The organism is Collinsella sp. TF08-11AT (genome assembly GCF_003437035.1).
Classification (GTDB): Bacteria; Actinomycetota; Coriobacteriia; order Coriobacteriales; family Coriobacteriaceae; genus Collinsella.
Genome location: NZ_QSRL01000002.1, coordinates 115344 through 173014, shown reverse-complemented (window position 1 = coordinate 173014; position 57671 = coordinate 115344). Strand labels below are relative to the sequence as shown.

Genomic DNA, 57671 nt, shown 5'->3' with positions numbered 1-57671 from the left:
CCTACATGGCCGACGTCAACGCACGCATTGCCGCCGAGGCCGCGGGCGAAGGCCTCGACTACGTCTACATCTGCCAGAACAACACCATCTTTGGCACCATGTACCACGAGCTGCCCGCTTGCGGCGATGTGCCGCTGGTCGCCGATGTCTCGAGCTGTTTTCTGTCGCAGCCGCTCGACGTTGAGCGCTACGGGCTCATCTACTCCGGCGCGCAGAAAAACGCCGGTGCCGCGGGCGTGACCGTGGTCATCGTTCGCGACGACCTCATCGCCGAAGGCCCCGCCTTTGCGCAGACGCCGCAGTACCTGGACCTCAAGACCCAGGCCGCCAAGGGCTCCATGCTCAACACGCCTAACACCTTTGGCATCTACGTATGCGGCAAGGTATTCCGCTGGGTCGAGGAGACCGGCGGACTTACCGCCATGGCCGAGCGCAACTGGGCCAAGGCCAACCTGCTCTACGACCTGCTCGAGCACAGCGAGCTGTTCCATGGCACCACGCAGGCCGGCAGCCGCTCCATCGCCAACGTCACCTTCCGCACCGGCGACGCCGAACTCGACACGGCCTTTGTCACAGGCGCGGCCGAGCACCAGATTCAAAACGTCAAGGGCCATCGTCTGGTGGGCGGCATGCGCGCCAGCGTCTACAACGCCGTAACCATGGAAGACGTGCAGGCACTTGCCTCGTACATGAAGGACTTCGAAGCGCAGCATAGTTTGAGTCCGCGATCTAACTAGCCCGCAACGCGCGGGCCGACCAGCCATCTCAAACCACCCTGTTTAGATCAAAACCTGCTAAGGAGTTTTTCCATGCGTAAGATTAAGACCATCGACGACATCACCAAAGACGGCAAAGTCGAGTTTGGCGAGGGCTACGAGTTTGTGGGCACCGCCGAGGAGGCCGACGCTATCCTGATGCGCTCCACCGACCTGCACGGCTACGAGCTGCCCGAGGGCATCCGCGCCATCGCCCGCTGCGGCGCCGGCGTCAACAACATCCCCGTCGAGGAGTACGCCAGAAAGGGCGTCGTCGTCTTTAACTCCCCCGGTGCCAACAGCAACGCCGTCAAGGAGCTCGTCCTGGGCATGCTGGTGCTTTCGAGCCGCGGCGTCGTGCAGTCGATGAACTGGGTGCGCAACAACGCCGACGACCCCGAGATCCAGGTCGATGCCGAGAAGGCCAAGAAGGCCTTTGTGGGCCGCGAGCTCAAGGGCAAGCGCATCGGCGTCATCGGCCTGGGCAACGTAGGCTCCAAGGTCGCCAACGCCTGTGTCGACCTGGGCATGGACGTTTACGGCTACGATCCGTTCATTTCCGTCGAGCACGCGTGGGTGCTGAGCCGCGAGGTGCAGCGCGTGGGCACGCTCGAGGATCTGTGCCGCGGCTGCGACTACCTCACCGTGCACGTGCCCAGCAAGGCCGATACCATCGGCATGATCAGCACCGAGCAGATCGACCTGCTGGCCCCGGACGCCGTGCTCATCAACTACGCGCGCGAGACCATCATTGACGAGGACGCCGTCGACGCCGCCCTGCGCGCGGGCAAGCTCAGCTGGTTTAGCTGCGACTTTGCCACGCCCAAGACCGTCAAGATGCCCAACACGTTTATCACCACGCATTCGGGCGCCGGCACCGGCGAGGCCGAGGCCAACTGCGCCGACATGGCCATCAGCGAGCTCAAGGATTACCTGGAAAACGGCAACATCGCGCACAGCGTCAACTACCCCGCCTGCAGCATGGGCAAGGCGCGCGCCGCAAGCCGCATTGCCTGCCTGCATGCCAACGTGCCCAACATGATCGGCCAGATCACGGCCATTCTCGCCAAGGACAACGCCAACGTGCAGCGCATGACCAACGAGTCCGCTGGCGAGAACGCCTACACCATGTTCGACACCGATGAGCACCTGGACGGCAGCACGATCGAGGCACTTAAGCAAATTCCGTCGATGTATCGTGTGCGCGTGATTAAATAGCGCCGGCGCCAATCCTGCCAGACAGACCACGAAGCCCATTCGGCCCCCGTTTTCACGAAACGGGGGGCGATTTTGTTGCTCCGGACGTCTTTAAAATGATACCCAGAACAAGTTTTTTCAGATAATCGATAGTGAGGCTCCAGTCGCTAAGCACGCCCGCTTTGATAAACAGCTTTATCAGGGACTTTAGTAGGTAAAAATCGGTCTCTATGTGCCGAATGTAAGTTGACTGTCTATTTTCCGAAACAACTTATTCTAGATAGCATTTTTAGGGTCCCTCCAAGGCAAAATTGAAGCCTTTTTGCGACCAGAACTCTAGCTCGCGCTACCGTTTACCCACCGCGCGACTACATTCCCGCCCAATCGATAAAAATCTCCTCACGAAGCCGCCGTTCGAGCTCCTGCTGTCGCGGCGTCTTGTCTTTCAGCGGCACATCGAGATAGGACATGATGAGCTCCATCACCACGCGGAAGGCATCGAAGTCGGCCAGCTGACCATAGGTCATCAGAACGACGGGATATCCCATCGCTTGCAAGGCCGTCGTTCGATCGGAGTCCGAGATCTTGGATTCAATGGATCCGTGAATGGCTTTACCTTGGCATTCAACCAGACACTCTCGACTGCCGTCCTTATTTGCCAGCAGGATATCGGCATAGCGCCTATCAAGCCCCGAAATCAGGCGGGCGCTGCGCGTCATACGAATCTCAACGTTATTGGTAAGGCTCAGCCCTTCGCCGCCGCGCAACCTCGTAAGGCCAAACAGCATCGAAGCCTGGACCTCGAGCGGCGATGCCGCCACCCCCGTAATGCATTTCGCGGCACGCGTGAACGATTTAGCGCCGCGGAGCCCCGGGATCTTATCGACGTACTCGGTAAGCTCAGAGAGCTCGATCAAGGGAGGTCGTTTCCACAAGTCCGTTGGATTCCCCGAGACATCCTTTACGTTTTCCCAGCCCGACCGTGCGTCACTCCATCGGCTCCCATATGCCTGCTCAAGTGCCGACTTTACCTGAGGCGCAATCTTGCACACGGCAAAGGTGCCGCACATCTCATACATGCACATGATTAGACGCTCGTTTGAGACCGAGGAAGCCAGAGTCAGCAGGGTAAAGAGTGGGGACGCAACATCGAGGCCAAACTCCGTCTGCCGCACGGAATCAAACGGCCTCTCCCCGTTCCAAACATGCCTGACAATGCGATCGCCCTTACGTCCGCAGCTGCCCTGCGCCAACACGTGTAACGGGGTGCCCAGGAAATGCGTGACGAGCGGATGCTCACATAGGTGCTCCCTGCGCGGATCGTCCGCAGAATCGGGCAGGTCCGGCATTATTGCCAAGACCTGTGGAGGTATCCGGTGATACCGAAAGGCAGATATGTCGCACAGCATGTCGTCCATGAAGGGTACGTACCCGCTGCGTCGCTTGTGAACCCGCTCGGACGGCAAACGCGCTGGCTCGGCCTGCGAACGGTAAATACTGCCACGCCCACGTCGCGGATCTCTCAGGAGGCTTACAATCGGTTTGGAAAGCAAACTGATTGTGAGGTTGCATATGGTTGATGAGGACTTTGCCTGGCGGCTTGCGCAGGAGCTTGTGCGGATCGAAAGCTCAGACCCGGGCGCGTATGAGGACGAGATCGAGCGCTTCATTAAGAGGCTCATTGAGCAGCAGCTGGCACAACTTGATAGTTCTGCGCTCGATGCCGTGCAGATTGAGGAGCTCGAAGTGCTGCCCGGGCGCCGCAACCTTAAAGTCACCGTGCCGGGCCAAAGCGACGAGCCGCGGCTGATCTATATCTGCCACATGGATACCGTCACCTTGGGCGATGGCTGGGACGCAGACATCGCACCGCTTGGGGCGGTTGTGCGCGACGATAAACTCTATGGCCGCGGTGCCTGCGATATGAAGGGTGGCCTGGCCTGCGCTATTGCCGCACTGATCCATACGCTCGAGCGCGTGGCGGCGGATGGCGCGTTGCCCCGCCGCGGCTTTTCGCTCATCTGCTCGGTCGACGAGGAAGACTTTATGCGCGGCTCAGAGGCCGCGATCGATGCTGGTTGGGTCGGCTCGCGCGAATGGGTGCTGGACACCGAGCCCACCGACGGGCAGATCCAGGTGGCGCACAAGGGTCGCACGTGGTTCGAGATTGAAATGGCTGGCGTGACGGCGCATGCGAGCCAGCCTTGGAAGGGCGCGGATGCCGTCGCCGCCATGGCCGAGGTCGTGTGTTCGCTTCGTCGCGCGTTTGCGGCGCTACCTTTACATGAGGAGCTGGGGCCATCGACCATCACGTTTGGACAGATCGAGGGTGGCTACCGTCCCTATGTCGTGCCCGACCACGCTAAGGTCTGGGTCGATATGCGCCTGACCCCGCCGACTGATACGGCCGCCGCGACGCGCATGGTACAGCAGGCCATTGTCGCTGCCGAAGCCGCGGTCCCCGGCTGCCATGGAAGCTATACCGTGACAGGCGACCGCCCCGCCATCGAGCGCGATCCAGCCTCTCCCCTTCTAGCTGCACTCAAGCGCGCAGCAGACGATGTGACAAGCGCGGACACGACCGTCGGCTTCTTTACCGGCTACACCGATACCGCCGTCATTGCCGGCAAGACGGGCAACCGCAACTGTATGAGCTACGGCCCCGGATCGCTCGCGCTCGCGCACAAGCCCAACGAGTATGTGCCCCACGCCGATATCAATCGTTGTCAGCAGGTGCTAATCGCGCTCGCCGATAACGTGCTCTGGGACGCGAACGGCCAAGTTGGGGCATAATAAGCCGCGAACAAACCGACTCGCGCGTTAGGACCGCCCATGAAAGCACTTCCGTTTCCCTGCATCCGCCCGGCTCAGGACCGTGTGCTCGAGGCGCTGCCTGCGATGGGCGGTATCCTGAGCGGCAACGACGCCCTGCGCGGCGCCATTGCTGACGGCCTAATGCTCAAGGATCCAGGCGCGGCGTATTACGTGTACGAATGCTCGGGCGAGCCGGGACGCGTGACGGGTGTCGTGGCGATCTGCCCGACGAGTGTACTTGCGGACGGCAAGGGCGATGCCAGCGCCGACGTGGCCGCCGCCGCGCGCGCGATCGCCGAGCTCAAGGTGCAGCCGCGCCCCGTGTCGCTCGCCTACGAGGCCTCGCCCGTCATGGATATCATCCTGGGCGCCGCCAAAGAGGGCGCGTCGCTCTACGCCGTCACCGACCCCGCGGGCATTACGCACCGCGCGTGGGAGGTCAAGCGCGAGGACGCCGTCGGGGCCATCCGCGCTATGCTCGACCAAGCACCGGAGCCGGCACTGGCCGACGACCCCGCCTACGCCGCCGCTCTGACCGGGGCGTCGCAGCTGCTGGCCGATGAGGCCCATGCCGCCGGAACGTACACCGGCAAGGAGCCGTTCAACTTTACCGTTGCCGTGCTCTTCCCCGCCGCGCAGGTCAGCGGCGCCGCGCCGCAGGTTCCGACGGGCCTGCTCACGCACCAGGTCGCGCGGTTCTAGCAAGACCAGACCGCCCAGCACAAAAATCGGCAGCTCAACAAACAGGGGCGGAGATGCAGCAGGTACATGCATCTCCGCCCCTTTTGCGTCGAGAAGTTAGCCGACGACCCGTGCCGCCGCGCTCGCGTTATCCGCGCTGCGGACCCGCTACCGCCACCAGCGGCTCAAGACCCAACTCGCGCGCATAATCTTCCTGCGTAAAGACTTCGACCAGTTCAAACGTGTCAGTCGCATCGCCAAACGCAAAATGCAGCACCGAGCAATTGCCCGGCACGCGCTCGCGCTCGTCGGCCTCCGTGCCCTTCACGTGATCCAAAAACTCCTTGATGGCCGACCCGTGGCTCACCGCGAGCACGCACGAATGGTCCGGGCGTCGCATAAGATCGGTCAGCGTCGTCACCATGCGCTCGCGCACCTGCATCTGGCCCTCACCGCCAAACTGGCGATAGAAATCGCGCCACGGGCGCTCGGGCATAAGCATCACGCGCTCGGCCTCAAAGTCGCCAAAGAACCACTCGCGCAGACCGTCCAGGCGCTCGTACGTCATGCCCGACCACAGGTTGGCGATGGTCTGTTCGGTGCGGTGCAGCGTAGAGGTGTAGGCGTGGTCGGGCTCAATGCCGCGCGCACGCAAGAACATGCCGGCACGCGCCGCCTGATCGCAGCCCAGCTGTGTGAGCGGCGAGTCACTCCACCCCTGAATGATACGCTTAAGGTTGAATATCGTCTGTCCATGACGGACCAGATACAGATCTTTATTCATAGGGGTCCTTTCGTTCGTTACCAACCCAAGAGCGAAAACGCCCCATCGCAATAGCCAAAATGAAGCACGGCACCGTTGTCGGGCAGCTCTCCCCCGCCAGTCACATACTCAAGAAACTCCTGGCAGGCTGAGCCGTGGGAAACCGCCAGCACGCAGTCGTGCTGCGGCCTGGCCATGATGCGGGACAGCGCCGCGACCATACGTGCGCGAAGCTCACTTTCCGACTCGCCACCAAAGGCAACCGGATAATCGCCCCAGGGTTGCGCCGGCATCTCGCGGTTTAATGTGCCCTCCAACGAACCCAAATGCCACTCGCGCAGTTCATCGACCAGCTCTATGGAACGACCCTCGCCAACGATAATCTTTGCCGTGTGGAGCGCCCGCCCCAGCGGCGACGAATACACATGGTCAAAGGTCATGCCGCGGTCCTCGAACGCCGCGCGCGTCGCCAGCGCCTGCTCGCGCCCGCGCGCCGTGAGCGGCGAATCGTGCCAACCCTGCAAAATGTTCTTCACATTGAGCTCGGTCTGCCCATGCCGCACCAAATACAGATCGGCCACACGTCCTCCCCTCGCACCACCACAAAGGGGACAGGCACCTTTGTGGTGGTTTTGCCGCCGGATCGCACCGCAACGACGCGCAACTACAGCAGCACGTCGGCAAGCGAACGCTTGGGCACGTGATGCACCTGAGCCTCATCGCGCCAGTAATTGATAGAGCCATCCGGGTTGGAGTCGATCGCGTCGATCACCTGCGTCTCGACTGGCACGCCAAAAGCCATGATCAGCTTGAGCTCATACTTGTCGCCATCGAGCCCCATCGTATCGATCGCGCGGGGCGTAAAGGCCTTGAACATGCAGGCCGCCACCTCGGGCGTGGCGCTGCGCGCGGCGAGCATCATCGTCTGGGCGGCAATGCCGGTGTCGACCTCGGTGATGGGAGCGGCGGGCTTACCCGGAACAGTGCGCTCGGCAAGAATCGCGATGTAGCCGGTCGGGCGCTCGCCCTCATCGGGACCCGGCCAGTCCTTGAGCGCACCGGCCCACGCGAGCTCATCAAATACACGCGCGCAGTCCTCGGCACCGCTCACCACATGAAAACGCAGACGCTGAGCATTGGCGCCACAGGGAGCCAGGTGCGCCAGCTCCGCCAGCTCGAGCAAAAACTCGCGCGGCACGCGCATGGACTCGTCAAATCGGCGGCACGTGCGGGCGCGGCGGACCAGCGCGTCAAACGTGTCCAGGCCAAGCTTTTCGCAACCCTGCTTTGCCATCGATTCGACACTCGACGGTGCCTCGGGAACTGCTTCGTTCATAGGGACCCCCAATACAAGCCAATTGTCCTTAGGAAAATCTAACCTAAAACGTAGGCAATAACGAACAGGGCTGCAATGTTCTACACCTGTTGAATAGAAAATCGCGACGTGGGGAACAACGGAAACAATTCGGGGCCTTTGGGTTACGTTTCGCCCTCCCCGACCCATACGTCAGCGCCCTTAGGGGATACTGGTTGTAACGATCAAGGCTTATGCCGCACGGAAAGGAGACATTATGGGCATCTTTAAGAACGATGACCAAAAATCGAGCCAGTTTGGATTTGACGAGAAAAGCATGGCAGGCAAAGCCGTCAAGGCCGTGCGCTGGATCTACGCCATCACGGGCGTCGTGGCGCTCATTGCTGGTATCGCGCTGCTTTTTGCACCCGCCAAGTCCCTCGTCTTTTTGACGACCGTCCTGGGCTTCTACTTTGTGATTACGGCAGCCATCAGGCTGTTCACTGCCATTTTTGAGCCGCTGCTGCCCACCGGCTGGCGCGTCACGAGCATCATCTCCAACCTACTCATTATCCTGGGCGGCGTCATAATCCTGCGCAACCAGGCCTTCTCGACCGCGACGCTCACCACGATGGTGGTTATCGTGGCCGGCTTTGGCTGGATTGTCGAAGGTGTCATGTCCATTCTGGAGTCCGAGCTTTCGTCCAACCGCGCCCTCGCTATCCTGAGCGGCGCACTTTCCATCATCGCCGGCATGTTCGTGTTTATCTATCCGCTGTGGTCGGCCAAGATGCTCGTCATCTTTAGCGGCGCCGCGCTGCTGGTGTTTGGCGTAACGCTGATTGTTCGCGCTATTCAATTTGGCAAACTGGTGCACTAGATGCCGCGAACGCTCTTTATTGATGCCGACGCCTGCCCGGTCACGCGCGAGTCGATTGACTGCGCGCGGCGGGCGGGCGTCGCCGTTGTTATCGCCGGCAACAGCACGCAAAACCTGGAACGGCACATTCGCCGCGACGACCCGCGCGATGCCGAGCACGCGCGTCGCGGCTTTTGGGTCACGACGCGCGACGTGAGCGTGGGCGCCGACAGCGCCGACTTTGCCATTGTCGAACGCCTGCAGGCGGGCGACGTGGTCGTGACGCAGGACATTGGCTTGGCGAGCATGGTGCTCGGGCGCGATGCCGCCGCCATCGGTGTGCGCGGGCGCGTGTACGACAAGGCGACTATCGATATGCAGCTGTTTATTCGCCACGAGGAAAAGAAGGTACGCCGCGCCGGCGGACGCACTCGCGGTCCGGCAGCATTTACCAGCGAAGACCGCGCCCGCTTTAAACGCAACCTCACCGAGTTGCTGCACTAACCAAGGTAGGTTTTTGGGACATGCCTAATAATCTACCTTTTTGTTTTGCCGATTGACGCGCATCCAACGCCCAGGTCATGGCGGTGGAATTTATGGCATGTCCTAGTTTTACGGCATGCCCCAAACATCCACTTAGAACCCAAAGGCGGAAAGGATAAGGCCCCAGCCAGCGCCGATGACGTACATCATGATCAGGAACACGACATTTTCGCGGGCGCTGCGGTTGGTGCGGAACAGCACCAGATAACCCACGCCGGCGGAAATGAGCGTGCCGGCGAGCATCGGCGCCAGTTGCAGCGCGCCTTCCAGATACAGCTGTGTAATGACCACGCTCGCCGAGCAATTGGGAATCAGCCCGACAAGCGCCGAACCCAGGACAGCGAGTGTCTCGTTGCCGCGCAGGAACTGCTCGATCGCGGACTCGCCGAACGTCTCGAGCACGGCGACCAGAATCAGCGTCACCAGAAAAATGAATACCGAGACCTGCACGGTGTGCGAGATCGCACTGCGGATGATCGACAGGACAGGCGTCCCTTCGTGGGAGTGGGAGTGACCGTGACCATCATGGTGTTCATGTTCGCCCTCATGACCGTGATCGTGGCCATGTCCGTGTTCGTGCTCGTCCTCGTCTTCATCACAACCGCAATGGTCGCGCTCGCACAGCTCGTGGATGTGGTCGGCGCTCACGCCTGCCTCGGCCACCTCGTCGATGATGTCACCGCCGCTGTGGTCGTCGTGCGCGCAGTTCACGTGGGCCGGGTTGGCCGCGGTTCCCAGCACGGTACGGCGAATCGCCGCGTGCGCGCGGGCGTTACGGCGCAGGCCGCGAATGGCAGCGTCCACGATAAAACCCGTGACCAGTGCGATCAGCGCTTTCGAAGCCAAAAGCATCGCCATAGTCTGCACGGGAACCTGCTCGGCAAGTAGCAGCGGCAGCATCTCGTCGGAGGTCGAAAGGAACACCGCCACCAACGTGCCCAAGGTCACGACACGGCCGGCGTACAGCGTGGCCGCCATGGCCGAAAAGCCGCACTGCGGCACCATGCCCAGCAGCGAGCCAACCACGGGACCCGCAGCGCCGGCGCGCTTGATAGCGCCGTTGACGCGGTCGCCCGCAACGTGCTCAAGTGTCTCGAGAGCAAGATACGTCACCAACAAAAACGGCACCAGCGACAGCGTGTCCTTGCCGGCGTCGAGCAGAATATCAATCAGTAAATCCATGACGGATGGAACCTTTCGTGTCTTTCGGCAGCATTGTAAAAGTCCTAGCGGTCAACTAGGGTATTGTAGTTGTCCCGGGCGCGGTGCCAATAGTTGCCTATGGTAAACTATCATCTCGCCATAACTCAGTAGCCTCGAGCCGCACAACGCGGCCCGTCCAAGGAGTAGCATATGAACGTATCGCAAGCACTCGAATACGAGCGCCAGCCGTTTATCCCCATGTTTATCTACGGCGACCACGGCGCCATGGAGTCCGAGCGCCAGAAGGGCGAGGAGGCCCTCAAGGTGCTCGAGACCGAGTACTTTACCGCCGAGGGCGACCCCGGCTTCGACTTTGCCACCGTGCGCGACCTGGCCGACCGCAACCGCGACCTGTGCGACCAGATTGGCGAGGCGCGTCTGCGCAACGTGACGCCCGCGACGCTCTCGCGCGGCCTGTCCGATACCGACACCTGCGCCGCCATCGGCAAGATGCAAAAGCGCACCGCCGCGTCCGTTATGCGCGAAATCCGCGGCGACCGCGACGCGCTCGGCGTGGCCTACGCCCGCAAGCCCATCCAGGGCACCGTGCTCGGTATCGACATCGAGACCACCGGCCGTGCACCCGAGCGCGGCTATATCATCAACGTGGGCTGGGAGATCATGGAGCTCACCAGCGACGCCGTCCCGCATGACGCCGAGGCACACTACTGCGGCCTGCCCGACATCTACCGCGGCGAGGATGTGCCGTTGTCGAATATCCACCACATCACCTGGGACGACATCGACGGCAAAAAGCCGTTCCGCGAGAACAAAGAGCTGCAAAAGCAGCTGCTCAAGCTTATGAAGAAGTACCCGTACATGGCACACAACGCCGCCTTTGAGGACAGCTGGTTCAAGATCCACCTGGACGGCTACGCCGAGGCACGCCGCGCCGGCAAGATCATCGTCATCGACTCGCGCCAGATCTGCCGCAGCCTGGACGCCGACGTGCGCTCGCTCCCCCGCGAGTCCGCCCCAGCCGCGCTCGAGAACTGGGCGCGCCGCCGTGGAACCCTCGCCGCCGACGCCAACGAGCAGCACCTGGGCCTCGACGACACCGACCTCATGCTTCGCACGGTACAGGCCGAGTTCAACCTCAAGAACCTGTTTGCGAAATAGCAACGTCTGAGACAAACACTGCTTGCTCACGAGCGGCCTCGCAGCGGGAAACACCGCAGCGGGGCCGCCCTACGTTCCACAGATAGATCTGCCATCACAAATTCTGAACCCTCATTTTGAACGATTTCGGCCAATTCCCGACACGTAATTCGTTGTCGGATGGTGATGCATCGATATCAAATGTGCAGCAATTGAGTTTTTATATGCTATAGCTAAGCTGCGAGAACATTGATTTTAGGCGTGCCAGCCCATAATCGCGTCAAGCTTTTGGACAGCATTTGGTTAGGCCCCTAAAACGGCTTTCCCACTCAGCGCCATCAACACGGCATTAGCTGACACGATATATACCATGAGTATCGTATTGTCACATACCACTGCAAAAGCGGTCTACCAGGCCGCGCATTCGGCTTCTGCGAAAGACACCGAGCCCTGTAACCCTGCCGCGATTTACGGATCATGTCCCACCGGAACGCTCCTTGACGCAGCCGCAGAATGGCTCACCAAACACGATGTTTCCCTCGACGCAAATGATTGCCTCGAGGTAATGGTGTTTGATCGCAAGAATGCGCGCTATGCAACGAACTGTCAATGCCACGTTTCGTCAAAACGATTCTCGAACTCACGCTTTATAGAGCTCAAAGATGGCATCTTCATTGTTGGCGTTGAGCTTTGCGCACTTCAGGCCGCCACCTATCTCCCTTTTCGCGAACTGGTGGAGTACTACTTTGAATTGTGCGGCGCTTACTCCCTTGGAACCGACTCTTCCACCTCGTATAACGAGCGTTTCGCGCTCACCTCGACCGAAAGGTTAAAACAGTTCTTTAATTCCATTACCAGATGCGACGGTCTGGCCCTTGCCCGAAAGGCGATCCAATGTGTGCGCGACGGATGCCGGTCTCCTATGGAAACGGCCTTTGTCATGATGCTAACGCTGCCTAAAAGCGAAGGAGGGCTTGGTATTAAGGGAATTGAGACCGATTACGAGGTGCAGGTCACCGCTGCCGCAAAGAATCTCACGAGACGCAAAAAGTTCTTTATGGATGCGTATCTAAAGAAATCTCGCACAGACATTGAATACAACGGGTTTTATCATGACGCGGAAGAAGACCGCGCCATCGATGAGGAGCGCAAGAATGCGCTTGCGTCCATGGGATACGGAATCATCACCGTCAGTCGTTATTCCTTTATGCATGCCAGCGCTTTCGTTAGGGTCATGGAGGCGATCCAACGGAAAGAGGGCATACGTCCCTCGCGTCTGCCAAAAGACTTTCAAATCATGCAAGAGAACCTGAGACAGTTTGTGCTCAGAAGGTTTATAGAAGAGAAAAAGCGAATTCAGAAGCAGCTTCGCCAGGATTCCGAAGATCGTCAACGAATCGACCTCGAAAAAGTAACACTCGAAGGCATCACGCTGGATGACCCGACAATAAATGAAGTTCCGGCAATCGATGACATGCAGACTGTCGAATCCGACAGCCCATCATTTGCCCAAATAAGCAGCCTCGCGCCCGAGGGCAGAATCTTCGGGGCCGGAAGCTAGACCGGCTAACAAGGTGGGTACCCTAGCGATGTGCAAAATTGCGAGTATTCAGCAGGGTCGGCCCTCCAGCACCCACAAGTTAATCCAAATGAAAAACAAAAACGCTATCGAACGGGAACGTTAGGCAACATTTGAGGAAGACCTTGTCTGTTTACCGCCCTTGGATAACTCTTGAGCGGCTTTATTTGGCCTGGAATAGATTAACGGACCCCCTATAGTTGCAGAATACTCCAATTTTTGCACGGCGCGGGGGCACCCACCCCGGCATCGGCTATCAAAACCGCTCAGTCCGGAATCTCGTCCACTATTCCCCATCATTTTATGCGACGAATTACCTGTACGTCATTGACATATGAACATGCGCTCATATAATCGGAAGTAAGTTATATGAGCGCATGTTCATATGAAAGGATATTGCAATGAGCATCCGCGTTGATGAAACGAAACCCGACATCGAGGCCACCGAGCCCGTGATTCCCACCAGCTGCTCGCCCGAGGACCTTCCCGACGAGGAGCTGTTGTACGACCTGGCCGACCTGTTCAAGGTCTTCAGCGACACCACACGCATCAAGATTCTCTATGCCCTCATGGGTCGCGAGCTCTGCGTGGCTGACATCGCCGAAGCGACCGCGACCTCGCAGTCTGCGGTGTCGCACCAGCTGCGCACGCTTAAGCAGTCGCACCTGGTCAAGTTCCGCCGCGACGGCCGCAACATTCTCTACTCGCTCGCCGACGATCATGTCTACACCATGCTCAACCAGGGCATGAGCCATATCTGCGAATAGCAATCAACCACGGTATCAGCGCGGCCGGCACCCAGACCGCTAACACAGGGAAAGGAACCCACCATGAAAAAGCAGTTTAAGCTCGACGAGATCGATTGCGCCAACTGCGCGCGTGAACTTCAGGACGAGCTGGCTAAGCTCGATGGCGTCAAGTCCGTTTCGGTCAACTTTATGACCCAGAAGCTGACGCTCGAGGCCGACGACGCCGAGTTCGACGAGGTCCTGGACCGCGTCGTTGAGTTCACCGCCGATGCCGAGCCGGACTGCGAGATCATTCTCTAACCCGCGCATACGTTGACCTGTAAGGCCGCGCTTGCCGCGGCCTTTGCTCGCGAAATTATATGAGCAAGTGTTCATACACTCAAATGGGAGGTTTGAATCATGGCGGCCGCCGATTCCAAAAAGAAAAAGAAGAAGCGCAAGAAGAAAGAGTCCCTTGAGCACAAGCGCAACCGCATCCTGGTAGCACTGGGCATTTTTGCCGTTGTTTATGCCCTCGACGAGCTCGGCGCCCTCGCTATCGCATTTGGGGAGCCCGGCAACATCTACGCCAGCTTTGTGCTGTTCCTCGTGCCGTTTTTGATTGCCGGCTACGACGTACTGCAAAAGGCATTCAATAACATCCGCCGCGGCAAGGCCTTCGACGAGAGCTTCCTCATGGCCGTCGCGACCATCGGCGCGTTTGCCATGGTGCTCTTCCCCGACACCGACCCGCACATGGCCGAAGGTGCCGCTGTCATGCTGTTCTACCAGGTCGGCGAGTTGTTCCAGGCATACGCCGTAGGCAAGAGCCGCAAGTCGATCAGTGCCATGATGGACATCGCGCCCGACTACGCTAACGTCGAGCAAGCCGACGGCACACTCGAACAGGTCTTTCCCGATGACATCGCCGTCGGCACCGTGATCGTGGTCAAGCCCGGCGAGCGCGTGCCCATCGACGGCGTCATCGTCGAGGGCGAAACCCAGCTCGACACCGCCGCACTCACGGGCGAGTCGGTCCCCCGCCCGGCCAAGACCGGCGACGATATCATCAGCGGTTGCATCAACATGACGGGCCTCATCCACGTGCGCACCACCAAGCCCTTTGGCGAGTCAACCGTCGCGCGTGTTCTGGAGCTCGTGGAGAATGCCAGCGAAAAGAAGGCGCGCACCGAGAACTTCATCACGCGCTTTGCCCGCGTCTACACCCCCGCCGTCACTGGCGCTGCCGCGGTGCTCGCGCTTGGCGGCGGCCTGGTGACTGGCGCTTGGTCCGATTGGATCCTGCGCGGCCTGACCTTCCTGGTCGTCAGCTGCCCGTGCGCCCTCGTGATCAGCGTACCGTTGAGTTTCTTTGGCGGCATCGGCGGCGCGTCCAAGCTGGGCGTTCTCATCAAGGGCTCCAACTACCTCGAGACGCTCGCCGACGTGGACACCATCGTCTTCGACAAAACGGGCACCCTCACCAACGGCACGTTCTCAGTCGTCGCGGTGCACCCCGAGGCTGGCTATACCGAGCAGTCGCTGCTCGAAGTCGTAGCCCTTGCTGAGTCGTTCTCCGATCACCCCATCGCGCAGTCCGTGCGCGACGCCTACCAGGGCGAGGTCGACCCCAAGCGCGTGAGCGACTCCGCCAACGACGCGGGCCACGGCGTGACGGCAACCATCGACGGCAAGCACGTCGTCGTTGGCAACGCCAAGATGCTCGCCGCGGCCGGCGTTGAAGCACCGGACTGCGAGGTTGTCGGCACGATCCTCCACGTGCTCGTCGACGGCGTGTACGCCGGCCACATCGTGATTGCAGACACCGTTAAGGCCGATGCGGAGCAAACGATTCGCGACCTGCATGCCGCCGGTATCAACCGCACCGTCATGCTCACGGGCGACCGCGAGGAGGTTGCAGCGTCTGTGGCCAAGCAACTCGGTCTCGACGAGTTCCACGCGCAGCTCCTGCCGGGCGACAAGGTCGAGCGCGTTGAGGCACTACTCGCGGCCGAAAGTGGCAAGGGCAAGCTCGCCTTTGTCGGCGACGGTATCAACGACGCGCCTGTGCTTACGCGCGCCGATGTGGGCATTGCCATGGGCGCCATGGGCTCCGACGCCGCGATCGAGGCCGCCGACGTGGTGCTGATGGACGACAAGCCGTCCAACATTTCCCGCGCGATCCGCGTGGCGCGCAAGACCATGTCGATTGTTTGGCAGAACATAATCTTTGCGCTGGGCATTAAGCTGCTGATCCTTGTGCTGGCAGCGCTGGGTATCGCCAATATGTGGCTTGCCGTCTTTGGCGACGTAGGCGTGGCGATCATCGCTATCCTGAACGCCATGCGCGCGATGGGTGTCAAGAACCTGTAGCGCCTGTGGTCCCTCCGGCCGGGGCCGGGCTTGGTTTTGAAAACGTCCTCGCGCATGAGGCCCGTCTTTCCTGCTCCTGCGGAGCAACGGAAAGGCGGGCCTCGCGCTGCGGAGTGTTTTCAAAACCAAGCCCGGTCCCGGCCTGCGATGACGTTGCTGGTGGTTCTTGGGCATCGCTTGCTGGCGGGGTTCCTTGGCTGAGTTAGACTTGGTTGGTAGGGCCTCCTGTCCCGGTCGCTGGTTCGCGCTTTGCGCGAACGGCGCGCTACTGGGGGAACGTTAGTCGGTCATTGTTGGGGCCGATGTGCCGTCCCGGCCCAGCATTGCCCTTAGCTTCTCAAAGCTTTCCTCGCTCAGGCAGTGCTCCATGTGACACCCCTCTTGTGAGGCAACCTCTTCCGAAACGCCTGCGTCCTCGAGCAGCCCAACAAAAAAGCAATGGCGCTCCCACATTTGGCGAGCGACCTCCAGGCCACGCTCCGTCAGATGAACGTCGCGTTTACCCATTTCGACATAGCCGTTGTTCTCCAGCGTCGCCATGGCTTTAGAGACGCTCGCCTTGGTCACACCCAGGTATTCAGAGACGTCGATTGAGCGCACCGTGCCTTGGCGCTGCGACAGAACGTAGATCGATTCGAGATAGTCTTCTCCAGATTCACGTAGGGCCATGGGCCGCCTTTCGCGATGGCTTCTAGTTAGCCTTTGGATACTTTTGCCTGATTTACTTTACCTCAAAAGTTGCCCATGTCTTACTACGTTGTTTAAAAAGTTAACCGCGTTTCACAAAATGCGCAGCACAGAAGCGGAGCGATGACACGCTCGCAAGGAGTGTCCCCAACTGCCGGCAGAAAAGGAACGTCCCCGAGTGCCGAATCCGCAGCTAAACAAGCCCAAAGTGCTTCGCGGCGTTGTAGATGCCATCGTCGTCCACGGCTGTCGTCACATAGGTCGCTGCAGCCTTCACCGTGTCCTGTGCGTTGCCCATGGCCACACTCGTGCCCACGGCAGAAAACATCGACAGGTCGTTCTCGCCGTCGCCAAAGGCGATCGCCTCGCTCGCGTCGACACCCAGGCGCTCCAGCGTCGCCGCCACGCCCAAGTCCTTACCGCCGTTGGCAGGGATAATATCGCAGAACAGATCGCACCAGCGCGTAGTGAGCGAATGCGACACGGCATCGGTCACGATATGCTCGTCGACCGGGTCCACAAAGGCGCAGAACTGGTAAACCGGCGCGTCAAAAGCGTGCTCAAACGGCTCCTTGTGGTAGACGATTCCCGCGTTGCTGCCGGCCGTCACCACGCGCTCGGACAGGCAGTTCACAAAGGAGTTCTCGCCCTGCATGCACAGCGAGTCGTAGCACCCCTCGGCCACCTGGTCCACAATCACCGCAACGTCGTCCGGGTCAATCGGGCAGCTACGGTAGACGCCCTCGGCATCAAAACAGTGCTGGCCCGAGAGCGTAATGTACGCATCCCAGCCCAAGTCGAACAGCCAGTCCGGCATCTGGTAGGTCGGACGGCCCGTGGCGATCACGCACGCGATCCCCTGCTCATGAAAGCTGTCGAGCACCTGCTGCGCCGACGCCGGAATCCGATGCGTTTTAAAGCTCAGCAGCGTGCCGTCGATATCGAAAAACGCGGCTTTGATCATCCTCGTTTACTCCTCGCCCTCGAGCTTTTCGCTCGCCTCGAGCCACGCCATCTCCAGCTCGTCCATGGCGGCATGGGCCTCGTCGATCTTTGCCTGCTGCTCGCCGAGCGCCGTGTAGTTGGTGGGATCGACCTGGGCCATCGCGGCCTCGGCCTCCTCCACGCGGGCGCGCTGCGTCTCCATTTTGCGCTCGAGCGAGCTCACCTCGCGGCGGAGCTTCTGGCGTTCGGCGTTGGAAAGGCCATTGGGCTGACCGCTCGTCTTGGGCTTTTCGGCCGCAGCCGCCGCGGCACCGGTATCGAACGTGCCGGTCTTGGCACTCGGCGCGCCCACGGGCTCGACCTCGGCGGTGGCGTTGCACAGGCGCAGGTACTGGTCCACGCCGCCGGGCATATGCGTCAGATGACCGTCAAGCAGCGCCCACTGCTGGTCGGTCACGCGCTCCATCAAGAAGCGGTCGTGCGTCACCAGGATCAGCGTGCCCGGCCAGCCGTCGAGCAGGTCCTCGACAATCGCCAGCATGTCGGTATCCAAGTCGTTGCCCGGCTCGTCCAGGATAAGCACGTTGGGCTCGTCCAGGATCGTCAGCAGCAGCGACAGGCGACGGCGCTGGCCGCCCGAAAGATCGCCGATGCGGCTCCAGAGCTGCTGCGTCGTAAAGCCCAGGCGCTCGCAAAGCTTCTCAGGCGAAGTCTCCTTGCCGTCGATGACGTAGTACTTCTTATAGTTGCTGAGCACCTCGCGGATCGTGTCGCCCATGTAGGGCTCGAGCTCCTCGAGCTGCTGCGACAGCACGCCAAAGCGCACCGTCTGGCCGATCTTCACGCGGCCGCGCAGGGGCGCGATCTTGCCCTGAATCACGTCAAGCAGTGTGGACTTGCCGGCGCCGTTCTCGCCCAAAAGACCATAGCGGTCGCCCGCACCGATGAGCCAGGTCACGTCGGAGAGCACCTGCTTGGGCGCGCCGTCGGTATCCGCATAGCCGGCGTCCACGTCGACCACGTCGATAACCTGCTTGCCTAGGCGGCTCACGGCAAGGCGCTTGAGCTCCAGCTCGTCACGCACGGGCGGTACGTCGGCGATCAGCTCGCGAGCAGCCTCAACGCGAAACTTGGGCTTGGTGGAACGCGCCTGGGCGCCGCGGCTTAGCCACGCGAGCTCCTTGCGCGCCATGTTGCGACGGCGCTCCTCGGTAACGGCGGCCATGCGGTCGCGCTCCACGCGCTGCAGGATATATGCCGAGTAGCCGCCCTCGAAGGGATCTACCTGGCCGTCGTGGACCTCCCACATGCTGGTGCAGACCTCGTCCAAGAACCAGCGGTCGTGCGTGACCACGAGCATGGCGCCCTGGCCGCGCTGCCAGCGGGCCTTTAAGTGACGCGCAAGCCAGTTGATGGTGCGCATGTCCAGGTGGTTGGTGGGCTCGTCGAGCATGAGCACATCGTAGTCGCCAATCAGCAGGCGCGCGAGGTCCACGCGACGGCGCTGACCGCCCGAGAGCTCGCCCACCATGCCCCCCCAGGGCACATCGCTAATAAGACCGGCCAGAATCTGGCGCGTACGCGGGCTCGACGCCCACTCGTACTCAGGCGTGTCGCCCACAACGGCATGATGCACGGTATCGGTGTCGACAAGCTGGTCCTTTTGGCCGAGCAATCCGATCGTCGTGCCGCGGCGGTGCGTCACGCGGCCGTCGTCGGGTTCCAGCGTGCCGGCGAGTACACTCAGCAGCGTCGACTTGCCGTCGCCGTTTTTACCGACGATACCAATGCGGTCGCCCTCGCCCACGCCGAGCGTCACGTTATCGAAAATATGCTTGGTGGGAAACTCTAGGCTGACGGAATCGCATCCCAAAAGAATCGCCATATGCCCTGCTCCTTCGTAGAAATTCAACGTTGTCCATGATAGCAGCGAAAAGGCGGGCCGCACACGACACAAAAAGGCGGGCCATCTCCCGCAAGAGATGACCCGCCTCTCCAATCAGTCCCGCGGCAACCGTGGCCGCCGCGGGCCTCAAGCATGTCCCGGACTAGGAGAACATACCGGTGAGGTAATCATTCAGCCGCTTATCCTTGGGCCGTTGGAAAATCTCGTCGGTCTCGTCGTACTCGACCATATCGCCCATGTAGAAGAACGCCGTGCGGTTGGACACGCGCGACGCCTGCTCCATGTTGTGCGTCACGATGACGATGGCACGGTCGGCAACGATCGACGACATCAGGTCCTCGATCGCCAACGTCGAGATGGGGTCGAGCGCCGAGCAGGGCTCGTCGAACAGGATCACGTCGGGGTTGAGCGCCAGCGTGCGCGCAATGCACAGACGCTGCTGCTGACCGCCCGAAAGCGCGTAGGCGCTCTTGTCGAGCTTGTCTTTGACCTCGTCCCACAGCGCGGCACCGCGCAGACTTTCCTCGACCATGCGGTCGAGCTCGTCACGGTCGGTGATGCCGTGGCGCTTGGGCGCAAAGGTGATGTTGTCGCGAATGGACTTGCGGAAGGGGTTGGGCTGCTGGAACACCATGCCGATGGAGCGACGCAGCTCGTACGTGTTCTCGGTCTTGGTGTTCACGTTGCGCCCGCGGTAGTTGATCTCGCCCTCCACGCGACAGCGGCGAATCTCGCGATTCATCAGGTTGAGGCTACGCAAGAAGGTCGACTTGCCGCAGCCCGAAGGCCCGATGAGCGCCGTGATCTCACCCTTGTGGAAGTCGAGCGACGTATTGTGCAGCGCATGGTGGTCGCCATAGTACACGTTGACGTCCTTGGCGGAGAGCACGACCTCGTCGCTCACGGCCTTGCCGCTCACGCGCACGCGCCTCTCGCTCTCCCCCACGCTCGACAGAAAGTCCTGGGTCTCGGACGTGGCCGCCTCGGTTGCGGGCGTTGCATTCATCTCGCTCATTCGGCCGTCATCTTCCTTGCCAGTTGCTTGCCCACGATACGGGCGATTACGTTAAACAGCAGCACGCAGATCATCAGCAGTGCCGCGGTGCCCCAGACGATCTGCTGGGCCTCGGGGCTGCCCTCGCCATAGATCTTGTAGATGTGCACGGCCAGCGACTCGCCGGGACGGAACACGTTCCAGGCGCAGGTGGGGCTCGACAGGTTAAAGCTCAAGAAGTTGAGGCGGACCGGCGAGCTCATGCCCGAGGTAAAGAGCAGCGCCGCGGCCTCGCCAAACACGCGGCCGGCCGAAAGCACGATGCCGGTCACGATGGCGGGCATGGCCTCGGGAATCAGGATGTGCAGTGTGGCCTCCCAGCGAGTGAGGCCCATGGCCAGGCACGCATCGCGCTGGGCCTGCGGCACGTCCTCGAGCGCCTGCTGAATCACGCGCACCAGGATGGGGATGTTGAACATGGTGAGCGCGACGGCGCCGGAGATGATGGAGTACTTCCAGCCCAGCTGCACCGAGAACACCAGAAAGCCGAACATGCCGACGACGATGGAGGGCAGCGAAGACAACGTCTCGATGGCGGTCGAGGCGATGTCGCGAATGGGGCCGTCGGGCGCGTATTCAACTAGGAAGACCGCGCCGCCCAGGCTGATGGGCACCGAGATGATCAGGGTAATCAGCAGCAGATAGAACGAGTCGAACAGCTGGTAGAGCACGCCGCCCTGCGTTCCGTTGGCGCGTGCGGGCTGCGTGAGAAAGCCCGGCTGGAACAGCGTCGAGATACCCTCGAACAGGATGTAGGCCACCATGGAGACGACGATAAGCATGACGATGGCGACAATCGCCGTCAGCACGCCCGTGGCGATACGGTCTTGCCTTTGGACACGCCCGAGTCTCGCCTCGTCGATATGGATGCGCGTGCTAGCCACGAGCCTTCGCCCCCTTGCGGCCAATGAGATGGATGATCAGGATAAAGATGAGGCTCATGCCCATCAGCAGAAGACCGAGCGCCCACAGGATGTCGTCCTGGGCCGAGCCCTCGGCATAGACCGCCATGGACGTGGTGAGCGTGGTGGTGATGGTAGACGCCGGCGACAGCAGCGACGTCGGCATGGCCTCGATGCCGCCAATGACCATGCGCACGGCGAGCGTTTCGCCAAAGGCGCGGGTCATGCCAAGGATGACTGCGGTCATGAGCGAGGGCATGGCGGACTTGAGCACCACGTGCCAGATGGTCTGCCAGCGGGTGTAGCCCAGCGCGAGCGAACCCTGGCGGTAGCTATCGGGCACGGCGCGCAGGCCATCGACCGAAAGCGTGGTCATCGTCGGCAGAATCATGACGGCCAGCACGATAGCGCCGGGCAAGATACCCAGACCCGTGCTCACGTGGAAAACGCTCTTCATAAGGCCGACGACCACGTGAAAACCGATCAGGCCAAAGACGACCGAGGGAATACCGGTCAAAAGCTCAATGAGCGGCTGAAAAACCTTGGAGCCAAACTTAGGCTGAATCTCGACCGCAAAGATGGCAGAGCCGATGGCGATGGGCAGTGCGATGAGCGTGGAGAACACCATGACCGCAAACGAGGTGACGATCAGGGGCAGGGCGCCAGTGTAGGGCAGGCCGTTTTCGGCCGTGTTGGCCAGGTCCCACTTGGTACCGATAAAAAACTCGATGATCGAGACGCCGTCCTTGAAAAAAGCCGAGAGGCCCTTTTGGGCGGCCATAAAGATGAGCGCGGCAACGACAAGCGTCACGAGCGCTACGCACGCACCCGTGACGCCCAGGCCCACGTTCTCAAGCTCGCGCTTTGGCAGCTGTTTTGCCATTGCAAACCTTTCCGGGGGCGATTACTTATTTAGCGGAGACCTTGCCACTGGCGTCCTTGACGACCTTCATGGCAGAAACGGGAATAAAGCCCTGCTCCTCGACGAGCTTGCCCTGGACGTCGTCGGAAAGCATGAACTCCAGGAAGGCCTTGGTGGCCTCGTCGGCGTCCTTAGCACAGTACATGTGCTCGGTCGCCCAGATCTTGAAGGAGTCGTCGGTGACGTTTGTGCTCTTGGGCTCGACGCCCTCGACCATGATGGCGTTGAACTTGGAGTCATCGAAGTGCGAGAAGTCAAGGTAGGAGATGGCGTTGTCGGTGCTGCCCATCTGAGTCTGGACATCGCCGGACTTGTCGAGCTCGGCGTCGCCCTTAAAGTCGACGGCCTCGTCGCCAAAGACGGCGGCCTCGAAGGTGGCGCGGGTACCGGAGCCTGCCTTGCGGTTGAGGACGACGATGGTAGCGTCGTCGCCGCCGACCTCCTTCCAGTTGGTGATCTGGCCGGAGAAGATGCCCTTGAGCTGCTCGAGGGACAGGTCGTCGACCGTGACGTTCTTGGAAACGACGGGACCCATGCCCACAACGGCGACCTCGTGGTCGACGAGATTCTTGACCTGGTCGGCCTCGAGCTTGGTCTCGGCAAAGACGTCGGAGTTACCGATGGTGACGGTGCCGGCGGCAACGGCGGTCAGGCCCTTGCCCGAACCGTTACCCGAGCCGGAGACGGAGACGTCCGGGTTGGCGTCCATGAACTTCTCGGCAGCGGCCTCGACGAGAGCCTGGAACGAGGAGGCGCCGTCGTAGGTCACCTCGCCGGAAACGGACTCGGCAGCAGCGGCGCTACCCTTGTCGGCGGCGTCGGATTCGCCGGAGCCGCCGCAACCAACGAGACCGAGACCGACGATGCTGGCAAGACCACCAGCGAGGCCGAGGAACTGACGACGAGAATAAGCCTGATCGAGCATGATCTTCCTTTCATACATGCGACTCGCGGACACCCTGCCCGCTTTGCTGTTTGGAAAGATACGTCCCCGATCGGGCAGCGCCCGCGCCAACTGCTGTTTCTTACGGGCATTTGATAGACCCTTACCGCAAGCGCGGCCCAGCCTTTACAAACGAATAACAATCCCGCCGCCAAGCATGGCACGCCTTTTACACCAATAAAAACAAAGTTGCGGTGAAATAGTTCCTGCTTGGCCATCAAATGGCCCATTTTAGGAACTATTCCACCGCAACTTAGATTGGGAAACCGCGCAACCTTAAAGCTCGAGTTCGTTTAGACGAAGGATTGCCACGATATAGATCTTGAGCGCCTGCTTGAGCTGTTCCTCGTTGGCGCACTCGTTGGGACCGTGCATCTGGCCGCCCCACGCGGGCAGCTCCAGGCCGGTCTCCTCGGGGCCAAACGACACGGCGCGGGCAAAGTTGCGCGCGTACGTGCCGCCGCCCATGGCAAAGGGCTCAGCATGCTTGCCCGTAAACTCGTTATAGGTATCAATAAGCGCCTTCACGGCCGGATCGTCGGCAGAGACCGAGAACGGCACCTTCGCACGACCCACACGGCACGTCACGCCAAAACGGCCCACGAGCGGATCAAGCTGCTCGCGGATGGTATCGGCACTGGTGCTGTCGGGGAAGCGCACGTCGATGACCTGCTCAATATGGCCATCCGCCACGCGGATGACGCCAGCGTTGCAGGTAAGCGGGCCAAACGCCGGACTCGTCGCATCGATACCCAGGCCGCGGCCATAGGCGTCCGCATGCACAAAGGCCAGGAACTTGACGAACTCGTGCTCGGCAGGCGTCAGCAGGCGCTCGTCGCGTGCACCAAACGCGTCCTCGGCCTCGCGCAGATACGCCACGATCAGCCCGACGGCATTGATCGTTCCCTCTGGCATCGAGGCATGACCGCCAATGCCGTGGGCGAAAATCTGCGCATGCCCGTTATCGAGCGCCGTGATCTCCAGGCGGTCGCCGTTCTCGACCGGCGCCGGCAGCTCATCGGCGGCAATCGCAAGCTCGCAGATAGACTGCGACGGAATGGCGTTGCTCGCCTCGGCACCGCTCCAGGACACAATGCGCCCGCCGTCGATCTTGGAGCTCACAAATGTCGCCCCAAACTGACCCTTCTCGGCATTACAGACCGGAAACTCGGCATCGGGCGTAAACAGAAAGTCGGGGTTCGCGTGGTTCTCCAGATAATGGTGAACGTCGGACATGCCCACTTCCTCATCGCAGCCCAGCAGCGCGCGGAAGGTATAGCGCGGGGTAATGCCGTGCTTGAGCAGATAGGCGCCGGCGTAGAGCGACAGCACCGCCGGGCCCTTGTCATCGATCACGCCGCGGCCGAGCAGCCAGCCCTCGCGACGCTCCATCGCAAACGGGTCGGTGTTCCAACCGGGGCCAGCGGGTACCACGTCCACATGGCAAATGGTCGCGAGCTGCTTATCGCCACGGCCCGGGATATCGGCGATGCCCACATAGCCCTCGTCGTCGCTCGTCTGATAGCCGAGCTTTTGCGCAATGCCGAGCGCGCAATCGAGCGCATCACGGACCGGGCGACCAAACGGCGCACCGGGCTCCGCATCGGCAGAAACTGCCACGGACGGATAGCCCACCAGCTGCTCGATATCGGCGACGACATCTTCCCAGACCTCGTCGACATACTCGGCAACGCTCTGCTCCACCTGATTCATGGACGACCTCCTTAGCAATGAGCGACGGGCACGCCCGCCCCTCACATTACGTCATTAGATAGCGAAAAGTTTAGCAAGCTCTGCCACCGAGTGCACCACCGCGTCGGCACCCGCCGCCTCGTGCTCACCCGGCGCCGCCGCACCCGAATAAATGCCAATGCACGGCACGCCCATTGCGTGCGCGCCCTCCACATCGTTAAAGCGATCGCCGATCATCACGGCATCGTCGGCCGTCGCGCCGAGCGCCGCCAGGGCATCGCGGACCGAATCCGCCTTGGTCTCGCGCCCCTGCGGCGGATTCATGCCGACCACGGCTTCGAACTGGCAAAGCCCCAGCTCATGCACCATATCGATGCACTTCGCCTCCATGCGCGACGTCGCCACCGCCATGCGATGCCCCTGCGCGGCAAGGCCGTCGAGCAGCGCGGGGATTCCATCGAACACGGGATACTCTTCCGGTCCCAGTTCATCAAAAAAGGCGCGGTACTCATCGGCCACCACAAGCGACTCCTCGCGGGAAAAGCCGTAAAAGTCGTGAAAGCTCTTCCACAGGGGCGGCCCGATCATGCGGCGCAGATCACCCATCTGCGTCTCCGAAAACCCGCGCGCAGCCAGCGTCTTGCGCGTCGAGGTCATCACTGCCCGACCCGTATCGGCCACCGTGCCGTCAAAATCGAACAGCACAACCGGCCGCTCGCAAAGTTGCAATGCCGCCATCGGCACCCTTCTTCCCCAGTTGATGATTTCCACACCACCGCTTCAAACTGTTGACTATTCAACAATTGAACCTAGCAATGTAGAGCAACTCCACTATACTTGTCGCACTTTGCTTTCAGAAGGCGGCGCTGCCGCGCCCCAACGAAAGGTGCAATTATGTCTTTTGCCATCATAACCGACTCCACGTCGGACATCTCCCCCGCCCGCGCCCAAGAGCTCGGCATTTACGTGATTCCGCTGCATGTGATTATCGAGGGCGAGGACCTGCTCGACCAGGTGCAGATTACCGCCGAGGAGTACGTCGCCCGCATGGCCGGCTCCGAGCAGCTGCCGCACACCTCGCAGCCGAGCGCCGGCGAGTTCAAGGCGCTGTTTGACCGCGTACGCGCCGATGGCCACGACAGCGCGATCTTTATCTCGCTGTGCAGCGAGTGGTCCGCCTGCTATTCCAACGCATGTCTGGTCGCCGAGACCCACGAGCTCGACGTGCGCTGCATCGATTCGCGCACCGGCTCGGGCGCCGAGGGCCTGCTGGTGGAGTACGCACTTGCCATGCGCGAGGACGGCCGCAGCTTGGACGAGACCGAGGCGCAGATCCGCGCGACGCTGCCCGACGCCCACCTGTTGCTGATTCCCCGCACGCTCGAGAACCTGGTCAAGAACGGCCGTGCGCCCAAGCTCGCCGGCCAGCTCACGCAGATGCTCAACATTCGCCTGGCCGTTTCGCCGGAGTGGAAATCGGGCGAGATCAAGGCCATCAAAAAGGGCCGCGGCGCCAAGCGCATCGTTGCCAACACCATGGCCGATTGCCTCGCGTTTTTGGACGAGCACCCGGGCTCAAGCGTGCGTGTGCTCACGACCGGCGCTGCCGAGGAGCAGGAGCTCGTCAACCAAGCGCTCGCAGGCCAGAACTTCGTAGACGCCGGCACCGGTCCCATCGGCTGCACCATCGCCACCCACGTAGGCGTCGACGCCATCGCCATCAGCTACTGCCCCCGCTACCAACCTGCCAATTAGGGACAGGTTTATTTTGGCAGGTTTTATCTGGGCAAACATTAAGCGCTAACAAAAGCCCGTTTGGCAAGACCGGACATGCCGGTCAGTCGAACGACCGAGGTGCGCCCAGCCACAGCAAAGCCATCACGCCGGCGTGCTCCAACTCAAGGCGCGCCGGCATCTCTTTAGGAATGGCGGCGGTAAAGGGGCCGTTATGGCCGAAAAGCTGCGAACCGCTTCCCATTACGCCGCAACTTCATTGCCGCTCAACTACCTAATCGAGATTTCGAAGGCCATCGACGCTTTATCCAGCCCCCTTGCGATACCCCTTGGTCAAAAAATGGCAAATATGAGTACTGTTACCAATTTAGTCGCAGCGAAATCTGGCTGAATTTGCTTTCTTCTGCCGATTTTGAGCGCCGTAAAGTCCCGAATCGCCGTGGTTAGGGGGGGTTGGTTATATTCGATTTCACTCGATTGGTCTTAAATACTTTCCAGATGATATGATACCACCACAACAACAGTACTCATATTTGCCATTTTTTGTCCACCGGGTCTATTCGGAGGTAGTTCCCAGGATCTCCAGCCCGTCTCATAGCCACTCAAACCCATTCAATAACAGCTACCACACATTTTGGCACTAGCCAAACACCACTCACGGAGCCGCACTCCACTATCACCGAACCAAAATCAGAATCGGATGCCCAAAAAAACAAAATAACGTACTCTCATTTTAATGAACCCCAACAAGAACGGCATTTACATGAGCACCGTTACGCATCAATACGCCCTCATCGGGGACACGGTATTCCAATTCAAGGAAGCAGTCGTTCATGTATCTGAGCTGCACGGCCAAATCGTCATCTGCAGCAATGGCCCAGACATCCGTTACGCAACGCTCGAAGAATGGGAGAAAGCAGGCACATCTTTCGATAGACGGGCGCAGCTCGAGGGTATCGTCACCAGCGCGAGTCCAGCGCGCGACAAACTCGAGCTCTTTCGCAATCTCTTTACTGGCCGCAAAGATGTTTACGCCCATGGGTACCGCAGAAAAGACGGGGGGATCGGCTATACGCCCGCCTGCGCAAACGAGTGGAAGTCAGGCATTTGTCCCAAAGCAAATCGTCAGAAAACCAAATGCGCTGAATGCGGCAACCGCGTCTTCCCCGAGTTGAGCGATGCCGCGATCATCTCCCATTTCAAGGGCAGTGACGACAGACTCCGAGACGTCATAGGTCAATATGTTCTCGATAATGACAGCAACACAAAAGTCTTGGTCATCGACTTTGACGGAGCCGATTGGAAAGAAGCGACAAACGCCATTCGGCTTGTCGCAAAAAACCATGGAATCGATGCTGCAGTCGAGCGATCGAGATCAGGTAACGGCACACATGTCTGGTTTTTCTTCCTAGAGCTCACCAGCGCAAAGATCGCACGAGAATTTGGAAGTAGCCTTATCACCGAAGCGGCGGCGCTCAACAAGACAATCACCTTTGAAGCTTTTGACCGGATGCTGCCCGCACAGTCCACCATTCCTGAGGGCGGCTTCGGAAATCTCATAGCACTGCCTTTTCAAGGAAAAGCGCAGCGAAAAGGGAACAGTGTATTTGTTGACGAGCAATTTGAGCCCTTTCCCGATCAATGGCTTTACCTTTCGCAAATTCAGCTGATTCCACATGCAACGGTGCAAAATCTGATCGAAAGCATCGACAATAAACCGCATGGAATATCAGCTGCAGTGGCGGGAAACACCGCCGCGCCACATTCTCAGAGGCCGCGAAAGCGGCTTCCGCTCACGCCGCAGGACTTCCCGTCATCGCTGTCCGTCACGCAGGCCGATATGCTCTATATCCCCGAAAAATCTCTGAGTCCCGCAGCTCAAATGGAAGTTCGCAGGCTTGCAACATTTGCCAACCCAGAATTCTTCCGCGCGCAATCTATGCATCAATCGGTATTCGGCAAACCGCGGTACATAGACCTCAGCGAACTTAGAGACAGTTGCGTCGCGATTCCCAGAGGCTGCAAGGCTCAGCTTGAGCGGCTGTTTCAAGAAGCCGGCGTTGCTGCCCACTATTCAGACAGGCGCAAGTCTGGCAATCCAATTGTGATGGCATTTAAAGGGACTCTTCGCCCTGAACAGCAAATTGCCGCCGAACAGATACTCGGCTATGAAGACGGAATCATGTCTGCACCGACGGGTTTCGGCAAAACCGTCATCGGAGCCTATCTTATTGCTACCATCGGTCTTCCAACGCTCGTCATCGTTCCCAAGACCGCGCTCATTGCCCAATGGAAAACCCAGCTCGAACGGTTTATCGACATTACTGATAACAGAAAGCCAGTCCGAACCCCAAAAGGACGAATCAGTAAAAGGCAGCCTCCGCTCATTGGCCAAATCGGAGGAGGCAAAACCGCCATAAGCCATCTCATCGACATTGCTTCATTCCAGTCTCTGTCCAGCAAGGACTCCCAGACCGGAGAACCAATAGCCAAGGAGTTCGTTCGTGATTACGGCCTCATTATCTGTGATGAATGTCACCACGCAGCCGCACCACAGCTTGAGCTTGTCCTCAAGTCCGCTCCAGCCAAATATGTATACGGCCTTTCCGCGACGCCTGAACGCTCGGACGGACTCACGCGAGCGCTCTCAATGCTCTGCGGCCCGCTTCGCCATGTCATTGATCCAAAAACGCAAGCAATCCAACAGGGGATTCAGCGCATTGTTAGACCGCGTTTCACCGGAATTCGATTACCCACCTACGAACCAGGAGCATCCTTTAACCAAATTCTCGATCTCCTGTGTGCGCACACAGCGAGAAACGAAGCAATTGTCGACGATGCCCTCGAGACCGCGTCAAACGGTCGACATCCGCTTGTGCTATCCAAAAGGAAAAAACATGCCGAAGAGCTATGTAGGCTGCTTCAAAGCCGCGGACACGAACCTATACTCTTAACCGGAGAAATCGACGCCAAAGAAAGAAAGGCAATACTGAACAGCCTTCCCGGCTTCGAGCATGAGCATCGAATTATCATCGCAACCGAAGGCCTTCTGGGCGAGGGTTTCGACCTGTCTTACCTTGACACTCTGCTCATTGCCACACCGATATCTTGGGACGGCAGCATAACGCAGCAGGCAGGCAGGCTACATAGAAGTCACGAGGGCAAGCAGCGGGTTGAGATATTCGACTATGTTGATTTGTCGATACCCATGCTCGCACGCATGTACCAAAAGAGGCTCAAGACCTACGCCAAGCTGGGGTATGAAGTCTTTGCAGCAAATGACAACAAACGGGCCGATCAAAACATCCTCGTTAGGCCGGCAAGGGCCGTGGAGGCCTTAGCAGATGACATCGCGCGCGCAACGAAAAGCATTTTTATTGCCGCGCCCTACGCATCCGCTGCATGCCTCGCAAAGCTCGCTGCCGTACTCACAGGCGCCACCGCCCGTGGGATTGCCCTTGAGATTTCAATTGCCTCGACTCCACACAATGACGTGAAAACGATTTTAACCGAGATGAACGTCGACTATTCCATCAAAGCCGAAGGACGCCTGTGCGCGTCAGTAATTGACGAGGAAACCGTCTGGTACGGAACTATTCCGTTACTGGCCTTTCCTAAGAAAGAGGACTGCAGCATCCGTTTCAAAAGCAGCGAAGTTGCAGCCGAGCTTTTAAGCGAAATCCAGCAAAGAGGAGAGCCAGAGGTCGCAGCCACGAACGGGACGTCTCCAACAGCTACGGAGGAATAGGGGCTGTTTTGGCCAATCGGCCGCGAATCAATCCCTATTCCCCCGCGAATCATAGGCGAGCAATCAGCCCTGCGGACCCTGAAACAGCTCCTCATGCGAGCCCATTCTCACCAGCCGGATCACCGGATTAGTCTTATGCGGCAGATAGAGAACGACCACATCGACCATGCCATCGGATAGATGGAAATCGATGTGGCCGTTGTAGTTGCCGCCCGGGTTTGAAAGCTCGTGGGCACCATATTCCGCGGGAAGCGAGCCGTGAGCCGCAAGCTCTGCGACCGCCGCCTTAAACTCGGTTTTTAGCTGCGGATGGATGCGCATCGCCCGTTTGTAATCCGCCTTAAACTGAGCCTCGACCTTAATCTCAAACATCGCTAGTCCTCATCGAGGAATGATATAAGCTCATCAGCGTTATTGAATGACGGGCTGTCGTCCGGCAGAATCCCCAACTCATGAGCTTCGGCGATCACCATGGCACGCCTCGTTGCCTCGTTGGGCACCTCCGCCCTTCCTACGATCTCAAAAGGAATCTTTCGTTGATTTACCAGCTGCCGAACAGCAAGGTTGAGATACGAATTGAGACTCAGACCAACCGTATCCAAAAACTCAGTCGCCTGTTCCTTGAGCCCCTCTTCGATGCGAACCGTCGTAGGCTTAACCGTTGCAGTAGACATACGCGACCTCCTCGCCTCGTCTTTTGCATCAGTATACCCAGTTTAGATGGCATACTGATGTTAAATAGCATCAGTATGCCGTTCACATTACTATAACAACAGTCACAGCACCCTACATCAGCCCGCTCAGGGCAATGTCGGCGGCCTCGTTGAGGTCGTCGGTGATGTGCACAAGCTCCGGATCGAGCGGGCTAATCATATCGGCGTCCATCACCGGGCCGTTGAGCCAGTCGAACAGACCCTGCCAGTACTCGGTGCCCACCAGCACGAGCGGCATGCGCTTTACCTTGTGCGTCTGCACCAGCGTGAGCACCTCGAACATCTCGTCGAGCGTGCCAAACCCGCCGGGAAACACAATAGCGCCCGAGCTGTATTTGACGAACATAGTCTTGCGCACAAAGAAGTAACGGAAGTCCATGCCAAGGTTCACGTATTTGTTGAGCCCGTGCTCGTGCGGAAGCTCGATACCCAAGCCGACCGACTTGCCGTTGACACTCGCCGCTCCCCTGTTGGCCGCCTCCATGACGCCGGGACCGCCGCCGGTGATAACCGCCACGCCGCGCTGGGCGATCTTGCGACCGACCGTGCGCGCCGCCTTGTAGAGCGGATCGGTCTTGGGCGTGCGGGCGCTGCCGAAGATGGTCACTGCAGGACCAAGCTCGGCAAGCGCGCCAAAACCATCGACAAACTCTGCCTGAATGCGCAGCACGCGCCACGGATCGGCATGCAGCCAGTCGGTCGACTCCTCGGGCGCCAGCAAGTTGGCATAGGTGTTGTCCTTAGGAATCATGGGGCCGCGCATGACCACGGGGCCGCGGCGGTACGTCTCGTCGTAGGCAGGCTCGCCCTCGACGTTTTCATTCTTAATCATGGGTACTCCTATCGAGAAAAAAAACGGGCGGGGTCGACGCCATGCGCCAAACACCCGCCCGAACATCAACTATTCGGTATGGTACCCACGATGCATCAAGTGCTTGCAAGCTATCGGTCATCGGTCGCGCAGACGGTGTTAGCGAACGTGATGACCGGCCGGCGCTCGTCCCTTGCCGTTGCCCGCGCTTTGCAAGCGCCCGCGCCGCTCTTAGTAGTCCACCGCCGCAGGGCTGTTCATCCAGTCGCTCACAAACGCGCCGTAGCGGCCCTCGATAATGGCCTGGCGGGCGCGCTGCATAAGGTTGAGCAGGTAGTAGATGTTGTGCATCGAAAGCAGAATGCCGCCGAGCATCTCCTTCTGCGTGACCATGTGGCGGATGAGCGCGCGGCTGTAGCCGCCCGTGCACACCGGGCAGGTGCAGGTGGGGTCGATGGGGCCGTCGTCGTGCGCAAAGCGGGCGTTGCGGAAGTTGAGGCGACCCTCGCTGGAGAATGCCGTGCCCATGCGGCCGGTGCGCGTCGGCAGCACGCAGTCGAACATGTCGATGCCCACGCCAACGCCGCGCACGAGCGTGGTAGGGTTGCCGACGCCCATGAGGTAGCGCGGCTTGTGCTTAGGCATGTACTCGGAAACCAGCGGCGCCAGCGTCTCGAACATGGTCTCGTGGTCCTCGCCCACCGAGTAGCCGCCGATGCCGTAACCGGGGAAGTCGCCGCACTCCTCCAGGTGGCGCAGCGATCGCAGGCGCAGATCCAGATGCATGCCACCCTGGACGATGCCAAAGAGTGCCTGGTCATCGCGGGTGTGAGCCTTGTAGCAGCGCTCGGCCCACATGCTCGACAGCTCCACGGCGCGCTCGACGTAGGCGCGCGTGGCGGGATAGCCGGGGCACTGATCGAGCTGCATGCAGATGTCGGAGCCGAGCTTCATGGCGATTGCCATGTTGTCCTCGGGCGTCCAGAACACGTGGCGGCCGTCGTAGTCATTGACGATAAAGCGCACGCCCTCGTCAGTGAGCTTGACGGCGTCGTTATGGCTAAACACCTGGAAGCCGCCCGAGTCGGTGAGGATGGGGCCGTGCCAGTTCATGAACTTGTGCAGTCCGCCCAGCTCGGCGATGGTGTCCTCGCCGGGGCGCATGGACAGGTGGTAGGTATTGGCGAGCACGATCTGCGCGCCGAGCTGTTTGACGGTCTCGGTGGGAATGCCCTTGACGTTTGCCTTGGTGCCCACGGGCATAAAGATCGGCGTCTCGATATCGCCGTGCGGGGTATGCAGCACGCCGGCACGCGCGTGCGTGGTCGGGTCCTCGGCGATCAGGTCGAATTTAAAAAGGCTCTGGTCCATAAACTGGAACTCCTTGGTTGCGGTTCATACGCAAACCATTATACGGGCAACCCGCAAGAAGCACCGACTCGACAGAAACTGGCGCGAGGAGGATACGGCAGGGACACGGCAAATGAGCGTGGATTTTTGGACGCTTACCGGATGAGCGTGGATAATCTCCCACTTTTGCCCAAAGCACAGCCCAAAAACGGGAGATTATCCACTTTCATTCTGCGGGCACTCATTTAAGTACGTCCCCGATGAGTGGAGCTATTTACCAGCCACGGCAACGCCGATATTTTGGCAACGTCAGCGAGCGGGTCGCATTTGAGACAAGGTGCCGTGAAATGAAAGGGCGCTGACCTTCTGGTCGCGCCCTTGAAATTGAACGGCAGATTGTCCAAATGCGGCCCGCGCAGCGTCGGCCGGTCCGCCGTTCGGTAGAACGGCGGAACCCCTAAGGACGCTGGCCCATGCCGCCCTCGAGGGTGACGGTCTCGCCGTTCATATACTTAAAGTCGGGGCCGCAGAGCTGAACGACCACGCGGCCGATCTCCTTCTCGACGTCGCCGTAGTGGCCCGCCGGCGGCATGTGGACGTTGGCCTTGAACGCCTCGGGATAGGCATCCTGGAAGTTCTCGAGCGCAGCGGTCCAAGCAAGCGGGCAAACGATATTGACGTTGATGCCGTCCTTGCCCCACTCGTTGGCGGCGACGCGAGTCAGGCCGCGGATGCCCTCCTTGGCGGCAGCATAGCTGCACTGGCCGTAGTTGCCAAACAGGCCGGCGCCCGAAGCAAAGTTGACCACGGAGCCCTTGGTCTCCTTCAGGTGCGGATAGGCCTTCTGCATGTACAGATAGGTGGCATACAGACCGGAATAAATGGCCAGGTTAAACTGATCCATGGTGTGGTCGGCGATGGTCACACCCGAGGCGCTGGCCTGAGCGTTGTTGACGACGGCGTCGATACGACCGAACTCCTCAATCGCCTTGTCGATAACGTTCTGCACGACGGCCTCGTTGTCCTGGCCGGCGGAGACATCGGCCTGAACAGGAAGAACCTTGACGCCGTACTCAGCCTCGAGAGACTCCTTGGCGGCCTCGAGCTTGGCGACGTTGCGGCCAGTGATGACGAGGTTCGCGCCCTCCTTGGCAAAAGCGATATCGATGCCGTAACCGATGGAGCCAGCGGAGCCGTCCTTGAGCGTGGCCTTGCCGCCGCCGGTGACGATCACGGTCTTACCAGTGAAAAGTCCCATACAAAGTCCTTTCAAATCGCGACGGGCCCGCCCGTCGACTGCGCGCATCCAACTTCACGCGCCAAAAGCTGACATGCAACTTTAGCGGGTTCAAGTGAAAAATAAAGCCCATGGCAGGCGAACGGTGCAACGTCTTTCGGCGAAGGGAATGTCAAGTAAAAATTGGATAGAGCGACCGAGTTTTTGTTAACGCAACGAGTCATCGAACACGTTTTGAAACTTTGCTGCGGGGCGCGGGATGTCGGCGCGAGACTTTATCATAGGGTGACGAACAACGATGAGGAGCACATGCCTATGACAGACGAGCTGGACCCCCAGACTCAACAGCATATTGATAATTCCGCAGACACCATTGACGACTGCGATACTTCCACCAGAAGCGATGGCGGCATTGATGCCGCTGTCGAGGAGGCTCCTGCCGCCGTAGACGAGGCCGCAGACGCAAATGTCGCCGCAGAGCAAGACAAAGAAGAGCAGCTAGAGCAGCCGGACCCGAGCGATACTGAGCCCAAGGCTGAGAACGCTCCGCAAGCAGCGGGCCCCATCGAGGTGTCTTCGGAAGAAGAGCTCGACGCCGTCATGGACTCCATGATGGATGCCGTCAAAGCGATGAAGGACGCTGTCGCCGATGCCGACGTTGACGCCGAAGAGGAAGAGGCTGCCGAGGCCGCCTCGACCTTTGTACCCGGCGAGACCCCCGTTGCCGATCAGGGCAGCACTATGCCCTCGTTTCTGCAGCTCGAGCATCCCACGATTGGCGCGGACGCCGTCGACCCGCATGCAGCGGGCTTTTCCGTGATCGAAGGCGGCACCGGCAATATCGCCGCGCCGCAGACTGCCGATACGAATGCCGCCGAGGCCGCGCACCCGACCACCTCGCATGCCCCCGCCACGAGCCGCGACCTGGGGAGCGCCGTCTCAAACACCGCTAACGCCGTGGGCACTTTTATCGCCCAGGGCGCGTCGGCCATGCGCGAGATGAACGCCGCAAAGAAGGCACTCGCCGATGCCCGCGCCCACCTGTCCGAGCTTGAGCAGCGCATCGCCGACCAGGCAGAGGAGCTCGAGACGCGCCAGGACATCGCAGGCCGCTACGATCAGATCATCGCCGACCAGCGCCAGGCAATCGCCACGGCACAAAAGACCGCTGCGGCAGCTGAAATTAACCGTGATGCCCATGCCGCCAAAGCGACGGAGCTCAAGGGCCAGCTCGAGCAAATGAAAGCAGAGGACGATGCGACCGAACTCCGCCTGAAGGCTGCACTCGACGCCGCGGAAGCCCGCGAGGCGAGTTCACGCGAGACCGGCAACCGCCTGGTTCGTCGACTCGAAGATTCCAAGCGCATCCGCGACAAAGTGAAGGCTGAGCGCGATACCGGTGTCGCCGCCGCACGACAAACTGCCGATGCTACGCGCGCACAGCTCGAGACCTTGCGTCGCGAGTATGCCGAGCTGCAGCGCAACCCTTCGGCAAATCCCGCCAATTACACCGTGCGCACCAGCGAGCTGTCTATGCAAATCTCCGACGCTGCCGACGCCCTCCGCAAGGCCGAGGAAGACATTCCGCGCGTGACCGCCGATCTTGAGCATTCACTTGCCGCCGCCGAGCAGGCCGTCGAACAGGCACAGGCTCCCATCGCCGACGCTAAACGCGCGCACCAGGCCGTAACGGCCGAGGCAGATGCCGCGCGCGACGAGCTGCAGTCCGCAAAAACTGCCGCCGCGACGCGTCAGCGCGAGCTGCGCGAAAAGATCACCGCGCAGGACAAGGCACGCCGCGAGCAAGAGCAGGCCATCGCAAACGCCCGGGCAGATGCCGCGCATGCGCAGTCGATTATCGAGCAGGCGACCGAGGTGCATGACCATCCCGAAATCACCGAATCGCTCGCCGGGTCCTTGGCACGCGACAAGGCCGAGCATACCGAGACCGAGCGCGAAGTTGCCCAACTCGAGGCCGCCGAAGACGACGTGCGCAAGCGAACCCGCGACTCACGCGTCAAATTCACCGGAGCCATCGTCTGCATCATCGCCGCAATCCTGGTGATCATCGCAATCTGGCTGTTCATGAGCAAGTAAACCAGTTGCCAAAAACGCCCCAACGCAGTTGCGGTGAGATAGTTCCTGTTTAGCCCTCAAAAAGGCCAATTCAAGCACTATCTCACCGCAACTTTTTGGTGCAAAGGGGTCAGGCTACTTTGCACCAACTTGGTGCATATAAACCAGTCCCCATTGCGCCAACAACGTTTGCCCAGATAAAACCTGCCAAAATAAACCTGTCCCTTTTTGGCAGGTTGAACCACGGCAACACCGATGTTCTGGCAAAGTCAGCGAAAACCCGCCAGAGCGAGCAAGATGACGTGAAAGAGGAGGGCATTGACCTTCTGGTCATGCCCGACGATTGAACGTCAGATTGCCGCTCTGGCGGGTTTGCAGCGTCGGCCGGTTACGGCGTTTGGAAAACGCCGTAACCTACTGAATGAGCATCGCGTCGCCAAAGCTGAAGAAGCGGTAACGCTCCTCGATGGCGGCGGCGTAGGCATCCATGATCTGGTCGCGGGTAGCAAGTGCGCTCACGAGCATCATGAGCGTGGAGCGCGGCACATGGAAGTTCGTGATCAGCGCGTCGACCACGTGATAGGTCGAGCCGGGCATGAGGTAGAGCTGCGTCGTGGCGTTCTCGCGCACCACGATGTCACCGCGGCCGAGCGTATCGGCCCCGTCCTCACGACCCTCAAAATAGCGCGCCGTCACAGCCGGATCAGACACCGGAGCATCCTTGTCGAACGCGCTCTCGAGCGAGCGCACCGCGGTGGTGCCGACGGCGATCACGCGATGGCCCTCGGCCTTCGCCTTATGCACGGCATCGACCACCTCCTGCGATACGTGGTAGCGCTCGGTATGCATCACATGCTGCGTGGGGTCGTCCTCCTCCACCAGGCGGAAGGTATCGATACCCACCTCGAGCTCAACGGCGGCAAACTTCGCGCCCTTGGCCTCGATAGCGGCCATGAGCTCGGGCGTAAAGTGGAGGCCCGCCGTAGGAGCGGCAGCCGAGTGCTCCTCCTTCATAGCGTAGACGGTCTGATACTTCTCGGGATCGCCCTCGTAATCGGTAATGTAGGGCGGCAGCGGAACGTGACCGGCAGCATGAATGGCCTCGTCGAGCGTGCGCGGCTCGCCGGCGGCATTGCAACCCACCGGCTCAAAACGCACCAGGCGGCCGCCGCGACTATCGGTGACAAAGTCGACGACCTCGGCCGTCAGCACCACGGGAGCTCCCTCGGGCGCATGGGCGCCACCGGCACGGTACTCAATCCGAGCCCCGGGCTTCAGACGCTTGCCCGGCTTGACCAGGCACTCCCAAACGTGACCCAGCGGGTCAACATCCTCGCGGCGCTTGAGCAGCAACGTCTCGACCACGCCGCCCGAGCCCGTCTTGCGACCGATCAGACGGGCCGGCATCACGCGCGTCTGGTTGATGACGAGCACGTCGCCCGGCTCGATATAGTCGATGATGTCGCGGAAGATGCGGTGCTCAACGGTGCCGCCATGCTCCAGCGGCGTACCCGCCTGGGAGCCCTTGCGATCCACCACCAGCAGGCGACAGGAGTCACGCGGCTCGGCAGGCGCCTGGGCAATTAGTTCCTCAGGAAGGTTATAGTCAAAATCATCGGTACGCATAGACACGTCGGATTCTCCTTATATAGCTAAAGTCCGCTCTACATCCTAGCAGGCTGACGTCCCAAATGAACTACTTTTTGGCGGCTTTGCGCTCGTCGCGGATGCGGGCGCGGTCCATGGCCGCCTCGACGGCCGAGAACCGGCAGCCGCAGTAATTCTGCCGATACATGCCAAGCTCGCGCGAACGACGCGTGGCCTCGGGATAATACGGGCGAAAATCGCGAATGACCGGCGTAAGCCCGCGGGCGGCAGCCAGACGTTCCAGCACGTCATTGCAGGTGTCGAACAGCTGATACGGCGAGACGGCGAGCGTCGTGCCCACATATTCAAACCCGCGCTCCTGGGCCACGCGGCACGCCTCGGCCAAGCGCAAGGCATAGCACGCGCGACAGCGACGGGGCCGATCGGCACCCAGCGGTGCCACGCCGGCCTCCCAGCGCTCGCGATCCTCCTCGGCCTCGATGAGCTCGATGTCGCCGTCGGCACACCACCGGCGCAGCTCGTCCAGGCGACGCTGCCATTCATTGTGCGGCTGAATATTGGGGTTGGTCCAGCAGATCGTGGGTTCAAACCCCTCCTCGCGCAGCAGGCGAACCGGCTCAAGCGAGCATGGTGCACAGCACGCATGCAGCAACAACGACTTCATCGACATCTCCTCACCCAAAAAAGCGCACGCCAAAGGACGTATCCTCGCAGGCGACAATGCGGCGGTCGCGCAGGATGGTCCGCACGTAATACCAGTCGCCCACACAGCCCGACAAATGCAAGCCAGCCGCCAGGTAACACAGCAGCGGATAGCCCGAGAGCGCAAAGCCCAGGGCAAACGCCACCGTCAAAACAACCGTGGGCGCCAGGCAAATGGCCATGTACCGCCGACGCGAATACACAACGCCCTCGGCGCAGGCATAGATCATCGCCGTCTCACGATTCGCGCCAAAGGTCACATGCGCGCCCGCAGGCGCCAGCAGCTTAAAAAACACCGCATGCACCAGCTCGTGCACGGCAAACGACGCTGCAGAAACCGCAGCCACACCGACCATCCAGCCCACGACGGTGGTCCAGCCGCCCGCCTCAGCCGCGTCCAAGTCCGCAGGCCCGCCCAGCAGCATAAACACCGGCACCAGGCACACGGCAAACACCGCGATCACGGCCATCCCCCACACGAAGCAAGCGTGTAGAAAATCCTCGTCCTCAAACGCATGTATGTTGGAAATCTCATTCATAGCATCTTAGGATAGCGCCCCTGCCACGCACCCGCCCGCATGTGCGATAATGTCGAACGATATGCACGAATTGACCACCGCGCCGCCGAACCCCGTGCCCGGCCGCGCTCTTACCTATATGCGAAGGAGTCCCATGGCATCCAAATACTCCATGAACGACCGTCCCAGCTGGCCGCGCCGCGCCATCGTTACCGCCGGCGAGCCCTACGGCAACAAGGGTCTGCACTTTGGCCACGTCGGCGGCGTCTTTGTCCCGGCCGACTTCTTCGCCCGCTTCCTGCGCGACCGCCTGGGCCGCGAAAACGTCATCTTCACCTCGGGCACCGACTGCTACGGTTCGCCCATCATGGAGAGCTACCGCAAGCTCAAGGAGAACGAGGGCTACGACAAGTCCATCGGCGAGTATGTCGAGTCCAATCACTCCCGCCAGGCCGCGACCCTCAACAACTACAACATCAGCTGCGACATCTACGGCGGCTCGGGCCTTGAGCCGGCTGCGCAGATTCACAACGAGGTGACCGCCGAGATTATCAAGCGCCTGCACGAGCAGGGCACCATCTCCAAGCGCTCCACGCTGCAGTTCTACGACGCCAAGGCCGGCACGTTCCTCAACGGCCGTCAGGTGATCGGCCGCTGCCCCATCCAGGGCTGCAAGTCCGAGAAGGCGTACGCCGACGAGTGCGACCTGGGTCACCAGTTTGAGCCCGAGGAGCTCATCGCGCCCAAGAGCCAGCTCACCGGCGAGGTGCCCGAGCTGCGCCCGGTCGACAATCTCTACTTTGACCTGCCGGCCTACCTCGACTTTATGAAGACCTACACCGCCAAGCTCGCCCAGAACCCGCAGGTTCGCTCCGTGGTCTCCAAGACCATGGAGGAGTGGCTGCTGCCGGCTCAGCTCTACATCCAGAACAAGTTCCGCGAGGCCTTCGATGCCGTCGAGGACCAGCTCCCCGAGCACACCGTGCTGGAGCCCGAGGGCAACAAGAGCAGCTTTACCGTCACCTTCCCCAGCTGGAAGGAGCGCGACGACGCCCACGCGGTGCTCGCCAACGGTGGCGTGCGCTTCCGCAGCGGCAAGGCACTCGTGCCCTTCCGCATCACCGGCAACATCGACTGGGGCGTTCCGGTGCCCGAGGTCGATGGCGTCTCCGACGTCACCTGCTGGTGCTGGCCCGAGAGCCTGTGGGCGCCCATCAGCTATACGCGTACCGTGCTCGCGCGCGATGCCAAGGCCGCCGGCGTGACCGAGGGCGTCGCCGCCCAGGATGCCGCCCTCATGGGCGAGCCCGCCGCCGACTCCACGCAGGTGCCCGCACCCACCTACCAGCACAGCTCGCTCGACTGGCGCGACTGGTGGTGCTCTGACGACGCTCAGATTTACCAGTTCATCGGTCAGGACAACATCTATTTCTACTGCATCGCGCAAACCGCCATGTGGGAGGCCCTGGGTTGGGACCTTACGCAGAGCACCGTCAGCGCCTGCTATCACCTGCTCTACATGGGCAAAAAGGCGAGCTCGTCCTCGCAGACCCCTCCCCCGCCGGCAGACGACCTGCTCAACCACTACACCTGCGAGCAGATGCGCGCGCACTGGCTGTCGCTCGGCCTATCCGAGAAGCCGGTGAGCTTTAGCCCCAAGGCATACGACACGCGTGTGACCGGCAAGGACAAGGACGGCAACGAGGTGCGTGCCTGCGACGACAAGCGCGTTATCGATCCGGCCCTTAAGGAGAGCGCCCTTTTGACCGGCGTCTTCAACCGCCTGGCCCGCAGCTGCTTCTACGGCGTCGCCATCAAGGAGAGCGACGAGAGCCCCTATCGCAACGGCTGCATCCCCGCCGGCGCCGCCTCCGCCACTGTGGTCGAAGCCGCCGAGCAGGCAGCTCTCGCCTTTGAGCAAGCCATGTACAAGTTCGAGACGCACCGCGCGCTCGCCGTGTGCGACGACTACCTGCGTGCCGCCAACAAGCGCTGGAGCGACGCCTCTAAGGCCGCCAACAAGCTCGAGGGCGAGCCGGCAAACGCCGCAATGACGCAGGCCCTCGTCGACGCCTTTACCGAGCTGCGCGTGGCGACCGTGCTCATGCACGGCATCGTCCCTGCCGGCTGCGAGCTCATCTGCGAGTACTTCGACGTTGACCCGGTCGCCTTCTTTAGCTGGGATAACATCTTCGCCTCCACGGATGAGTTTGTGGAGAGCCTGGGCGAGAAGCCCGGCGAGCACCGCGTGAAGCCGCTACCCCCGCGCTTCGACTTCTTCAGCAAGCACGAGAGCCAGTACTAGGCAACAGCAACGCGCCCGGGAATGATTATTCTGGGACGGGGATTAAAAAATCATTCCCGGGCGACGCAAAGTAGTCTTTTTGGGACGGGGATCATTAAATGATTTTTTAATCCCCGTCCCAGAATAATCATTTAGGTGGAAGGAAAGACGGATGTCCAAGCCGCGTCGTCGTAAGCAGAAAAAGCAGGTCAAGGCCGAGCTCAAGCTCAGGCAGTTTGCCGCCACCGAGCTTTCCGACCAGCTTGCCGCCCTCCCCTGCGCTGCCGACCTGCCGCGCTTTATGGTCGACACGGTTGCCGGCGCCTATACGCCTGCCGATGCCGAGCTCATGATCGGGGGCTTCGGCGCCGCGGCCACACGCCCGGTCACGCTGCGCACCAACACGCTCAAGGCGACCGCCGAGGACATCGCCGCCGCGCTCGACGCAGCCGGCATCGCCCACCAAACCGTCGCTTGGTACCCAGATGCCTTCATCCTGCCCGACGCCCAGGTTTCCGACCTGTGGGACCTCGACATCTACCGCGACGGCAAGATCTACTTGCAAAGTCTGTCGTCCATGATGCCGCCGTTGGTCTTGGGCGCCCAGGCCGGCGAGGACATCCTGGACATGTGCGCGGCCCCCGGCGGCAAGACGACGCAGATCGCCGCCCTCACGCAGGGGCAGGCGCACCTTACCGCCTGCGAGATGAGCATTCCCCGCGCCGAGAAGCTCGAAGCCAACCTCCACCGCCAAGGCGCAAAAAACGTGCCCGTCATGCGCATCGACGCACGCGAGCTCGACGAGTTCTTCCGCTTTGACTGTATCCTGCTCGACGCTCCCTGCACCGGCACGGGCACCGTCGTCAGCGGCAACGAGAAGAGCCTGCGCGGCCTCACCGAGCAGTTGCTGAGCAAGTGCGCCCGCTCGCAGCGAGCACTTCTGGACCGCGCCATGGGAGCCCTCAAACCGGGCGGCACGCTCGTCTATTCGACTTGTTCGATCTTGCCGCAGGAAAACGAGGACGCCCTGCAAGAGGCCCTCGACAAGCATATGGACTGCGAGCTCATCCCCCTCGACGGCACGCCAAGCGAAAGTGAGGCACGCCGCGCCCAGGAAGCTGGCGAGAAGCCGCGCATCGAGTCCAACGCCCTGACCGAGGCCATTGCCGCGGGTCAGGTATCGGCCATCGCCAACGGCCTGCCCGGCACGCTCACCATTCCGCCCAGCCGCGAATTTGAGGGCTTCTACATTGCCCTGATCCGAAAACGCAGCTAGCGTACGGATCCAAAACTCAACAAGCTATCTCCGTGCGCGTTTGTCCTGCTGGTCGCGATGCTGTTTAAGCATCGCGCGCTCCTTGCGTTCGGCCCTTTTGCCCTTAATGGCCGTGACCACAAAGTAGATGACCGCGGCGGCAACGATTGCGCCCACGCATAGGCCAATCGAGCCCAACATTGCCGAAAATTCCATACCGCGTCACCTCTCTTTTAAACGGGACTTTCAAGATAGCACCTCGATCCCCGCCACCACAGCTCCTTCACGTTCGCCGCCCTTCGGTCTAACGGAGGACGCGGCGGGGAAAAATCAACTCGTCAAACGATTTAGCAAGCACAACGCTGCCGGCACCCTGCCGGCCGTCATCACATAGAATCGAGCCTCCATGGATACCCTCAACGATCTAAATGAGCGCGTCGACGCCTTCGTCGGCACCAGCTCCTTCGACACGCCTGCCGCGGCAAACGACCAAGCTCCCATCGATGTGCCCGCCGAGGTTCACGAAGACATCGTCGCCTCGGTCGATTTCTCCGAGGTCGAGCTCGCAGACGAGTTCACCGAGCCCCAGGTAGCCGTCACGCCCAACGGCCTGCTCCCTATGGAGCCGCTGCCCATCGACGGGCGCCTGCGCAAGGCGGCCCTTCGCATGCCTGACGAGATTGAGGAGGCCAGCGGCTTTACGCTCTTTGGCCGCCGCATCAAATCGCTCATCTACACCACCGACGTGGCGGTCATCCGCAACTCCAATGCCGACGCCGTGTTTGCGGTCTACCCCTTTACGCCGCAGCCGGCCATTACGCAGGCGCTGCTGACCGTCGCCGAGTGCCCGGTCTTTGTAGGCGTGGGCGGCGGAACTACGACCGGTAAGCGCTCCGTTCAGATGGCAGCCGTCTCCGAGATGCAGGGCGCGGCGGGCTGTGTGGTCAACTCCCCCGCCACCGCCGAGATGGTCGAGCACATCACCAACATCGCCGACATCCCCGTCATCGCCACGGTCGTACGTTGCGACGACGATGCTCACGCAAAGGTGCGCGCGGGCGCCAAGATTCTTAACATCGCGGCCGGCAAGAACACGCCACAGGTCCTGCGCGAGCTGCGCGAGCACTATCCCAACCTGCCGCTCATCGCACCGGGCGGCAAGACGCCCGAGAGCATTCGTGAAACCATCGCCGCCGGTGCCAACGCCATCATTTGGACGCCGCCTTCGGCCCAGCAGCTGCAGACCGACATGATGCAGCGCTACCGCAAGATGAAGGAAGACGCCACACCTGTCATCTCGCACGACGATGTGCCCATTATCGACCAGGTCTCCGCCGCCGAGGTCAGTCAGGTCGAGAACATGAATCCCGACGTGCCGATTCCCGACGAAGTCATCGAGCGCGTTGCTTCGATCCACGATCATATCGAGGAGCGTCGCGCCAACCGTGGACTCAAGCCCTCGCTGCACGGCTTCTTCTTCCGCGGAAAGAAACGCTAGCAAAACATCCTGGCCCGCCCCACAAACGTGAGGCGGGCCGTTTTCGTTTGAGCAATCATGCGGCGATGTGATGGGGCAAATTAATCCACGCGCTTGTCGCCCATAAAGAAGAGCGCCACCGTACCAGGTCCGGTATGCGAGCCAATCAGAGTACCGATGTTATTAATCTCAATCTTGCCTTTAAGCTGCGGAACCTGTTCCTCAATCAGCGCCGCAACTGCCTCGGCATCCTCGCGGCACGCCGAGTGCGACATGATGCACTTACCCGAATAATCCGCACCGTCCTGCACGTGTGCCATCATGGTCTTAGCCATCTCGGAAATCGCGCGCTTCTTAGTGCGAATCTTCTCACGTGGCGACAGCTTACCTTCGCAATCGACCGTCATAAGTGGGCAAATCTTAAGCGCCGTGCCGATGATTGCGCTCGCAGCCGAAATGCGACCGCCGCGCAGGTAGCTCGACAGATCGGTCGAGAAGAACCAGTGGTGCAGGTTGAGTTTGTGCTCCTCGATCCAGGCGGCCGTCTCGTCGAGTGAAGCCCCGCTATCGCGCACGTCGGCGGCACATTCCGCCAGCAGGCCAAAGCCCGAAGACGCTGCCAGCGAATCGATGACGCGCACCTTGCCGCCCTGGGGATAGCGATCCGCGAGCATCTGCGCCGCAACGCAGGCCGATCCATACGTGCCCGAAATACCCGACGACAACGTCAGGTGCAGCACGTCTTTACCCTCGGCAACAAACGGCTCCCAAAACTCCTCGTACTCGCCCACGCTCACCTGAGACGTCTTGGGCATGGCGCCTGCGGCAATCTGGGCAAAAAACTCGTCCGGCGTAATCGACTGATACAGATCGTCCGTATAGACAACATCGTCGATCTCGTAATGAAAACACACGACAGGGATATTGCGCGACGCAAAGAACTCACGGGTTCGGTCGGCGGCGGATTCACAGGTCAGGACAAAATCACTCATATGAGGCTCCTTACTCATTGCTGCGCAAATTATCGCACAGTGAGCCTACATACGGTACATATGTCCACTATTTACCAAATCGAACCAAAAATAGCGAACATCTTTACCACCATCGTCTCCACCGGCCCCACGCATAAATATCTGAGAAAACACCTTCTGTCGTCTCCACTCAACCGCCATATCTACCTCAACTAAATCGATTTACCAAACCGTTCAGCCGACAATTCAGCCGCTGGCGCAAAATCGAAACAAAAGCGGCGCATACTGATAAACGTTTGACGCTGTTTATCAGTTTTACCAACCCCATCGGAAGGTGTTTCATGGTCGCATTCGATCGCAATCCGCAAGACTTCAAGTATCTGCGTCTGCTGTCGAAACAATTTCCCACCGAGCAATCCGCGTTTACCGAGATCATCAATCTCTCGGCCATCCTCAACCTGCCCAAAGGCACTGAGCATTTTATGAGCGACGTGCATGGCGAGTACGAAGCCTTTATGCACATCCTCAACAACTGCTCGGGCGTCGTGCGCGAGCATGTCGACGAGATTTTTGGCGACACGCTCACCTTTGACGAGAAGGGCGAGCTGTGCACGCTCATCTACTACCCGCACGAGAAGATCGAGCTGGTCCGCAGCCAGCGCGAGGACTCGCCCACCTGGTACAAGACGATACTTGACCAGCTCATCATGGTTGCCCGGTCGCTTTCGAGCCGCTATACGCGCTCCAAGGTGCGTAAGGCCATCCCGCGCGATTACGCCTATATCATCGACGAGTTGTTGCACACACACCCGGACGAGAACAACTATCGCGTGCGCTATCACGAGCGCATCGTGGAGTCCATCCTGGAGACCGCAAGCGCCGACGACTTTATCGAGTCGCTTGCCTCGCTCATCAAGCGCCTGGCCGTCGACCACCTGCACCTGGTGGGCGACATCTTCGACCGCGGTGGCGGCGCGGCCAAGATTATGGACCGCCTGCTCACCTACCATTCACTCGACATCCAGTGGGGCAACCACGACCTGCTGTGGATGGGCGCTGCGGCCGGTGAGCCCGCCTGCATCGCCACGGTGCTGCGCAACAACCTACGCTACGACAACTACGAGATCCTGGAGAACGACTACGGCATCTCGCTGCGTGAGCTTGTCGCCTTTGCCGATGCCACCTACACCGCCGGTGAGTCCATCACCCCGCTGATCAAGGCCATCAACGTGCTGCTCTTTAAGCTCGAGGGTCAGATTATCCAGCGCCACCCCGAGTTCGACATGACCGACCGCCTGCTACTCGACAAGATCGACCACGACGCCGGCACGGTCACGCTCGCCGACGGCAGCGTGTGGCCGCTCACGACCAACGACTTCCCCACCGTCGACCCGACGGACCCCTATACGCTCACGTCTCAGGAGCAGCACATCATCGACAAGCTCGTGTCCGAGTTTATCACCGCCGATCACCTGCATCGCCATATCGATTTCCTCTATTCCCACGGCTCGATGTACAAGGTCGCCAACGGCAACCTGCTGTTCCATGGCTGCGTGCCGCTCAACGAAGACGGCACCTTTAGCAGCATGAACTGCCTGGGCACCTGGCACGCTGGCCGCGATTATCTCGATTTTTGCGACCACATCGCCCGCCGCGCCTGGCGCGTGGGCGACCGCGACGCCCTCGACTGGATGTGGTACCTGTGGATTGGCTTTAACTCACCCGCCAGCGGACGCCTGGTGCGTACCTTTGAGCGCGCCTATATCGCCGATAAGAGCACCTGGGTCGAGCCGATGGACCCGTACTTTACGCTTACCAAGTCGCCCTCGGTCTGCGATGACATCATGCGCGAGTTTGGCGTCGTGCCCATGGCATGTTCACCGACCGGCCACATCATCAACGGCCACACGCCCGTTAAAACCACCAAGGGTGAGCAGCCCATCCGCGCCGAGGGCAAACTGCTGGTCATCGATGGCGGCTTCTGCCGCGCTTACCATCCCAAGACGGGTATCGCCGGCTATACGCTCATCTCGAGCTCGCGCGGCTGCCGCCTCAAGTCGCACCGGGCCTTTACGACGGTTGCCGAGGCACTCACGCGCAACGTGGACATCGAAAGCGAGACCAACCGTTTTGACCAAGCAGACCGTCGCCGCATGGTGAGCGACACCGATACTGGCGCCAAGATTCGCAGCCAGATCCAGGATCTGCGCCAGCTGCTCGATGCATATAGAAACGGTGCTATCGAGGAGCGCGCCTAGCCCCACCCGCGGGGATTGGCTAAACTGTGCCAAGTTTGTCATCCCCGCGGCGCTTCGGCGCCAGCTTAAGGCAGGTACAATGCAAAAGCTCCTTGCGCAGATCATGAAGTTTGGCGTCGTCGGCGTCATTGCCACGGTCATCGACTTTGGCATTATGAATCTGCTCCACTACGGTCTGGGCCTCAACATCCTAATCGCCAACACCAGCGGCTTTATCATCTCACTCATCTTTAACTACCTCGCCAGCATGAAATACGTGTTTGCGCACAAGGAAGGCATAAGCCGCCGCCGCGAGTTCATCATCTTTGTCGTGCTGTCCGTGATCGGTTTGGTGCTCAACGACGGTATCGTGCTGGCACTCAACGCCGGCCTGGGACTCGAGGCCAATATCGCCAAGATCTGCGCCACCGCGCTTGTCATGGTCTACAACTTTGTGACCCGAAAGATCTTCCTGGAAGGCGACGAGACCAAGTAACTCGCAACCTTACAGCTTTACAATGCCCACGGATGACGCGCGTCGAGCGCCGTGTTGTTCGCGGGCATTGCTCGTTTACGGGCAAATTTTCAACGTTTGCGGATTAGCTCTTGAAAATTTGGCGAGTTCGTATAGTTCTTGGCAAGGACCTTACGTTTCCCTTGCAAAAGCTCTAAAGTATCCTCTGCTCGATTCATCAACGCATTGGATGTGATTACGTGCGCAAGGCACTGGCACAACCTCATACCAAGCAGTTCCTCAAGTTCGCTGTCGTGGGTCTTGTCTCCTTTGGCATCGACTGGGGTATGCTCATTGCGCTCGTCGAGCTGTTTCACCTCGACTTTTTGATGAGCACCACGGTCTCGTTTACCACCTCCGTTGTGGTCAACTACTGGCTCAGCATGAAGTACGTGTTCGACCACCGCGAGGGCATGAGCCGCAAGCGCGAGTTCACGATCTTCACCATCCTGTCGGTGATCGGCCTGGGCCTCAACGACCTATACATGTTTGTGGGCGTCACGTTTTTGAGCATCGGCTACCAAGCCATGAAGGCCATCGCCACGTTCCTCGTCACCTGGTACAACTACTTCAGCCGCCGCTTCTTCCTCGAGGGCGCACGGTCGTAGTCGATTCGCTATTTGCTTGAATGTATAACCGGTTGGAATTCCCATTCCAACCGGTTTTTTGTTTGCCGAGAGACCCGGCGACCCAATCCCATTCGCATGAAAAACGGGCGGCCCGGATGTTTGTCCGAACCGCCCGTCTGGCGCGCTATGTCGAGGCCTCTAGCCTGTAACGTAATACCAGACCACGTTGTCGCCGCTGGAGAGAACGTAGTTGCTGCAGGCCGTCATGGGCGTTGTGCCGTTGACGGAGTACATCCAGCCGCTCGTGCCGCCGTACTGTTTCTCGGCCAAACCACCAATCGCGGAGACATACGTGCCGTACGACGAGCCATGTGCGTTGACAGAAAGGCCCAGCGCGCACAGGGCATCGTAGACGGTAGCGCCTTCGTTAAAGGTAAAGGTGCCACCAGAAGACACAGGATTGCCCACAGCGCTCGATGTGACCGAAACCGTCACTGTTACGTAGCTGGACTCCTGCGAGCCGCTCTGGCTGCCCGAGGAGGCGTTTCCACCATTAGAGGATGAGGCTCCATCAGACGACTGGCCACCGCCCGAAGAAGCACCGCCAGACGCATTGGAAGTATCACCGGCTCCCGTATTTTGGGCAGCGGATTTGTCGCCAGACTTCTTGCCGTCCTGGTCCTCGGACTTCTTGCTATCCGAGTTCTTGTCCGATTCCTTGTTTGAAGACTCGGAATCGTCCTTGGACTTGGACTCATCAGAATGCTTGGACTCGTCTTTTGCGTCATTCGATGACTTGGAATCCTTGGAACTGGCCTCGCCCGAAGTCGTAGTCGAGCCAGACGCCTTGGTGTCCTTGGTGATGACGCTCCCCCCCGTCACGGTCTGAATGATCCAGTCGATGGACCAGGCGCCGCTCTCGGAAGGATGGACGAAGCCCAGCGAGACGACAATCAGAATGGTGCACGCGGCAGTCAGAACGCCGAGGAGCGCCTTGCGGCGAGGGGCGGACGCCGCCGAAGCGGCGCCCTTTTGCTTTGCATCGTCAAGCTGGATAAACGAGGAATCTGGTTGCTTGGGGTCAGCGTCCTTGGATTTATTGGACACAGCCCTCACCTACCGACGTTTGGTGAACACGAACACGCCGACGATGGCGAGACCGATGACGCCGGCGGCAACGCCAACAATGGCGAGCGGGTTGGTGCCAGTCTCCTGCTCGGAAGCACTAGAGGACTTCTTAGCAGTGGTCGTGGAAGCAGCACCCGTATCGGACTTGGAATCGGACTTCTTGTCGGACTTGCTGTCCTTCTTGTCAGACTTCTTGTCAGACTTCTTCTCGTCCTTCTTATCGGACTTGTTTTCCTTGGTCTCGGTCTTGGTTGACACTGTCGTCTTGGTCACCGGCTTCTGACCCGGGGCGATAGCGCCACCGGCCTGCTGGCCCTTCGTGCCGGAGCCAGAACCCGTGCCAGTGCCGGCACCAGCACCGGAACCGTTACCAGCGCCACCATTGCCGCCATTGGAGCCAGAGCCGCCATTGCCGCCAGGGTTAACAGCATTCTTGGTCCACTTGGCATACAGCGTCAGATCGGCCGTCACCGGCGTACTGAAGTCATACGCCTGCGTGCAAGCCTCATCGGTGAACCAACCGCCGAAAGTGTAGCCATCGCGCGTCGGATCGGCCGGCTTGACCAGCTTGCCGTCGGCCGTAGCAACAAACTTAGTGTCGCAAGCAGACCCGCCGTTGGAATTAAAGGCAACCGTCCAAGACTCAACAGCCCCGAGCTTGAACAGCGTACCCGAATCATTGATGTAGTAGAGGTTGCCAGAAGCATCGGCAATGACCGGAGAGTCACAGTACTGGTAATGGCCAGCCGCATCATAAATCTGCGTCGCCTCTGCGTCGCCAAGCGTATAGCGATACACGCCACCGCCAGCAGAGTAGTTGACGTAATCCTTGCTATCCGCGCTGTTCACGGTGAAGTACACATAGGTCTTGCCGCCCTGAACACTCACCAGCGGAGTAGCAGCAATACCGTTGAGGCCAGCCGGCAGCGCCTTGCCGTCGGCAGCAGCGACCATCGTGGTCTTACCCGTCTTCAGGTTATAGAGAACCAGAGCAGAGCCAGTAGCCGTCTGTCCGCCGACAATCAGATTGTCACCAGACACCGCAGGGGCGCTCAGATTATTCGTAAGGCCCAGATCAACCGTCTTCTGTTCACTCAGCACGCCCTTCGCCGAAAGCGAAATCACATGGAGCTTTCCGTCGTGCGTCATCTGATAGAAGGTCGAACCATTAGACGGATCGGCAATGCAATCGGCATTTGCGACAGCGCCGAGCTTCATGGTCGAAACGACATCGCCCGTCGTCTTATCAATGCACTTAAGCGTACCCGCGCTCGTAGGAACAATGGTGTACTTATCCGTCAGCGCAGCGCCAGTCCAATAATAGCCCTCGGAAGGGTCAATGTTCTGCCAAGAGACTTCGCCCGTGGCAATCTTGATACGCTTAAGGGAGCCGTTGCCGTAGGTCGCGTTGTAGTTCTCGTCATACGAAATATCGACCGTACCAACATAGACGTACTCGCCGTCCGAAACCACGGTGCAGGAGCTCTGCGTCAAGTCCGTCAAACCGGGCGTCAGCCACTTGCAGATCAGCTTGTCCGCAGTAATCGCCTGGACCGCACCGCCGTTGAGCGGAACGATGATAAGGCCATTGGTATAGATCGGACGAGAGGTATAGCTCACCTTGGAGGCAAGCGGCGCAGAGGCAACCTTTTTGCCCGTGGACGAATCGATCTTAATGAGCTCGTTCTCGGTCGCGATGTACACAAAACCGTTAGCAATGACAGGCTCGCTGCAGTTGGCATACTGCTGGCCAGACTCGGCCTTCCAATCGAAGGCCCACTTAAGACCGGCGGCCTGCGCAGGCGTCTTGGCATCCGTTACGGTTGAACCGTTCCCACTGTTGCCGTAGCCGGCCCACTCGGCGTCCCAATCAGGAGTCGTCGCACTCGGGTCCACGACAATCTTGTCGGGATCGGGCATGGGCGATTTATCGGTTGTATAGGCAAGCGTAACCTTATCGCCGCTCTTGAGCGTAATCTGATTGGCGCAGAGTAAGGAGGGCTCTCCATTGATATACAGGCGCCAATATTTTTTGGTCGCAGCATCCCAGGCATACGGCTTGTGATCGAACGGCGAGTTGATGGAATTGAGGAACCAGTATGCACCGCTCTGGGAGGCGTTGTAATCAACGCCCTTCGCCTTCAGAACCGTCTCAATAAGGTCCTGGGCCGTAGAGCCTTCGGGCAGGGAAACATTGCTTGCCGAGCCCCAGCGAGTATTGTTGCCGTTGACATCGGGACCGATAACATCGACGGACCCAAGAACCTGACCGGGGAGGGCATCGGCGTCAGCACCATACATAAAGGTGACGGCGTCACCATCTTGGAGTTCGTAGTTGCCGGCACCGACCGTGGCGGACTTGCCATTTACATAGAATTGCCAATAACTGCGGGTTGCAGGATCAGACTTATAGGTCTTACCGTCAAGCGGCGATTTAATGCCGCTGAGGTACCAGCCCCAAGACTCTTCACTAGTAACGAGATCAAGACCAGTCTGCTCCAACAGGTCCTTGGCAGTAGAGCCCGCCTTGAGACTCGTCTGGCCCGTCGAAGCCCAAACCTGCTGCTTGCCGTCCTTGTCCTTACCAAGTACCTGAACGGAAGCATTGACGGAATCAGAGGGCAACTGGTCGCCCCAGCCACCGTAGAACCACGTAACGGTATCGCCAGCATGAATGGTGACATTGTCTGCCGTGCAGTCGCTCGACTTGCCGTTGATGAACAGCTGCCAATAGGTCGAATAATCGAGCGGCTTACCCAGCTCAACGCCGTTGTACTTAAGGCTCAGAATGAAGGAGCCCGCAACAACGGCATCGATGTCATTCGCCTCGAGCGCGACCTTCGTAAGGTCAAGCGCGCTTGAACCGGACGTCACCACATACTGCGCGTTGTCGACCCAGGTCTGAGTCTTACCCTGGGCATCGCGACCAATGACGGTCACATTTGCGGCAACCTGGTCCTTAACAACGGGAGTAGTGCTACCACCCGTGTAGGCAAACTCAATCTTCTGCCCCTGGGCGAGCTTAACGCTGCTCGCGCCAACCGAGGAAGACGCGCCGTCGACGAACAGCTGCCAGAAGGCATGAGTCGTTGGATCGTAGGCAAGCGTGCGACCATCGCTCGGGGATGTGATGCTTTCAAGGTAGAAACCGTATGCCGTGTTCGGTTCGTACTTCGCCTTGAAGCCCGTCTTCTCCTGCAGCTTAATGAAGGCATCCGCAGCCGTCGCGCCCTCGTCGAGCTTGAGCTGCGTAGGCGCCACCCAGGTCTGAGCCTTGCCGTCGGCATCGGTGCCGATAATCGAGAACGAGACCTCGACTTGCTTCTTGGCGACATCGCCAGTTTCTGTCGGGCTCTCCGTCTGAACGGCAGCCGCGGCGGCAGATCCTGCTTGGCCAGCGGATGCCGTCGAAGACTGCTCGCTCGTAGCAGGGCTCTCCCCCGTCGCCGAGCCTTCGTCGCCAGTTGCTGCCTCTGTTATGGCTGCACTAGCTGCAGGCGCGCCCTCGGAATCCGAAACCTCGGCGCCGCTCTGCTCAGCGGTACCGCCCGCAAGCGCTGCGCCCTCGCCCGACGTCGCAGCCTGAGCCACGGCCTCGGCAATGCCCGCGGCGCCGTCGGCCCAAAGTTGCGCCGGCGTGGTACCAAAGGCCATGGCAAAGGACAGGAACGCCACCAAGCCGCGCTTGGCTACGCCGCGGGCAATCGCTCCATGGCGACGCCACGAGGTGCGCTGGCACTCGTCCTCAAACATATCCATTTGTCTCCTACTGTCTGCACTTGGAGCATTGCCCAGCGGCTGCCCCACGTCATCGCGCACATTGCGCTCGAGTACCCCCATCGGGGTCCCCCTTCCCTCCAGAGCCCAACGCGTACCGGCGGCATACGCCGCAGCCGCATGCAAGATGGGAGGCGATCCGACTTAACCTTAACGGCTCAGGCGCGTCGTCCGATCTGCGACTCGAACATCCCGAGCCAAGAGGAATTACGGTTACTGGTACAGCCGGGGACTTGCACCCCGATTCTCCCAAACGCGCAGGAAAACCGCGCGTTCGTGCGTCTCCGCACCACCATCTAGGCCATCGATTATTACCGTCAAAATGGTATCACGCAAAAGGGCCCCGCACACAGGCGAAGCCCAAGGTAAAAGCTATTGTTTGCGATAGGAAAATGCGGTGACGGTCGCAGCCTCTAGTGTTTGCCGCCGTGGCTGTTGAGCCAGATATTGCGGCCCAGCATAAGCGCCAGCACCAGCGCGCTCACGTAGCCCATAAAGCCAATGACCGGGATACCAAACACAACCGGCTCGATGCGTGCGTAGTACACCACCGACGAACCGATAAACAGGCCGGCGATAACGATAGCCATCGACATGCGGTCGATAATTCCGCCCAGCTGTCGCAGCGCCTTATCGCTGCTCATGATCTGCGTGTTCACCTTAAGCTGCCCGCGTGTGAGCATACGCGAAGCCAGCCCCAGGTACTCAGCCGCCTCGAGTGAGCCCTTCGCCGCGCGATAGCTGCTCGCGGCAAGATCGCGTCCCATATCACGCACGCGCGCATAGGTGCTTTTTTCGTTTTTGATGTGCGTTTGGATGATCTGGATCATGTTGACGTTGGGCATGTACTCGGTCAGCAAACCCTCGAGCGTCACCATGCCGCGCGCGAACATCGTCACCACGCTCGGCAGCTCAACATCGTTTTTGCGCGCCAGGTTTAACAGCGAGGTCAAAAACTCGCCGATATCAAGATCCTTCAGGTCAAGGCCCGCAAAGTCAGCCACGATAAAGTCAAGGTCGGACAAAAACGCTGAATGATCGAGCTCGGCCGAATCGCCACGCGTCACGGCGAAGCGCATGAGCGAATCCTTGAGCTTGGGAACGTCACCCTCGGCCACGGCGAAAATCATGTCCTTTACGATACCGCGATCGTGACTCGACATGCGTCCGACCATGCCCAAGTCGATAAAGTAAACGATGCCGTCCTTGAGAATAATGTTTCCCGCATGCGGGTCGGCATGGAAAAAGCCGTCATCGAGCACCTGCGTCGAGTAGTCCTCGACGATTGCGGCACCGATCTTTTCCAAGTCATAGCCCTCGGCCACCAAGCGTTCAGGATCGGCGATCGAAATGCCGTCGACGTAGTCCATAACCACCACGTGCTCGGTGCACAGGTCCAGATAGGATTTAGGACACGTCACGCCATGAACGCTCTTATGGAACTCGTAGAAGTCGTTGAGGTTTTTGGCCTCGGCCAAAAAGTTGGTCTCCTCGCGAAACGAGGTCCACAACTCCTCGACTACGCCGTGCAGGTCAACAAATTGATCGGTGTTGACGAACTTGGAAACGATACGCACCACCGAGCGGATGATATCGATGTCCTGTGCCATAACCTGCTGCGCACCGGGGCGCTGCACCTTGACGGCCACGTCCTCGCCCGTCACCAGACGAGCGCGGTGCACCTGCGCGAGCGATGCGCTACCAAGCGGATTGGGGTCGATCGCATCGAACATCTCCCCCAGGCGCAGGCCGTATTCTTCTTCCAGACAACTGAGTACGACCTCGTACGGCACCGGCTCCACGTCGGAGCGCAGACGACGCAGCTCGTCGCAAAAGCGTTGCGGCAGAATCTCGGACCGGTTGGCCAGAATCTGCCCCATCTTGACGAACATGGGGCCGAGTTCCTCGAGCAGGCGGCGCAAACGAACCGGCGTGAGGTTATCCCACACACGGTACTTTTTGACCAGGCGAACAATCTGCCCGATGCGTTCGCGACGACCCGCCGGCGTGAGCTGGTATTCCTCGTCCGGCGCCATCGCGTCGGGCTCCTCTGGCACCATATCGACAGCGCGCGGCTTCTTGCGAGCGCCCGAGACGACGGCGTCGACCTCATCGACAACCGCCGCCTCGTCACCCAAGGGATCTAGATTGTTGTAATCGGTGGTGGAATCTGCCATCTGCGCTACTACTCGGCCTCTTCGGTATCCTTCGCATCGTCGGGCTCAACGGACTCGACGGGCACCGAGGTCACGTTGTCCTCGACCGAATCGACGATGTCGCGCACATGGGCCAGGAAGGCCGTGCGCTCGGGGGCGGTCATGACGCGGACGCGGGCAAGGATGAGCTCGTCAAGCACGCGCTGGGCCGCGGTCTCGCCCTGCATGCCCAGACGCTCGGTCAGGTCGGAGATGGTGCCACCGGCCTGCTCGAACATGTCGGACACACTGCGGGCGATATCGGGGGCGCCTGCGTCCTTACGCACCTGCTCACCCTTGGTATTAAGATCGTCGAGAACCTTCTTGCTGCCCTCGACGGCAACAGCAGCGGCGCCGAAGCCCACGTTGATGGCGCCGTTAACAAGCTGATCGAGTTTCATAATCATGGTTGTCTCCAATCACAAACAACTGCATTGGCGTTCTTGTACCCAAGATTGAGCGAAAGCGACAAAGCGTTTTAGCGCTATTCGATCGACGGGAAATCCCTACCTCACGTTGTCGTTCATCGCGAAAGAGTTCTTCATGGCGCAGCTCGTGGTGTAGAGCACCTTGCCCAGTAGAGCATCGGTCTCTACGCGAACACGCTCGGCAAACTCCTCGTTGGCGCGTGCAAGCTCGGCAGACACCTCAGCCTCGGGCAGCGCGGCAACGGCGGCGTCAACGTCGTGCAACTGTTTGTGACCCATGCCGCCGACCTTTTCCTGATAGTCCTCCACGGCGCGGCCGCACTCATGGAAGCGGACGTCAGCCAGCGCGCCGATCAGGCGGTTGGCCCAGTAGAAGTTTTCGGACGTCACGCGAGCCTGCGTGTCGGCATAGTATTCGGGCATGGTCTCGACGTTGGCGTACAGCGGAACCAGCGCGTTAAACGAGTTGGAGCCAAAGGCCATCCACTGAACGGCGCGGTAGGCCGGCTGCGCATAGGGACGCAGCTGCAGCACGGCGAGCTGGCTGTTGCGGTTGATGCCGATGGGGCGATAGGCGCCGCGCGTGGCGGGCGTGCCCTTGCTGCCGTAGCAGTCGTACTCCGTGCCCTGGTAGTGGCTCGAAAGCACGTACTTGATGTCCTCGATGGTCACCTTGCGCTCGGGCACGCGGCTCCAGGGGATATCGTCGCTCTCGGGCGTGTAGTCGGCGTCGGGGCCATCCCACACATCGCTGGGGTTGAGGCAGCGCTGCATGTACCAGGCGCGCGGCGTGTTGTAAACGTGGTCGCTGTCACTGTGCGAGCCAAAGGCCTCGCGCGGGTTAAAGACCGCGGCCGGACCGTCGCCCTCGACGCCCAGCGTCAGGTCCAGATGCCACTCGGCCATCCAGGAGCGCAGGTCGGCGGAGCACATGTGGTCGGCCTGGGCGCCCTCGGCGTCATCCAGGTCAAAGCTGTCGATACCCAGCTGGTTGGGCATGGTCACATAGGCGTCATCGGGCACGCGCTTGGCAATCCAGTGGTGGCCGCCGATGGTCTCGAGCCACCAGATCTCGTCCACGTCGCTAAAGGCGATGCCGTTGTTCTCGTAGGTGCCATAACGCTCGAGCAGGTCACCCAGAATGCGTACGCCGTCGCGGGCGGACTTGGCATACGGCAGCACCAGGGTCACCATGTCCTCCTCGCCCAGACCGCCGGGCTGCGCCGGAACATAGCCGTCCTCGCCCTCGTTGCCCTTGGCGGGCACGTAGTCGACGAGCGGGTCGGCGCCGCGAACGCGCTCGTTGGTGGTGAGCGTCTCGGTTGCGGACATGCCCACATTGAGCTCGTTGAAGCCGGCCTCGGCCCAGATGCCGTGGCCCGGGACAACATCGGGGACGCT

Annotated in this window: 50 protein-coding genes (2 of these 50 cut by a window edge); 21 read left to right on the top strand and 29 right to left on the bottom strand. The window is 60.2% G+C overall.

Annotated features, from left to right (window positions below):
• Together serC and DXC79_RS02670 are read left to right on the top strand one after the other, a co-directional pair.
• Window positions 1–737, top strand: the 3' portion of a protein-coding gene (gene serC, locus DXC79_RS02675; RefSeq protein ID WP_117634997.1) for a 3-phosphoserine/phosphohydroxythreonine transaminase. The gene continues 388 nt to the left of window position 1, outside the view; the window shows 737 of its 1125 coding nt (coding positions 389–1125); the start codon falls outside the window, past its left edge; the stop codon is at window positions 735–737.
• Between the two features lie 72 nt (window positions 738–809).
• Window positions 810–1973 carry a phosphoglycerate dehydrogenase gene (locus DXC79_RS02670; RefSeq protein WP_117634994.1) on the top strand — a complete coding sequence of 388 codons (1164 nt, stop codon included), beginning with the start codon at window positions 810–812 and terminating at the stop codon, window positions 1971–1973.
• A gap of 347 nt (window positions 1974–2320) precedes the next feature.
• Here DXC79_RS02670 and DXC79_RS02665 read toward each other — a convergent pair whose 3' ends face one another.
• On the bottom strand, window positions 2321–3301 hold the full coding sequence (locus tag DXC79_RS02665; protein WP_147327470.1) for a hypothetical protein: 981 nt from the start codon (window positions 3299–3301) through the stop codon (window positions 2321–2323).
• Window positions 3302–3524: 223 nt separating this feature from the next.
• Between DXC79_RS02665 and DXC79_RS02660 the strand changes: the two genes are divergently transcribed.
• Both DXC79_RS02660 and DXC79_RS02655 read left to right on the top strand, forming a co-directional pair.
• The gene (locus tag DXC79_RS02660; RefSeq protein WP_117634990.1) at window positions 3525–4745 is read left to right on the top strand and encodes a M20 family metallopeptidase; all 1221 of its coding nucleotides are present in this window, start codon (window positions 3525–3527) and stop codon (window positions 4743–4745) included.
• Between the two features lie 39 nt (window positions 4746–4784).
• Entirely contained in the window at window positions 4785–5468 is a 684-nt protein-coding gene (locus DXC79_RS02655; RefSeq protein ID WP_117634988.1) for a DUF1015 family protein, read from the top strand.
• 127 nt (window positions 5469–5595) lie between these two features.
• On the opposite strand, the gene DXC79_RS02650 is transcribed toward DXC79_RS02655, so the two are convergent.
• From DXC79_RS02650 to DXC79_RS02640, 3 genes are all read right to left on the bottom strand, one after another.
• Complete coding sequence (locus DXC79_RS02650) at window positions 5596–6231, bottom strand: histidine phosphatase family protein (protein WP_117634986.1); 636 nt, start codon at window positions 6229–6231, stop codon at window positions 5596–5598.
• Between the two features lie 17 nt (window positions 6232–6248).
• Window positions 6249–6791 carry a histidine phosphatase family protein gene (locus DXC79_RS02645; RefSeq protein WP_117634984.1) on the bottom strand — a complete coding sequence of 181 codons (543 nt, stop codon included), beginning with the start codon at window positions 6789–6791 and terminating at the stop codon, window positions 6249–6251.
• 83 nt (window positions 6792–6874) lie between these two features.
• Window positions 6875–7546 carry a nitroreductase family protein gene (locus tag DXC79_RS02640; RefSeq protein WP_158550946.1) on the bottom strand — a complete coding sequence of 224 codons (672 nt, stop codon included), beginning with the start codon at window positions 7544–7546 and terminating at the stop codon, window positions 6875–6877.
• 235 nt (window positions 7547–7781) lie between these two features.
• On the opposite strand from DXC79_RS02640, the gene DXC79_RS02635 reads away from it, so the two are divergent.
• Window positions 7782–8384 carry an HdeD family acid-resistance protein gene (locus tag DXC79_RS02635; protein WP_117634980.1) on the top strand — a complete coding sequence of 201 codons (603 nt, stop codon included), beginning with the start codon at window positions 7782–7784 and terminating at the stop codon, window positions 8382–8384.
• On the top strand, window positions 8385–8867 hold the full coding sequence (locus tag DXC79_RS02630) for a DUF188 domain-containing protein (RefSeq protein WP_117634978.1): 483 nt from the start codon (window positions 8385–8387) through the stop codon (window positions 8865–8867).
• Window positions 8868–8999: 132 nt separating this feature from the next.
• Here DXC79_RS02630 and DXC79_RS02625 read toward each other — a convergent pair whose 3' ends face one another.
• The gene (locus DXC79_RS02625) at window positions 9000–10088 is read right to left on the bottom strand and encodes a putative manganese transporter (protein ID WP_117634976.1); all 1089 of its coding nucleotides are present in this window, start codon (window positions 10086–10088) and stop codon (window positions 9000–9002) included.
• Window positions 10089–10259: 171 nt separating this feature from the next.
• On the opposite strand from DXC79_RS02625, the gene DXC79_RS02620 reads away from it, so the two are divergent.
• The 5 genes from DXC79_RS02620 to DXC79_RS02600 all read left to right on the top strand — a co-directional run bounded on the left by DXC79_RS02620 (window position 10260) and on the right by DXC79_RS02600 (window position 15887).
• The gene (locus tag DXC79_RS02620; protein ID WP_117634974.1) at window positions 10260–11228 is read left to right on the top strand and encodes a 3'-5' exonuclease; all 969 of its coding nucleotides are present in this window, start codon (window positions 10260–10262) and stop codon (window positions 11226–11228) included.
• Window positions 11229–11577: 349 nt separating this feature from the next.
• Complete coding sequence (locus DXC79_RS02615) at window positions 11578–12768, top strand: hypothetical protein (protein ID WP_117634972.1); 1191 nt, start codon at window positions 11578–11580, stop codon at window positions 12766–12768.
• 419 nt (window positions 12769–13187) lie between these two features.
• On the top strand, window positions 13188–13553 hold the full coding sequence (locus tag DXC79_RS02610; protein ID WP_117634970.1) for a helix-turn-helix transcriptional regulator: 366 nt from the start codon (window positions 13188–13190) through the stop codon (window positions 13551–13553).
• 63 nt (window positions 13554–13616) lie between these two features.
• Window positions 13617–13835: a cation transporter gene (locus DXC79_RS02605; RefSeq protein WP_006235433.1), complete on the top strand. Its 219-nt coding sequence runs from the start codon at window positions 13617–13619 to the stop codon at window positions 13833–13835.
• A 99-nt stretch (window positions 13836–13934) separates the two neighbouring features.
• Window positions 13935–15887, top strand: a complete 1953-nt coding sequence (locus DXC79_RS02600) for a heavy metal translocating P-type ATPase (protein ID WP_199408626.1) — start codon at window positions 13935–13937, stop codon at window positions 15885–15887.
• Between the two features lie 279 nt (window positions 15888–16166).
• On the opposite strand, the gene DXC79_RS02595 is transcribed toward DXC79_RS02600, so the two are convergent.
• From DXC79_RS02595 to DXC79_RS02555, 9 genes are all read right to left on the bottom strand, one after another.
• A complete protein-coding gene (locus DXC79_RS02595; RefSeq protein WP_117634968.1) occupies window positions 16167–16556 on the bottom strand; it encodes a metal-dependent transcriptional regulator in 390 nt (129 codons plus the stop codon).
• 211 nt (window positions 16557–16767) lie between these two features.
• Window positions 16768–17538, bottom strand: coding sequence for a Cof-type HAD-IIB family hydrolase (locus tag DXC79_RS02590; protein ID WP_117634966.1), 771 nt, complete (start codon window positions 17536–17538; stop codon window positions 16768–16770).
• A 6-nt stretch (window positions 17539–17544) separates the two neighbouring features.
• Complete coding sequence (locus DXC79_RS02585) at window positions 17545–19404, bottom strand: ABC-F family ATP-binding cassette domain-containing protein (protein WP_117634964.1); 1860 nt, start codon at window positions 19402–19404, stop codon at window positions 17545–17547.
• Window positions 19405–19567: 163 nt separating this feature from the next.
• Window positions 19568–20440, bottom strand: coding sequence for a phosphate ABC transporter ATP-binding protein PstB (gene pstB / locus DXC79_RS02580; protein WP_117634962.1), 873 nt, complete (start codon window positions 20438–20440; stop codon window positions 19568–19570).
• Window positions 20437–21363 (bottom strand): phosphate ABC transporter permease PstA, encoded by a 927-nt coding sequence (pstA, locus tag DXC79_RS02575; protein WP_199408625.1) that lies wholly within the window; start codon window positions 21361–21363, stop codon window positions 20437–20439. Before pstA ends, pstB begins: the two co-directional genes overlap by 4 nt.
• On the bottom strand, window positions 21356–22264 hold the full coding sequence (gene pstC, locus DXC79_RS02570; protein WP_117634958.1) for a phosphate ABC transporter permease subunit PstC: 909 nt from the start codon (window positions 22262–22264) through the stop codon (window positions 21356–21358). Before pstC ends, pstA begins: the two co-directional genes overlap by 8 nt.
• Window positions 22265–22289: 25 nt before the next feature.
• Entirely contained in the window at window positions 22290–23228 is a 939-nt protein-coding gene (locus tag DXC79_RS02565; RefSeq protein ID WP_117634956.1) for a phosphate ABC transporter substrate-binding protein, read from the bottom strand.
• 294 nt (window positions 23229–23522) lie between these two features.
• Window positions 23523–24959: a M20 family metallopeptidase gene (locus tag DXC79_RS02560; protein ID WP_117634954.1), complete on the bottom strand. Its 1437-nt coding sequence runs from the start codon at window positions 24957–24959 to the stop codon at window positions 23523–23525.
• A gap of 54 nt (window positions 24960–25013) precedes the next feature.
• Window positions 25014–25709, bottom strand: a complete 696-nt coding sequence (locus tag DXC79_RS02555) for an HAD hydrolase-like protein (protein WP_233502950.1) — start codon at window positions 25707–25709, stop codon at window positions 25014–25016.
• Window positions 25710–25832: 123 nt separating this feature from the next.
• Between DXC79_RS02555 and DXC79_RS02550 the strand changes: the two genes are divergently transcribed.
• The 3 genes from DXC79_RS02550 to DXC79_RS02545 all read left to right on the top strand — a co-directional run bounded on the left by DXC79_RS02550 (window position 25833) and on the right by DXC79_RS02545 (window position 30420).
• Entirely contained in the window at window positions 25833–26693 is an 861-nt protein-coding gene (locus DXC79_RS02550) for a DegV family protein (RefSeq protein ID WP_117634950.1), read from the top strand.
• Between the two features lie 193 nt (window positions 26694–26886).
• On the top strand, window positions 26887–27063 hold the full coding sequence (locus DXC79_RS10040; RefSeq protein WP_158550945.1) for a hypothetical protein: 177 nt from the start codon (window positions 26887–26889) through the stop codon (window positions 27061–27063).
• Window positions 27064–27435: 372 nt separating this feature from the next.
• Window positions 27436–30420, top strand: a complete 2985-nt coding sequence (locus DXC79_RS02545) for a DEAD/DEAH box helicase family protein (protein WP_158550944.1) — start codon at window positions 27436–27438, stop codon at window positions 30418–30420.
• Between the two features lie 63 nt (window positions 30421–30483).
• Here the strand turns inward: DXC79_RS02545 and DXC79_RS02540 are convergent, their stop codons facing one another.
• The 5 genes from DXC79_RS02540 to DXC79_RS02520 form a co-directional block, all read right to left on the bottom strand.
• Complete coding sequence (locus tag DXC79_RS02540; RefSeq protein ID WP_117634947.1) at window positions 30484–30792, bottom strand: type II toxin-antitoxin system YafQ family toxin; 309 nt, start codon at window positions 30790–30792, stop codon at window positions 30484–30486.
• A 2-nt stretch (window positions 30793–30794) separates the two neighbouring features.
• Window positions 30795–31094 (bottom strand): type II toxin-antitoxin system RelB/DinJ family antitoxin, encoded by a 300-nt coding sequence (locus DXC79_RS02535; RefSeq protein WP_117583791.1) that lies wholly within the window; start codon window positions 31092–31094, stop codon window positions 30795–30797.
• A gap of 112 nt (window positions 31095–31206) precedes the next feature.
• The gene (locus tag DXC79_RS02530) at window positions 31207–31965 is read right to left on the bottom strand and encodes a TIGR00730 family Rossman fold protein (RefSeq protein ID WP_117634945.1); all 759 of its coding nucleotides are present in this window, start codon (window positions 31963–31965) and stop codon (window positions 31207–31209) included.
• Window positions 31966–32175: 210 nt separating this feature from the next.
• Window positions 32176–33315, bottom strand: a complete 1140-nt coding sequence (gene tgt / locus DXC79_RS02525) for a tRNA guanosine(34) transglycosylase Tgt (protein WP_117634943.1) — start codon at window positions 33313–33315, stop codon at window positions 32176–32178.
• A 436-nt stretch (window positions 33316–33751) separates the two neighbouring features.
• Window positions 33752–34552 (bottom strand): SDR family NAD(P)-dependent oxidoreductase, encoded by an 801-nt coding sequence (locus DXC79_RS02520; protein WP_006235414.1) that lies wholly within the window; start codon window positions 34550–34552, stop codon window positions 33752–33754.
• A gap of 294 nt (window positions 34553–34846) precedes the next feature.
• Here DXC79_RS02520 and DXC79_RS02515 point away from each other — a divergent pair, with 294 nt between their 5' ends.
• Window positions 34847–36628, top strand: a complete 1782-nt coding sequence (locus tag DXC79_RS02515; protein WP_117634941.1) for a hypothetical protein — start codon at window positions 34847–34849, stop codon at window positions 36626–36628.
• 393 nt (window positions 36629–37021) lie between these two features.
• Here DXC79_RS02515 and queA read toward each other — a convergent pair whose 3' ends face one another.
• The 3 genes from queA to DXC79_RS02495 all read right to left on the bottom strand — a co-directional run bounded on the left by queA (window position 37022) and on the right by DXC79_RS02495 (window position 39456).
• On the bottom strand, window positions 37022–38233 hold the full coding sequence (gene queA / locus DXC79_RS02505) for a tRNA preQ1(34) S-adenosylmethionine ribosyltransferase-isomerase QueA (RefSeq protein ID WP_117634937.1): 1212 nt from the start codon (window positions 38231–38233) through the stop codon (window positions 37022–37024).
• 70 nt (window positions 38234–38303) lie between these two features.
• On the bottom strand, window positions 38304–38879 hold the full coding sequence (locus DXC79_RS02500) for an epoxyqueuosine reductase QueH (RefSeq protein ID WP_117634935.1): 576 nt from the start codon (window positions 38877–38879) through the stop codon (window positions 38304–38306).
• A gap of 10 nt (window positions 38880–38889) precedes the next feature.
• Window positions 38890–39456, bottom strand: coding sequence for a DUF3267 domain-containing protein (locus tag DXC79_RS02495; protein WP_117634933.1), 567 nt, complete (start codon window positions 39454–39456; stop codon window positions 38890–38892).
• A 133-nt stretch (window positions 39457–39589) separates the two neighbouring features.
• Between DXC79_RS02495 and DXC79_RS02490 the strand changes: the two genes are divergently transcribed.
• Together DXC79_RS02490 and DXC79_RS02485 are read left to right on the top strand one after the other, a co-directional pair.
• Window positions 39590–41740, top strand: coding sequence for a methionine--tRNA ligase (locus tag DXC79_RS02490; protein ID WP_117634931.1), 2151 nt, complete (start codon window positions 39590–39592; stop codon window positions 41738–41740).
• A gap of 151 nt (window positions 41741–41891) precedes the next feature.
• On the top strand, window positions 41892–42995 hold the full coding sequence (locus DXC79_RS02485; RefSeq protein WP_117634929.1) for an RsmB/NOP family class I SAM-dependent RNA methyltransferase: 1104 nt from the start codon (window positions 41892–41894) through the stop codon (window positions 42993–42995).
• 24 nt (window positions 42996–43019) lie between these two features.
• Here DXC79_RS02485 and DXC79_RS10035 read toward each other — a convergent pair whose 3' ends face one another.
• Window positions 43020–43190, bottom strand: a complete 171-nt coding sequence (locus tag DXC79_RS10035) for a hypothetical protein (protein ID WP_158550943.1) — start codon at window positions 43188–43190, stop codon at window positions 43020–43022.
• A gap of 190 nt (window positions 43191–43380) precedes the next feature.
• On the opposite strand from DXC79_RS10035, the gene DXC79_RS02480 reads away from it, so the two are divergent.
• Window positions 43381–44472 (top strand): hypothetical protein, encoded by a 1092-nt coding sequence (locus DXC79_RS02480; protein ID WP_117634927.1) that lies wholly within the window; start codon window positions 43381–43383, stop codon window positions 44470–44472.
• 80 nt (window positions 44473–44552) lie between these two features.
• On the opposite strand, the gene DXC79_RS02475 is transcribed toward DXC79_RS02480, so the two are convergent.
• Entirely contained in the window at window positions 44553–45443 is an 891-nt protein-coding gene (locus DXC79_RS02475; protein ID WP_117634925.1) for a DegV family protein, read from the bottom strand.
• A 320-nt stretch (window positions 45444–45763) separates the two neighbouring features.
• On the opposite strand from DXC79_RS02475, the gene DXC79_RS02470 reads away from it, so the two are divergent.
• The 3 genes from DXC79_RS02470 (at window position 45764) to DXC79_RS02460 (ending at window position 48781) form a co-directional block, all read left to right on the top strand.
• Complete coding sequence (locus DXC79_RS02470) at window positions 45764–47680, top strand: fructose-1,6-bisphosphatase (RefSeq protein ID WP_117634923.1); 1917 nt, start codon at window positions 45764–45766, stop codon at window positions 47678–47680.
• 79 nt (window positions 47681–47759) lie between these two features.
• Complete coding sequence (locus DXC79_RS02465; protein WP_117634921.1) at window positions 47760–48155, top strand: GtrA family protein; 396 nt, start codon at window positions 47760–47762, stop codon at window positions 48153–48155.
• Window positions 48156–48373: 218 nt separating this feature from the next.
• Entirely contained in the window at window positions 48374–48781 is a 408-nt protein-coding gene (locus DXC79_RS02460) for a GtrA family protein (RefSeq protein WP_117634919.1), read from the top strand.
• A gap of 159 nt (window positions 48782–48940) precedes the next feature.
• Here the strand turns inward: DXC79_RS02460 and DXC79_RS02455 are convergent, their stop codons facing one another.
• The 5 genes from DXC79_RS02455 to DXC79_RS02435 form a co-directional block, all read right to left on the bottom strand.
• Window positions 48941–49849, bottom strand: a complete 909-nt coding sequence (locus DXC79_RS02455; protein WP_233502948.1) for a DUF4430 domain-containing protein — start codon at window positions 49847–49849, stop codon at window positions 48941–48943.
• A gap of 9 nt (window positions 49850–49858) precedes the next feature.
• Window positions 49859–53629 (bottom strand): DUF4430 domain-containing protein, encoded by a 3771-nt coding sequence (locus DXC79_RS02450; RefSeq protein WP_158550942.1) that lies wholly within the window; start codon window positions 53627–53629, stop codon window positions 49859–49861.
• Window positions 53630–54060: 431 nt separating this feature from the next.
• Window positions 54061–55824 carry an AarF/ABC1/UbiB kinase family protein gene (locus DXC79_RS02445; protein ID WP_117634915.1) on the bottom strand — a complete coding sequence of 588 codons (1764 nt, stop codon included), beginning with the start codon at window positions 55822–55824 and terminating at the stop codon, window positions 54061–54063.
• Between the two features lie 8 nt (window positions 55825–55832).
• The gene (locus tag DXC79_RS02440; RefSeq protein ID WP_117634913.1) at window positions 55833–56249 is read right to left on the bottom strand and encodes a hypothetical protein; all 417 of its coding nucleotides are present in this window, start codon (window positions 56247–56249) and stop codon (window positions 55833–55835) included.
• A 99-nt stretch (window positions 56250–56348) separates the two neighbouring features.
• A protein-coding gene (locus DXC79_RS02435) for a C69 family dipeptidase (protein WP_117634911.1) crosses the window boundary here: on the bottom strand, window positions 56349–57671 show its 3' portion. 201 nt of this gene lie beyond the right edge of the window; the window shows 1323 of its 1524 coding nt (coding positions 202–1524); the start codon falls outside the window, past its right edge; the stop codon is at window positions 56349–56351.

What these genes read in the sequence shown, in the direction of transcription:
- DXC79_RS02670 (WP_117634994.1), top strand. Translation starts at nt 810, where the DNA reads ATGCGTAAGATTAAGACCATCGACGACATCACCAAAGACGGCAAAGTC.
- DXC79_RS02665 (WP_147327470.1), bottom strand. Translation starts at nt 3,301, where the DNA reads ATGCCGGACCTGCCCGATTCTGCGGACGATCCGCGCAGGGAGCACCTA.
- DXC79_RS02660 (WP_117634990.1), top strand. Translation starts at nt 3,525, where the DNA reads ATGGTTGATGAGGACTTTGCCTGGCGGCTTGCGCAGGAGCTTGTGCGG.
- DXC79_RS02655 (WP_117634988.1), top strand. Translation starts at nt 4,785, where the DNA reads ATGAAAGCACTTCCGTTTCCCTGCATCCGCCCGGCTCAGGACCGTGTG.
- DXC79_RS02650 (WP_117634986.1), bottom strand. Translation starts at nt 6,231, where the DNA reads ATGAATAAAGATCTGTATCTGGTCCGTCATGGACAGACGATATTCAAC.
- DXC79_RS02640 (WP_158550946.1), bottom strand. Translation starts at nt 7,546, where the DNA reads ATGAACGAAGCAGTTCCCGAGGCACCGTCGAGTGTCGAATCGATGGCA.
- DXC79_RS02635 (WP_117634980.1), top strand. Translation starts at nt 7,782, where the DNA reads ATGGGCATCTTTAAGAACGATGACCAAAAATCGAGCCAGTTTGGATTT.
- DXC79_RS02630 (WP_117634978.1), top strand. Translation starts at nt 8,385, where the DNA reads ATGCCGCGAACGCTCTTTATTGATGCCGACGCCTGCCCGGTCACGCGC.
- DXC79_RS02625 (WP_117634976.1), bottom strand. Translation starts at nt 10,088, where the DNA reads ATGGATTTACTGATTGATATTCTGCTCGACGCCGGCAAGGACACGCTG.
- DXC79_RS02620 (WP_117634974.1), top strand. Translation starts at nt 10,260, where the DNA reads ATGAACGTATCGCAAGCACTCGAATACGAGCGCCAGCCGTTTATCCCC.
- DXC79_RS02615 (WP_117634972.1), top strand. Translation starts at nt 11,578, where the DNA reads ATGAGTATCGTATTGTCACATACCACTGCAAAAGCGGTCTACCAGGCC.
- DXC79_RS02610 (WP_117634970.1), top strand. Translation starts at nt 13,188, where the DNA reads ATGAGCATCCGCGTTGATGAAACGAAACCCGACATCGAGGCCACCGAG.
- DXC79_RS02605 (WP_006235433.1), top strand. Translation starts at nt 13,617, where the DNA reads ATGAAAAAGCAGTTTAAGCTCGACGAGATCGATTGCGCCAACTGCGCG.
- DXC79_RS02600 (WP_199408626.1), top strand. Translation starts at nt 13,935, where the DNA reads ATGGCGGCCGCCGATTCCAAAAAGAAAAAGAAGAAGCGCAAGAAGAAA.
- DXC79_RS02595 (WP_117634968.1), bottom strand. Translation starts at nt 16,556, where the DNA reads ATGGCCCTACGTGAATCTGGAGAAGACTATCTCGAATCGATCTACGTT.
- DXC79_RS02590 (WP_117634966.1), bottom strand. Translation starts at nt 17,538, where the DNA reads ATGATCAAAGCCGCGTTTTTCGATATCGACGGCACGCTGCTGAGCTTT.
- DXC79_RS02585 (WP_117634964.1), bottom strand. Translation starts at nt 19,404, where the DNA reads ATGGCGATTCTTTTGGGATGCGATTCCGTCAGCCTAGAGTTTCCCACC.
- pstB (WP_117634962.1), bottom strand. Translation starts at nt 20,440, where the DNA reads ATGAGCGAGATGAATGCAACGCCCGCAACCGAGGCGGCCACGTCCGAG.
- pstC (WP_117634958.1), bottom strand. Translation starts at nt 22,264, where the DNA reads ATGGCAAAACAGCTGCCAAAGCGCGAGCTTGAGAACGTGGGCCTGGGC.
- DXC79_RS02565 (WP_117634956.1), bottom strand. Translation starts at nt 23,228, where the DNA reads ATGCTCGATCAGGCTTATTCTCGTCGTCAGTTCCTCGGCCTCGCTGGT.
- DXC79_RS02560 (WP_117634954.1), bottom strand. Translation starts at nt 24,959, where the DNA reads ATGAATCAGGTGGAGCAGAGCGTTGCCGAGTATGTCGACGAGGTCTGG.
- DXC79_RS02550 (WP_117634950.1), top strand. Translation starts at nt 25,833, where the DNA reads ATGTCTTTTGCCATCATAACCGACTCCACGTCGGACATCTCCCCCGCC.
- DXC79_RS10040 (WP_158550945.1), top strand. Translation starts at nt 26,887, where the DNA reads ATGGCCGAAAAGCTGCGAACCGCTTCCCATTACGCCGCAACTTCATTG.
- DXC79_RS02545 (WP_158550944.1), top strand. Translation starts at nt 27,436, where the DNA reads ATGAGCACCGTTACGCATCAATACGCCCTCATCGGGGACACGGTATTC.
- DXC79_RS02540 (WP_117634947.1), bottom strand. Translation starts at nt 30,792, where the DNA reads ATGTTTGAGATTAAGGTCGAGGCTCAGTTTAAGGCGGATTACAAACGG.
- DXC79_RS02535 (WP_117583791.1), bottom strand. Translation starts at nt 31,094, where the DNA reads ATGTCTACTGCAACGGTTAAGCCTACGACGGTTCGCATCGAAGAGGGG.
- DXC79_RS02530 (WP_117634945.1), bottom strand. Translation starts at nt 31,965, where the DNA reads ATGATTAAGAATGAAAACGTCGAGGGCGAGCCTGCCTACGACGAGACG.
- tgt (WP_117634943.1), bottom strand. Translation starts at nt 33,315, where the DNA reads ATGGACCAGAGCCTTTTTAAATTCGACCTGATCGCCGAGGACCCGACC.
- DXC79_RS02520 (WP_006235414.1), bottom strand. Translation starts at nt 34,552, where the DNA reads ATGGGACTTTTCACTGGTAAGACCGTGATCGTCACCGGCGGCGGCAAG.
- DXC79_RS02515 (WP_117634941.1), top strand. Translation starts at nt 34,847, where the DNA reads ATGACAGACGAGCTGGACCCCCAGACTCAACAGCATATTGATAATTCC.
- queA (WP_117634937.1), bottom strand. Translation starts at nt 38,233, where the DNA reads ATGCGTACCGATGATTTTGACTATAACCTTCCTGAGGAACTAATTGCC.
- DXC79_RS02500 (WP_117634935.1), bottom strand. Translation starts at nt 38,879, where the DNA reads ATGAAGTCGTTGTTGCTGCATGCGTGCTGTGCACCATGCTCGCTTGAG.
- DXC79_RS02495 (WP_117634933.1), bottom strand. Translation starts at nt 39,456, where the DNA reads ATGAATGAGATTTCCAACATACATGCGTTTGAGGACGAGGATTTTCTA.
- DXC79_RS02490 (WP_117634931.1), top strand. Translation starts at nt 39,590, where the DNA reads ATGGCATCCAAATACTCCATGAACGACCGTCCCAGCTGGCCGCGCCGC.
- DXC79_RS02485 (WP_117634929.1), top strand. Translation starts at nt 41,892, where the DNA reads ATGTCCAAGCCGCGTCGTCGTAAGCAGAAAAAGCAGGTCAAGGCCGAG.
- DXC79_RS10035 (WP_158550943.1), bottom strand. Translation starts at nt 43,190, where the DNA reads ATGGAATTTTCGGCAATGTTGGGCTCGATTGGCCTATGCGTGGGCGCA.
- DXC79_RS02480 (WP_117634927.1), top strand. Translation starts at nt 43,381, where the DNA reads ATGGATACCCTCAACGATCTAAATGAGCGCGTCGACGCCTTCGTCGGC.
- DXC79_RS02475 (WP_117634925.1), bottom strand. Translation starts at nt 45,443, where the DNA reads ATGAGTGATTTTGTCCTGACCTGTGAATCCGCCGCCGACCGAACCCGT.
- DXC79_RS02470 (WP_117634923.1), top strand. Translation starts at nt 45,764, where the DNA reads ATGGTCGCATTCGATCGCAATCCGCAAGACTTCAAGTATCTGCGTCTG.
- DXC79_RS02465 (WP_117634921.1), top strand. Translation starts at nt 47,760, where the DNA reads ATGCAAAAGCTCCTTGCGCAGATCATGAAGTTTGGCGTCGTCGGCGTC.
- DXC79_RS02450 (WP_158550942.1), bottom strand. Translation starts at nt 53,629, where the DNA reads ATGGATATGTTTGAGGACGAGTGCCAGCGCACCTCGTGGCGTCGCCAT.
- DXC79_RS02445 (WP_117634915.1), bottom strand. Translation starts at nt 55,824, where the DNA reads ATGGCAGATTCCACCACCGATTACAACAATCTAGATCCCTTGGGTGAC.
- DXC79_RS02440 (WP_117634913.1), bottom strand. Translation starts at nt 56,249, where the DNA reads ATGATTATGAAACTCGATCAGCTTGTTAACGGCGCCATCAACGTGGGC.